The 57,671-nt window shown below is 36.4% G+C and carries 50 protein-coding genes, 2 tRNA genes, 2 rRNA genes and 2 pseudogenes (2 of these 56 cut by a window edge); 39 read left to right on the plus strand and 17 right to left on the minus strand.

The window, feature by feature from the left end; translation table 11 throughout:
* The 9 genes and pseudogenes from P3T75_RS02620 to P3T75_RS02660 all read left to right on the plus strand — a co-directional run.
* Positions 1–280: ribosomal RNA gene (locus tag P3T75_RS02620) — 23S ribosomal RNA — on the plus strand (it extends 2,633 nt beyond the left edge of the window).
* Between the two features lie 78 nt (positions 281–358).
* Positions 359–474, plus strand: a 5S ribosomal RNA gene (rrf, locus tag P3T75_RS02625).
* 6 nt (positions 475–480) lie between these two features.
* A tRNA-Asn gene (locus P3T75_RS02630) sits at positions 481–554 on the plus strand.
* 125 nt (positions 555–679) lie between these two features.
* A pseudogene (locus P3T75_RS02635) lies at positions 680–964 on the plus strand (hypothetical protein); the annotation flags it as partial.
* Positions 965–967: 3 nt separating this feature from the next.
* Positions 968–1,432: pseudogene (locus P3T75_RS02640) on the plus strand (DinB family protein); the annotation flags it as partial.
* 114 nt (positions 1,433–1,546) lie between these two features.
* Complete coding sequence (gene truA, locus P3T75_RS02645; protein ID WP_230709494.1) at positions 1,547–2,287, plus strand: tRNA pseudouridine(38-40) synthase TruA; 741 nt, start codon at positions 1,547–1,549, stop codon at positions 2,285–2,287.
* Positions 2,288–2,302: 15 nt separating this feature from the next.
* Positions 2,303–2,950, plus strand: a complete 648-nt coding sequence (locus P3T75_RS02650) for an HI_0552 family protein (protein WP_282462139.1) — start codon at positions 2,303–2,305, stop codon at positions 2,948–2,950.
* A 185-nt stretch (positions 2,951–3,135) separates the two neighbouring features.
* Positions 3,136–3,771 (plus strand): nitroreductase family protein, encoded by a 636-nt coding sequence (locus P3T75_RS02655; RefSeq protein WP_206904361.1) that lies wholly within the window; start codon positions 3,136–3,138, stop codon positions 3,769–3,771.
* A 251-nt stretch (positions 3,772–4,022) separates the two neighbouring features.
* Entirely contained in the window at positions 4,023–6,566 is a 2,544-nt protein-coding gene (locus P3T75_RS02660) for a sigma 54-interacting transcriptional regulator (protein ID WP_282462140.1), read from the plus strand.
* A gap of 92 nt (positions 6,567–6,658) precedes the next feature.
* Here the strand turns inward: P3T75_RS02660 and P3T75_RS02665 are convergent, their stop codons facing one another.
* The gene (locus P3T75_RS02665; protein ID WP_282462141.1) at positions 6,659–7,444 is read right to left on the minus strand and encodes a PHP domain-containing protein; all 786 of its coding nucleotides are present in this window, start codon (positions 7,442–7,444) and stop codon (positions 6,659–6,661) included.
* Positions 7,445–7,803: 359 nt separating this feature from the next.
* On the opposite strand from P3T75_RS02665, the gene P3T75_RS02670 reads away from it, so the two are divergent.
* The 10 genes from P3T75_RS02670 (at position 7,804) to P3T75_RS02715 (ending at position 17,495) form a co-directional block, all read left to right on the plus strand.
* Positions 7,804–8,217: a PTS sugar transporter subunit IIA gene (locus P3T75_RS02670; RefSeq protein ID WP_206904368.1), complete on the plus strand. Its 414-nt coding sequence runs from the start codon at positions 7,804–7,806 to the stop codon at positions 8,215–8,217.
* 30 nt (positions 8,218–8,247) lie between these two features.
* Entirely contained in the window at positions 8,248–8,727 is a 480-nt protein-coding gene (locus P3T75_RS02675) for a PTS sugar transporter subunit IIB (RefSeq protein ID WP_230709483.1), read from the plus strand.
* 36 nt (positions 8,728–8,763) lie between these two features.
* Positions 8,764–9,585, plus strand: a complete 822-nt coding sequence (locus P3T75_RS02680) for a PTS mannose/fructose/sorbose/N-acetylgalactosamine transporter subunit IIC (RefSeq protein WP_206904372.1) — start codon at positions 8,764–8,766, stop codon at positions 9,583–9,585.
* A 39-nt stretch (positions 9,586–9,624) separates the two neighbouring features.
* A complete protein-coding gene (locus P3T75_RS02685) occupies positions 9,625–10,452 on the plus strand; it encodes a PTS system mannose/fructose/sorbose family transporter subunit IID (RefSeq protein WP_206904373.1) in 828 nt (275 codons plus the stop codon).
* A 17-nt stretch (positions 10,453–10,469) separates the two neighbouring features.
* Positions 10,470–12,125 carry a glycoside hydrolase family 13 protein gene (locus P3T75_RS02690; protein WP_282462142.1) on the plus strand — a complete coding sequence of 552 codons (1,656 nt, stop codon included), beginning with the start codon at positions 10,470–10,472 and terminating at the stop codon, positions 12,123–12,125.
* Positions 12,126–12,451: 326 nt separating this feature from the next.
* Complete coding sequence (locus tag P3T75_RS02695) at positions 12,452–13,303, plus strand: helix-turn-helix domain-containing protein (RefSeq protein WP_206904376.1); 852 nt, start codon at positions 12,452–12,454, stop codon at positions 13,301–13,303.
* Between the two features lie 50 nt (positions 13,304–13,353).
* Positions 13,354–14,247: an FAD:protein FMN transferase gene (locus tag P3T75_RS02700; protein WP_303754756.1), complete on the plus strand. Its 894-nt coding sequence runs from the start codon at positions 13,354–13,356 to the stop codon at positions 14,245–14,247.
* Positions 14,248–14,263: 16 nt separating this feature from the next.
* Entirely contained in the window at positions 14,264–14,872 is a 609-nt protein-coding gene (locus P3T75_RS02705) for an NADPH-dependent FMN reductase (protein WP_206904378.1), read from the plus strand.
* A 50-nt stretch (positions 14,873–14,922) separates the two neighbouring features.
* Positions 14,923–16,182 carry an NAD(P)H-dependent oxidoreductase gene (locus P3T75_RS02710; RefSeq protein ID WP_282462143.1) on the plus strand — a complete coding sequence of 420 codons (1,260 nt, stop codon included), beginning with the start codon at positions 14,923–14,925 and terminating at the stop codon, positions 16,180–16,182.
* Positions 16,183–16,391: 209 nt separating this feature from the next.
* A complete protein-coding gene (locus P3T75_RS02715) occupies positions 16,392–17,495 on the plus strand; it encodes a ligand-gated ion channel (RefSeq protein ID WP_282462144.1) in 1,104 nt (367 codons plus the stop codon).
* Positions 17,496–17,635: 140 nt separating this feature from the next.
* On the opposite strand, the gene P3T75_RS02720 is transcribed toward P3T75_RS02715, so the two are convergent.
* Positions 17,636–17,947: a DUF2316 family protein gene (locus tag P3T75_RS02720; protein WP_282462145.1), complete on the minus strand. Its 312-nt coding sequence runs from the start codon at positions 17,945–17,947 to the stop codon at positions 17,636–17,638.
* Between the two features lie 163 nt (positions 17,948–18,110).
* On the opposite strand from P3T75_RS02720, the gene P3T75_RS02725 reads away from it, so the two are divergent.
* Entirely contained in the window at positions 18,111–18,542 is a 432-nt protein-coding gene (locus P3T75_RS02725) for a MarR family winged helix-turn-helix transcriptional regulator (protein ID WP_206904385.1), read from the plus strand.
* A 128-nt stretch (positions 18,543–18,670) separates the two neighbouring features.
* Here P3T75_RS02725 and P3T75_RS02730 read toward each other — a convergent pair whose 3' ends face one another.
* Both P3T75_RS02730 and P3T75_RS02735 read right to left on the minus strand, forming a co-directional pair.
* Positions 18,671–19,675, minus strand: a complete 1,005-nt coding sequence (locus tag P3T75_RS02730) for an ABC transporter ATP-binding protein (protein ID WP_282462146.1) — start codon at positions 19,673–19,675, stop codon at positions 18,671–18,673.
* A gap of 6 nt (positions 19,676–19,681) precedes the next feature.
* Positions 19,682–20,461 (minus strand): ABC transporter transmembrane domain-containing protein, encoded by a 780-nt coding sequence (locus P3T75_RS02735; RefSeq protein WP_282462147.1) that lies wholly within the window; start codon positions 20,459–20,461, stop codon positions 19,682–19,684.
* A gap of 136 nt (positions 20,462–20,597) precedes the next feature.
* On the opposite strand from P3T75_RS02735, the gene P3T75_RS02740 reads away from it, so the two are divergent.
* The 3 genes from P3T75_RS02740 to P3T75_RS02750 all read left to right on the plus strand — a co-directional run bounded on the left by P3T75_RS02740 (position 20,598) and on the right by P3T75_RS02750 (position 22,118).
* Positions 20,598–21,020 (plus strand): MarR family winged helix-turn-helix transcriptional regulator, encoded by a 423-nt coding sequence (locus P3T75_RS02740; RefSeq protein ID WP_282462148.1) that lies wholly within the window; start codon positions 20,598–20,600, stop codon positions 21,018–21,020.
* Positions 21,021–21,977: a TMEM175 family protein gene (locus tag P3T75_RS02745; protein WP_282462149.1), complete on the plus strand. Its 957-nt coding sequence runs from the start codon at positions 21,021–21,023 to the stop codon at positions 21,975–21,977.
* Between the two features lie 68 nt (positions 21,978–22,045).
* Positions 22,046–22,118, plus strand: a tRNA-Gln gene (locus tag P3T75_RS02750).
* A 90-nt stretch (positions 22,119–22,208) separates the two neighbouring features.
* Here P3T75_RS02750 and P3T75_RS02755 read toward each other — a convergent pair.
* On the minus strand, positions 22,209–23,744 hold the full coding sequence (locus P3T75_RS02755) for a helix-turn-helix domain-containing protein (protein WP_282462150.1): 1,536 nt from the start codon (positions 23,742–23,744) through the stop codon (positions 22,209–22,211).
* Between the two features lie 654 nt (positions 23,745–24,398).
* Here P3T75_RS02755 and P3T75_RS02760 point away from each other — a divergent pair.
* From P3T75_RS02760 to P3T75_RS02780, 5 genes are all read left to right on the plus strand, one after another.
* Positions 24,399–27,830: an MSCRAMM family protein gene (locus P3T75_RS02760; RefSeq protein WP_282462151.1), complete on the plus strand. Its 3,432-nt coding sequence runs from the start codon at positions 24,399–24,401 to the stop codon at positions 27,828–27,830.
* Between the two features lie 272 nt (positions 27,831–28,102).
* Positions 28,103–28,276, plus strand: a complete 174-nt coding sequence (locus P3T75_RS02765; RefSeq protein ID WP_206904404.1) for a hypothetical protein — start codon at positions 28,103–28,105, stop codon at positions 28,274–28,276.
* Between the two features lie 209 nt (positions 28,277–28,485).
* On the plus strand, positions 28,486–28,860 hold the full coding sequence (locus tag P3T75_RS02770; RefSeq protein ID WP_282462152.1) for a pyridoxamine 5'-phosphate oxidase family protein: 375 nt from the start codon (positions 28,486–28,488) through the stop codon (positions 28,858–28,860).
* Between the two features lie 308 nt (positions 28,861–29,168).
* Positions 29,169–30,017, plus strand: a complete 849-nt coding sequence (locus tag P3T75_RS02775) for a sulfite exporter TauE/SafE family protein (protein WP_282462153.1) — start codon at positions 29,169–29,171, stop codon at positions 30,015–30,017.
* Positions 30,014–30,391 carry a DUF1634 domain-containing protein gene (locus P3T75_RS02780; RefSeq protein ID WP_282462154.1) on the plus strand — a complete coding sequence of 126 codons (378 nt, stop codon included), beginning with the start codon at positions 30,014–30,016 and terminating at the stop codon, positions 30,389–30,391. Before P3T75_RS02775 ends, P3T75_RS02780 begins: the two co-directional genes overlap by 4 nt.
* Before the next feature lie 169 nt (positions 30,392–30,560).
* Here the strand turns inward: P3T75_RS02780 and P3T75_RS02785 are convergent, their stop codons facing one another.
* The 4 genes from P3T75_RS02785 to P3T75_RS02800 form a co-directional block, all read right to left on the minus strand.
* Positions 30,561–30,881 (minus strand): DMT family transporter, encoded by a 321-nt coding sequence (locus P3T75_RS02785; RefSeq protein WP_282462155.1) that lies wholly within the window; start codon positions 30,879–30,881, stop codon positions 30,561–30,563.
* A gap of 314 nt (positions 30,882–31,195) precedes the next feature.
* Positions 31,196–31,978, minus strand: coding sequence for a pyrroline-5-carboxylate reductase (gene proC, locus P3T75_RS02790; protein ID WP_282462156.1), 783 nt, complete (start codon positions 31,976–31,978; stop codon positions 31,196–31,198).
* Between the two features lie 31 nt (positions 31,979–32,009).
* Positions 32,010–32,768, minus strand: coding sequence for an ABC transporter permease (locus P3T75_RS02795; RefSeq protein WP_230709457.1), 759 nt, complete (start codon positions 32,766–32,768; stop codon positions 32,010–32,012).
* Positions 32,749–33,402 carry an ABC transporter ATP-binding protein gene (locus tag P3T75_RS02800; protein WP_206904432.1) on the minus strand — a complete coding sequence of 218 codons (654 nt, stop codon included), beginning with the start codon at positions 33,400–33,402 and terminating at the stop codon, positions 32,749–32,751. Before P3T75_RS02800 ends, P3T75_RS02795 begins: the two co-directional genes overlap by 20 nt.
* Positions 33,403–33,666: 264 nt before the next feature.
* Between P3T75_RS02800 and P3T75_RS02805 the strand changes: the two genes are divergently transcribed.
* Positions 33,667–34,461, plus strand: a complete 795-nt coding sequence (locus P3T75_RS02805) for an HAD family hydrolase (protein WP_282462157.1) — start codon at positions 33,667–33,669, stop codon at positions 34,459–34,461.
* A 250-nt stretch (positions 34,462–34,711) separates the two neighbouring features.
* Positions 34,712–34,891, plus strand: coding sequence for a hypothetical protein (locus P3T75_RS02810; RefSeq protein ID WP_206904449.1), 180 nt, complete (start codon positions 34,712–34,714; stop codon positions 34,889–34,891).
* A gap of 254 nt (positions 34,892–35,145) precedes the next feature.
* Here P3T75_RS02810 and P3T75_RS02815 read toward each other — a convergent pair whose 3' ends face one another.
* From P3T75_RS02815 to P3T75_RS02825, 3 genes are all read right to left on the minus strand, one after another.
* Complete coding sequence (locus tag P3T75_RS02815) at positions 35,146–35,805, minus strand: hypothetical protein (protein WP_206904451.1); 660 nt, start codon at positions 35,803–35,805, stop codon at positions 35,146–35,148.
* A 102-nt stretch (positions 35,806–35,907) separates the two neighbouring features.
* Positions 35,908–36,714 carry an alpha/beta hydrolase gene (locus P3T75_RS02820; RefSeq protein WP_282462158.1) on the minus strand — a complete coding sequence of 269 codons (807 nt, stop codon included), beginning with the start codon at positions 36,712–36,714 and terminating at the stop codon, positions 35,908–35,910.
* Positions 36,689–38,284 (minus strand): PucR family transcriptional regulator, encoded by a 1,596-nt coding sequence (locus tag P3T75_RS02825; protein WP_206904456.1) that lies wholly within the window; start codon positions 38,282–38,284, stop codon positions 36,689–36,691. Before P3T75_RS02825 ends, P3T75_RS02820 begins: the two co-directional genes overlap by 26 nt.
* A 210-nt stretch (positions 38,285–38,494) precedes the next feature.
* On the opposite strand from P3T75_RS02825, the gene fdrA reads away from it, so the two are divergent.
* From fdrA to P3T75_RS02850, 5 genes are all read left to right on the plus strand, one after another.
* The gene (gene fdrA, locus P3T75_RS02830) at positions 38,495–41,503 is read left to right on the plus strand and encodes a bifunctional FdrA/YlbE family protein (protein WP_282462159.1); all 3,009 of its coding nucleotides are present in this window, start codon (positions 38,495–38,497) and stop codon (positions 41,501–41,503) included.
* Positions 41,493–42,308, plus strand: a complete 816-nt coding sequence (locus P3T75_RS02835) for a DUF2877 domain-containing protein (RefSeq protein WP_282462160.1) — start codon at positions 41,493–41,495, stop codon at positions 42,306–42,308. The genes fdrA and P3T75_RS02835 overlap by 11 nt, the downstream gene beginning before the upstream one ends.
* A gap of 24 nt (positions 42,309–42,332) precedes the next feature.
* Entirely contained in the window at positions 42,333–43,571 is a 1,239-nt protein-coding gene (locus tag P3T75_RS02840; protein WP_282462161.1) for an MFS transporter, read from the plus strand.
* A 160-nt stretch (positions 43,572–43,731) separates the two neighbouring features.
* On the plus strand, positions 43,732–44,955 hold the full coding sequence (locus P3T75_RS02845; protein WP_282462162.1) for a dicarboxylate/amino acid:cation symporter: 1,224 nt from the start codon (positions 43,732–43,734) through the stop codon (positions 44,953–44,955).
* Between the two features lie 252 nt (positions 44,956–45,207).
* On the plus strand, positions 45,208–46,047 hold the full coding sequence (locus tag P3T75_RS02850) for a hypothetical protein (protein WP_282462163.1): 840 nt from the start codon (positions 45,208–45,210) through the stop codon (positions 46,045–46,047).
* 82 nt (positions 46,048–46,129) lie between these two features.
* Here the strand turns inward: P3T75_RS02850 and P3T75_RS02855 are convergent, their stop codons facing one another.
* Positions 46,130–46,462: a hypothetical protein gene (locus P3T75_RS02855; protein ID WP_230709444.1), complete on the minus strand. Its 333-nt coding sequence runs from the start codon at positions 46,460–46,462 to the stop codon at positions 46,130–46,132.
* Between the two features lie 163 nt (positions 46,463–46,625).
* Between P3T75_RS02855 and P3T75_RS02860 the strand changes: the two genes are divergently transcribed.
* Positions 46,626–48,026: a C69 family dipeptidase gene (locus tag P3T75_RS02860; RefSeq protein ID WP_230709442.1), complete on the plus strand. Its 1,401-nt coding sequence runs from the start codon at positions 46,626–46,628 to the stop codon at positions 48,024–48,026.
* 272 nt (positions 48,027–48,298) lie between these two features.
* On the opposite strand, the gene P3T75_RS02865 is transcribed toward P3T75_RS02860, so the two are convergent.
* The 4 genes from P3T75_RS02865 to P3T75_RS02880 all read right to left on the minus strand — a co-directional run bounded on the left by P3T75_RS02865 (position 48,299) and on the right by P3T75_RS02880 (position 52,888).
* Positions 48,299–48,658, minus strand: coding sequence for a YxeA family protein (locus P3T75_RS02865; RefSeq protein ID WP_206904478.1), 360 nt, complete (start codon positions 48,656–48,658; stop codon positions 48,299–48,301).
* Positions 48,659–49,204: 546 nt separating this feature from the next.
* Positions 49,205–50,077, minus strand: a complete 873-nt coding sequence (locus P3T75_RS02870) for a sugar ABC transporter permease (protein ID WP_230709440.1) — start codon at positions 50,075–50,077, stop codon at positions 49,205–49,207.
* 3 nt (positions 50,078–50,080) lie between these two features.
* Entirely contained in the window at positions 50,081–51,430 is a 1,350-nt protein-coding gene (locus tag P3T75_RS02875; protein ID WP_206904482.1) for a carbohydrate ABC transporter permease, read from the minus strand.
* 201 nt (positions 51,431–51,631) lie between these two features.
* Positions 51,632–52,888: an extracellular solute-binding protein gene (locus tag P3T75_RS02880; protein WP_282462164.1), complete on the minus strand. Its 1,257-nt coding sequence runs from the start codon at positions 52,886–52,888 to the stop codon at positions 51,632–51,634.
* Positions 52,889–53,256: 368 nt separating this feature from the next.
* On the opposite strand from P3T75_RS02880, the gene P3T75_RS02885 reads away from it, so the two are divergent.
* The 3 genes in view from P3T75_RS02885 to P3T75_RS02895 are tightly spaced (at most 14 nt apart) and all read left to right on the plus strand, a layout consistent with a single transcriptional unit that may run on beyond the window.
* A complete protein-coding gene (locus tag P3T75_RS02885; protein ID WP_282462165.1) occupies positions 53,257–55,014 on the plus strand; it encodes a glycoside hydrolase family 13 protein in 1,758 nt (585 codons plus the stop codon).
* A gap of 14 nt (positions 55,015–55,028) precedes the next feature.
* Positions 55,029–56,654, plus strand: a complete 1,626-nt coding sequence (locus P3T75_RS02890) for a glycoside hydrolase family 13 protein (RefSeq protein WP_282462166.1) — start codon at positions 55,029–55,031, stop codon at positions 56,652–56,654.
* A protein-coding gene (locus P3T75_RS02895; protein WP_282462167.1) for a glycoside hydrolase family 13 protein crosses the window boundary here: on the plus strand, positions 56,651–57,671 show its 5' portion. The gene runs 614 nt beyond the window's last position; only the first 1,021 of its 1,635 coding nucleotides appear in the window; the start codon lies at positions 56,651–56,653; its stop codon lies off the right edge, out of view. Before P3T75_RS02890 ends, P3T75_RS02895 begins: the two co-directional genes overlap by 4 nt.

Here is a 57,671-nt window from a genome sequence, read left to right on the forward strand (position 1 = left end):
GCGGGCGTTGGAAATTTGAGAGGAGCTGTCCTTAGTACGAGAGGACCGGGATGGACTTACCGCTGGTGTACCAGTTGTCTCGCCAGAGGCATCGCTGGGTAGCTATGTAGGGAAGGGATAAACGCTGAAAGCATCTAAGTGTGAAGCCCACCTCAAGATGAGATTTCCCATTTCTTAAAGAAAGTAAGATCCCTGAGAGAAGATCAGGTAGATAGGTCAGGAGTGGAAGTACAGTGATGTATGGAGCGGACTGATACTAATCGATCGAGGACTTAACCAAAGTAAAAGAAAACTCGGAAGAGTTTTGAAAAACTTCAAGATCCAGTTTTGAGTGAATGAAATTCACTTAATTAAATAGTGTGGTGGCGATAGCGAGAAGGATACACCTGTAACCATGCCGAACACAGAAGTTAAGCTTCTTAGCGCCGATTGTAGTGAAGGGTTTCCCTTTGTGAGAGTAGGACGTCGCCACGCGGTTATTCCGGCATAGCTCAGTTGGTAGTAGCGCATGACTGTTAATCATGATGTCGTAGGTTCGAGTCCTACTGCCGGAGTTTTTGAGACAGCGTAGTTGCTGTCTTTTTTTTATACATAGATTTAATACCCCTGTAATTTATAGGAAACGTGTTAGAATAAACAACATAGATAAATTAAAAATTTATAAACGGAGGGGAAAACTGTGCAAATTGCTGAATTATCCATTGAGACATTGTTAAGAGCAAAGGAACGGTTTGAAGATACATTAGAACAAATGAATGTAGCTGAGGCTAATAAAATGCCAGCGCCATTAATTAAATCTGTGACTTGGTTAACTTGGCATACTGCTCGAGAATTAGATTTTCAGATTTCGGATTTAAATAATTCACAAGCTTTATGGTTTAAAAAGGGTTTTGGCGAGCAGTTTAATCTTTCACTACCTGATGATACAGAGGATTGGCATCATACGCCGCAAGAAGCTGCAAAAAAGGAACGGTTTGAAGATACATTAGAACAAATGAATGTAGCTGAGGCTAATAAAATGCCAGCGCCATTAATTAAATCTGTGACTTGGTTAACTTGGCATACTGCTCGAGAATTAGATTTTCAGATTTCGGATTTAAATAATTCACAAGCTTTATGGTTTAAAAAGGGTTTTGGCGAGCAGTTTAATCTTTCACTACCTGATGATACAGAGGATTGGCATCATACGCCGCAAGAAGCTGCAAAAGTTGTTGTAAAGGATAAGGCGTTATTACTAAATTATCTTGCTGCAAGTGTTGATTTTACAGTCGCTTATTTACAATCAATTAATGAAGAAAGTCTGCAAGATATCGTAGATACAAATTGGAATCCGCCAGTAACCCGACAAGTTCGAATTGTCTCTGCAATAGATGATGCAATAATGCACTCTGGACAGGCAGTTTACACTAGAAGATTAGTGATTGGAAAATAAAAAAATTAGAAATTACAGGGAGAATTTTTTAGCCCTGTTTTTTCTTTGGTACGCTAATTTTTTCAATGGCTTATTTGGTAGAATAGACAACAAGTTAAAAAAGGAGTCATAAAAATGAAAAATATTAAATTGACGATTGAGTATGATGGAAGACGTTATCTGGGTTGGCAGCGGCTTGGGAGCTCGGATAAAACAATTCAAGGGAAAATCGAAAGTGTTTTGTTCCAAATGACTGGAGAAAAAATTGAAATTATTGGTTCTGGTCGAACAGATGCAGGGACACATGCCAGAGGGCAAGTAGCAAACTTTAAAACTGAATCTGAATTGTCACCACTTGAGATGCTTAATTTTTTGAACCGTTATTTACCTAACGATATTGTTATTAAAGATGTAGCGGAAATGAGTGAACGATTTCATGCTCGTTACAATGCCAGTGGTAAACAGTATAGTTACTATGTTTGGAACGATGTAATTCCGACGGCTTTTTACCGGCATCATAGTTTTTATGTACCCCAAGAGCTAAATTTAGAAAAAATGGAGAAAGCTGCTGAAAAGTTGCTCGGAACCCATGACTTTATTGGATTTTCTGCTTTAAAAAAGACAAAGAAATCGACGGTTCGCAAGATTGAAGAGATTCGAATTGAAAAAGATGGTGCCATGTTGCACTTTACATTTATAGGTAACGGTTTTTTGCATAAGATGATACGAATTTTAACGGGTACTTTGTTGGAAATTGGTATGGGTAAATTAGATATTAATATTATTGATGAGGTTTTGGCAAATAAAATTCGCCAAGATGCAGGAGAAACAGTTCCAGCCGCAGGGCTATTTTTAGATGAAGTTTTTTATGAATGATAAGAGGGATAAAAAATGCAATTAGATATTGCGGATTTTGAGGTTTTAGCTAGAGATAATTATACATTCAAACACTTAAAGATAACATATTCAGTTGCCGAGCTTGAAGAGATCAAGTACGAATATAAAAAACATTGGCAAAAATGGAAAGAACTGAATTTAACAGTTGCTACTAATTTGCCCAAAGACTTTAGTATTACAAAGCCCAAAATAGAAAGCTGGACCAATGGTTGGAATTTACGTAACCACTTTTGGTGTGCCTATCGTAGTGAATCACGTCAAAGAGAAAATGCCTGTCTAGCGGTACTATTAAATAAAAAGCAGTATCAGATTTATCTCATGTTTCAACATTACAAAAGTGCTGAACGGTCCGGAAGTGTTGCGGCCTATAACGATTTATTACAAGAAATTGCTATCTGGAGTCAAAAGATCGATATTACAGACTATTATATTTGGCCTCAAGTAGAACATGAACTAGATGATCATCTGGCTTTGAAAGATTACTTGGCTAGTGAAAAGTTACAAACAGAATTTCAAGCAAAGCTAGCAGGAAAAACTTTTCAAATCGGGAAACTTTTAATGAAAGCAAAATACCCTCAAATTGAAGATAAGACCGTAGCAACTTTAAAAGAATTAATGCCATTATATCAAGCATTAGGTTAATAAAAAACGAAAATACAGCAGGTGGCATTGGAAGATGCTGCCGCTTTTTTTATAAAAAAAATTTTGTCGTATAAAAGTAATGATTCATGTAAAGTGTAAGCTTTAATCTTGCCAAAAAAATTTGAATCAAGTATATTTTAGCAGTTAGTTTAGTACTTTAATTTTAAATAAAAGGAAGTAAGAAAATGACAGCATTCATAAATAATGACTTTCAGGATATTGTTTTAAACCGCAAATCGATTCGACGGTATGATGAAAATGTAAAAATTAGTCGAGAAGAAATGTTGACTATGTTAGATGAAGCAAATCGTGCACCTTCTTCAGTTAATTTGCAGCCTTGGCGCTACGTTGTTGTAGATACAAATGAAGGGAAAGAACAGCTACGCCCTTTTATTCGCTTTAATCAATTGCAAAATGATACTTCTGCTGCAATGATCTTAATTTTTGGTGACCGTAAAAATTATGAATACGGTAAAGAAATATATGGGGCAGCATTAAATGCGGGGCTGATGCCGCAAGAAGTTCATGATCGCCAATTAGCTACCATCATTCCTCATTATCAAAATCTATCTTTGAATGAAATGGATAATGTCATTTTGCGAGATGCTAGTCTTGCAGCAATGCAATTAATGCTAGTGGCGCGAGCCCATGGCTATGATACCAATGCAATTGGTGGTTTTGAAGCAGAAAACTTAGCGGAAACTTTTGATTTAGAAAAAGAGCGCTATTTACCAGTGTTAATTCTCTCTATTGGTAAAGCGGCAGAGTCAGGTTACCAGTCAGTTAGACTCTCTGCTGATAAATTGACAACTTTCAAATAAGCCACAAAATAAAAGACCTAAACCAAAAGTTTGTATTGTTTTTGGTTTAGGTCTTTTTTTCATAAGCAGATTTTTCTAGCTTAAAATGAAGCAGCTTAAATGAAATAACTGACAAAATTGCTTTATCTAAATGGTGCGGTAAAATAGCTTAGCTTGGCTTGGATTCGTTTACTTCCGTGGTATAATGATTTCAAAGTAAAACTTAAACAATTGGTTCTGTTTTTAATCAGATAAAAATAAGGGTGAAAAGAATGGCCACAAAAGCAAGATATGAAGTGCTTAATTCGATTAAGCACTTAGAAGATGATGGTAAAAAGGATCTGACAACGCAACAGATTGCCGATGAAAATGGGTTAACCAGAGGTGTAGTTAGCCATTATTTATCCCAACTGTTAAAAGAAGAATTGGTAGAAAAATTTGGGACAAAGCCGGTGTATTGGCGTCTTAAAAAAATTAAAGATCCATTTCGCGCATTTATTGGTGGCGAAGGTTCGTTAAAAAAAGTGATTGATGCCTGTAAAGCGGCTGTCAAATATCCACCAAATGGTTTTCCTTTGATTATAACCGGTGAATCTGGGGTTGGTAAAAGCTATTTAGCGCATTTGATTTATGAATATGCTAAGGCAAAAAGTGTAATTTCTTCTGAAGCGCAACTTATTTCTTTGAATTGTGCTGACTATGCCAATAATCCAGAATTACTTTCCTCAGTCTTGTTTGGTTTTAAAAAGGGCGCTTTTACCGGAGCGACAGAAGATACGGCAGGACTTGTGGCAGCAGCTGACGGAGGATTTTTGTTTTTAGATGAAATTCATCGCCTACCTAAAGAAAATCAAGAAAAATTATTTACTTTATTAGATAAAGGAACCTATAGTCCACTTGGTAGTAAAGAAGTACGACAAGTAAAGGTTCGTTTTCTTTTTGCAACGACAGAATCATTGGACGATATGTTACTGTTAACTTTTAGAAGACGAGTGCCAATGACCGTTACAATCCCCAATTTTATTGCAAGGCCCTCAGAAGAACGAATGGCATTAATCCAACATGCATTTATTACAGAAGCTAAAAAAATGAATAGAAAAATTAGCGTGAATAATAGTTTGATTATGGAATTACTAAAAACGCCTCAGGCTGGGAATTTGGGTTCGTTGAACAATCAAATCAAACTTCTTTGTGCCAAAGCCTATGCAAAACAAGCTGGGGATGACTTAATTATTGGAGAAAAAAAACCAGCGGTAACTTTTTTACCCACCGATAAAATCACCAATCAAAACAGCGTGGCAAAGGAAATTGTCACCACAATTTTGGCAGAATTATCCGAAAGCGAAAGTTTTCTTGATGGCCAATTTATTGTTGCAAAACATTTAAAAAAAGCACCAGGTGATAATGTTAGTTTACAAGTGACAAGCTATAGACAAGTGCTAAATGATACTTTAATCTCCTTATTATGGGAAAAATATGGAGTCAAAGAGCTGATACCCAAAGAGATTTTAAATTCTTGCGCTTTCTTTTTAGCTAATGTGCCACCGGTGCCACTTAGAGAGCAAAAAGCTTGGCTACAGAAGATAAAAGAACAATATCCGCGGGCTTTTTATTTATTTCAACAGCTATTTTCACCTTTAAAAAACAATGCAAGCAACGAGCAAATCGCACTTGTTAGTGGTATGGCGCTTTTTCTATTAGACTATGCTGCGATAGAAAAAATTGAAGAGGTTAAAACCTTGTGCATTTTAATCTCCCATGGAAAAAGTACAGCTTCAAGTATTCAAGGGGTGGTAAATGGCTTAGTGGGAAATTTTATTTTTGCAGCTTTTGATATGCCCTTAGATAGCAGTATGCCTGAAATTAGCCAGAAAGTGCAGCAGTATATTGCGAAGTTAAATCAAAGAAAATTACCAGTTATTTTGCTTTTTGATATGGGTTCTTTAAGTCAAATGTATAAACAAATTAAACAGTACTTGGATTCTGATTTATTAGTGATTAACAATTTATCAACACCCCTTGTTTTAGATGTAGCGCTACAAGTTCAACAACAAAAAAGTTTTAGAGAAATTGCTGAGCGGGCCAATACGTATCACGAAATGATTCATATTCAGTATTACGAAGGAATCTCTCAAAATAAAAATATCATCGTTTCGTGTATGTCAGGTGTCGGATTAAGTGAAGAAATTAAGCAGATCATGTTGGATCGTTTGCAAATGGAAAAAGAAATCATTACCATGGACTATCGAGATTTAAAAAATTCACTTGCTTCCCATGATATGGGGTATTTTGAAAAGACAGATTTTATTATCACCACCACAGATTTACCATATGATTATCAAATTCCAATTTTAAATATTTACGATATTATGGAGGCCAGTGGAACTAAACGCCTAAAAGAATTGTTATTAGCAACAGGTGAAAAGGAAAAAACAATTGCCAATTTAATTGAAGGGTTATTGGAGTTTTTCACTATTGAAGGAATTAGTAGTCGACTGCAATTTTTAAATCCGAAGGTTGTTTTAGGTGAAGTACAAGGCGTTGTAGCAAAGTATCAAGATTTCTTCACCATTGTCTTTGATGCAAAAGTGAAGTTGAATTTATATATGCACATTGCTTTAATGATTGAGCGGATGATGATTTCTTCACGGGAAGAGTCCGTCAGTGTCCAAACAGAAGAACAACTGGATAAAACCAAACAAGAGTTTTTCTCGATTTCAAAAAATATTTTCCATCCGCTGGAAATGAAGTACAATATTGTCATTGATGATTATGAGCTCTCCTTAATGTATGAACTATTAAAATATTATATCTAACTTGAAAAAACGTCTTAAATAAAGGGCTGCAAATTGCGTTTTGCAGGTTAATTTAAGACGTTTTTCGTGTAATTAAAGAAATTTTTGTTTAGTTAGCTTTCAGGAAGCGGCACCAATTTGATTTCCTTATTTTGAAATAGCGCAAGTTCAGTGACACCAAATTTTTTTAGCATTGCTCCCATTTGACTAAATTGGTTACGAAAATCTGACGCAATATGGGCATCAGAACCTAAAGTGAAAAGCTTACCACCTAGATTTTGATACAAGGGGACTGCATATTCATATAGTTGGGCATTTTGGTATTTGGCAAAACTTTTTGCGTTTAATTCTAAGCCCCAGTTTTTCGCGATTATATTTTTAAAGATTTGCGTTAATTGCTCTTCATACCGAGTTGCAAGTTCATGGGAAGTCACGTCTAAACGTCGTAAGCCGTATTCAAAGTGAGTTAGGATGTGACCAGCTTTAAAATCTTCGGTTACGCGTTCCATTTGCTGAAAGTATTCATCCATAATGGTGTATTTATCTTTGGTTAAAACAATATCGTCCATATAGTCGAATTGTCCGTTTTGATGGATACTTACCAATTGTAAATCATAGGGATAAGTAGTGAGGTAATCGTAAATTTTACTTTCTTGACCAGGAACCACACCAATTTCAATCCCTTTTAGAAAAGTTGTAGGCTGGTTTATAAATTTTTGCTGTTGCCTTAAAAGCTCTTCGTAATCTGGAATATCATCTTGAAATGCATGAGCTGGATTTTTTAAATCAAAATGATCGGTGGCCACAAAAGTTGCGGGCTGTTGAACAAGATAATTTTCAAACCGTTCTTCAGAATCAAAAGACAAAAAAGTATGAAGATGTTGATCGTAATAATTCATGGCAGGCCTCCTATTGGCTACTATATCCGCTTTTTTAATTAAGATAGCATAACTTTATTAAAAAAACGCCAAGTTAGTCGAAATTTTTAGTAAAAGGATTGCAGCAAGAAGTTTTGAAAGTAAAACGCTAAGTTACGTGGGAAACAGCGCTTAAAGCTGGGAATCAAAAAAGTCCTTTTATTTTAGTGTATGGGCCTGGTAAACATTGCTATAATTCATATTAATCAAAAAAGAAGTGCTTATTTTATTTTAAGCACTTCTTTTTTATGCCCAGTAAAAGCTTGATTTAAACCCTTTTTTTGAAGTTGGCACACAACTTGCTAGTAGTAAAGTGTCAAATGAAGAGAGGAGCAAAGTAAATGAAAAAAGTAGTAATTGCCACTCATGGCAATTTAGCCCAAGGAATTCAATCCACATTGGAATTATTTGTTGGTAAGAAACAAGATATTACCTATATTTCGGCTTATACACAAGGACAAGCGGATTTAGACACTCAGATTGATAATTTTTTTGCCCGTGTTACGCCAGCAGATGAAGTTATTGTTTTTACGGATATTTATGGAGGGAGCGTTAATCAAAAATTTGCAACTAAAACAACAGAAGAAAATATTTTTGTTGTTGCTGGTTTTAACGTGCCACTTTTATTAGAAGTAATTTTAGCAACAGAAGCGATTAGTGATGAATTTATTCAAGAAATGATTACCAAAGCACAAGCAGGGATGCAACAAGTCAAACTTGCCAAAAATACGACTGAAAATGATTTTTTTGCTTAAAAAGTGTTAAAGAAAAAGGAGAGAAATAAAATGATTAAAACTTTACGAGTAGACGAACGCTTAATCCACGGCCAAATTGCAATGGTATGGTCCCGTGAGTTAAATATTGATGGGATTGTCGTTGCCAATGATGAAACAGCTGGCAATGAAACACAGCAAATGGCTTTAAAAATGGCGGTACCAAGTGGGATCAAAGTAATTATAAAAACACTTCAAGGTGCAATTGATCTACTGCAAGATCCACGGGCAGAAAAAATGAAGTTGTTGGTTTTGGTTAAAACCGTTAATGACGCTGTTGTACTAGCAGATAAACTGCCTAATATCGCCTATGTGAATATCGGCAACGTCGGAAAAGCTGTAATCGGTGAGAAGAAGACTTTGACACAATTTGTCATGTTAACACCAGCAGAACTTACAAGCTTAGCTACTTTAGTTGAACTGTATCCAGAAACTGCACTACAAAATTTACCATCTGATAAAAAAGAGTTGGCCAAAGACTTTATCAAGTAATTGTTGAATCCACGTAAATAAAAGGAGCGAAAAATTATGTTATATGAAGCAATTGTAGTGGCATTAGTCGTCTTTTTAACAGTCGGCGGCCAGGAATTATTAGGTTTTACCATGTTGGGGCGTCCTATTGTCATTGGACCTTTAGTAGGGTTATTGCTTGGTGATATTCAAACAGGTTTATTGATCGGAGCCTCTTTAGAAACTATTTTTATGGGAGTCGTTAATATTGGGGGCGCAAGTTCAGCCGAACCTGGTCTTGCAACGGCTTTAGCTGCAGCATTTGCCATCAATTTGGGCGGTGGTGTGGAAGTTGCATTGCCAATCGCGATTCCATTAGGGATCATCGGATTACAAGTAAAGACGTTATTATATGTAGCAGTGGTAGGGCCTTTTGCTAGTCGCTTTGACAAAATGGCTGAAGAAGCTAATGAAAGAGGAATTATCCGCTTGCATTTTGGACTATGGGCATTGCAATGGGCAATCTATTCATTAATTCCATTTTTTGCCATCTTATTTGGCTCAAAAGCTACGCAAAATGTCTTGGAAATGATTCCGGATGTGATTATTAATGGTTTATCTGTCGCCGGTAATTTACTACCTGCAGTCGGAATGGCGATGTTAATGAAAATTTTATGGGACAATAATGTTTCCGCATTTTACTTCTTAGGCTTTTTGATTGTCGCATATTTCAAGATTCCATTGATTGCAGTAGCAGTTTTAGGGGTAATTATTGCCGTAACGATTGGACAACGGGATTTCCAATTGAAGAAAATGGAACAGCAAATCCAACAAAAACCTACGCTAGCAGCGACAAATGAAACAACAGAAGAGATTGAAAATGATGATTTCTTTAGTTAAGAAAGATTAGTTAATCGTAAAAAATGAGGAGGAAAAACGATGTCTCGATTTAATCAAAATGTTTCACCAGAAGAAAAGAAATTATTACGCCAAATGTACTGGCGCTCATTCACCTTGTATTCTGCTGTTACGCCAGCAAAACAAGGAGCTTCAGGCTTTGAATATGCGATGTTACCTTTTATCAATCGCTTTTATAAAAAACAAGAAGATAAAAAAGCTGCAATGGTACGTCAAATGTCTTATTTTAATACAAATGTGGCCATGGTACCTTTTATTATGGGGCTAAGTGCTTCAATGGAAAAAGAAAATAGTGAAAAGACAGACTTTAATCAAGATTCCATCAATGCGATTAAAACATCTTTAATGGGCCCATTAGCTGGTATTGGCGACTCGGTTTTCTGGGGCGTTTTGCGAGTAATTGCGGCAGGTGTTGCAGTCGGATTAGCGCAATCAGGTAATGTCTTGGCTCCGATTATCTTTTTACTTTTGTTTAATTTGCCCGTTCAACTTATTCGTTGGTATGGGGGGCAATTGGGTTACACACTAGGATCGGCTTACATTTCAGATTTATACGAAAATGGTCTGATTAATATTTTAACAAAAGCTGCAACTATTGTTGGATTAACAATGGTAGGTGCGATGACGAGCCAAATGGTAAAACTTGATTTGAAATGGAAAATGGTAATGGGTGGCAAAACGATTTTAAAATCCCAAGAAATGCTCGATCAAATTTTTATTGGTTTACTACCTTTAGCAGTTACCTTATTTTGTTTTTATCTATTAAAGAAGAAAAATGTTTCGATTAATGTTCTAATTTTTGGCATTATTATTGCAGCCATTGCTTTGTCATTACTTGGAATTGTATAAAAGAAAGGGGAAAGAGCATGCGTAGTGATTGGTGGAAAGAAGCCGTCATTTATCAAATTTATCCTAAAAGTTTTTACGACAGTAATGATGATGGCATTGGTGATTTAAAAGGAATCATCGAAAAATTACCCTATTTAGTCGATTTAGGTGTCGATGCCTTGTGGTTAAGTCCGGTGTATTTATCCCCGCAAATTGATAACGGCTACGATATTGCTGATTATCGAAAAATTGATCCGATTTTCGGAGACAATGAAGACTTGTATGCCTTAATTGCAGCAGCCCATGACAAAGGGCTAAAGATTATTATGGACTTTGTTGCCAATCATACCTCGGATCAACATTTATGGTTTCAAGAAAGTCGCAAGTCAAAAGACAATTTCTTTTCCGATTTTTATATCTGGCAAGATGCCAAGCCCGATGGTTCGCCCCCTAATAATTGGGGTTCAAGTTTTGGTGGCTCGGCATGGACTTTTGATGAGCGTAGAAAGCAGTATTATTTACATTATTATGCGAAAGAACAACCGGATTTAAATTGGGAAAATCCTTTTGTCAGAGAATACATCTACGATATGATGCGCTTTTGGAAAGCCAAAGGGGTAGATGGATGGCGGATGGATGTGATTACTTCCATTTCAAAAGATTGGCAGTTTCCCGATAACCCCCGGAGCAATACAACAGAAAATCAACAAAATGGTCCCCGCATGCACGAGTTTATTCATGAATTGAACCAAGCGGTCTTAGCACCTTTTGATATGATGAGTGTGGGCGAATCTCCAGCAGCTAAAGCACATGATGCCTACACATTAGTTGATCCTAAGCGAGAAGAATTGGATATGATTTTTACTTTTGAACATATGCATATCGATCGTAAAAAAGGAGATGTCAATGGTCGATGGGCTTTAAAAAGACGAGATTTAGTTGCATTGAAAGAAATTTTAAGCAACTGGCAGCATGAATTAAAAGACAAAGGGTGGAATGCGCTTTACTTTGAAAATCATGATCGCGCCAGAGTAATCTCACGTTGGGGTAATGATACAAATTACCGCTACGAATGTGCAACGGCCTTTGCGACAGTCTTACATGGCTTACAAGGGACACCTTTTATTTATCAAGGAGAAGAGATTGGCATGACGAATGCTGATTTTGAAATTACAGATTATGAAGATATTGAGCTATTAGGAAATTATGATTACTATGTAAAACAGCAGCAAACTATTTCCCATGAGGATTTCCTACAAGCAGCTCACAAAGTTAGTCGTGATAATGCACGAACACCAATGCAGTGGACAGCGGAAAAAAATGCTGGCTTTACTAAAGGTGTGCCTTGGTTTAAGTTGAATCCTGCTTATTCTAAAATCAATGTAGCCAATGATTTAAAAAGTGATCATTCTATCTATCGTTATTATCAAAAATTGATTGCATTGCGGCACAATGAAACGATTTTAAAAGAAGGAACCTACGAATTATTATTGCCAACAGATGAACAGATCTTTGCCTATTTGCGCAAAGATAACCAAAAACAATGGCGGATTGTGGCGAATTTAAGTGAAAATACAATCGAAAATCCATTTGCAGCCAGTGATCAAAAAGCACAAGTGATTCTTAGCAATCAAAAAAATCAGCTGGTTTCAGACTATTTACAGCCTTATGAAGCGTATATTGTTGAAGCTTAAATAAATAACTTCTCAAATTATGATGGATAAATTTCTTCCTTACTAACCGATTTTAGAAAGTAAGAAATTTTTCAGTCACTGTTTGAGAAGTTTTTTTGTCAGGAAAATGAAGTTAAAGACTACATTTTAATGTTTGTCGTAAAAAGGAATAGCTAGAAACATTGCATCTTTCAATAATGTATCTAATATGTAATATTTGTCAAAAAAATTATATAAAATATTATATATCGACTTTGACTTTACCAATATGGCGGCGTAGTATGCAGATGTAAAGCGGTATCATTAATAATGTGAAAATAAGCACAATTTAAAAAAGGAGGGAGTTAATGCAGATTGAAAAATTTATTGCGGCACGAAAAAAAGCTGGCTTCTCACAAATCGAATTGGCGCAAGGCATATGTACACAAGCAACTTTAAGTCGTTTTGAAAACAATGGCCAAGTGCCAAGTTTGAAAATTCTCATAAAGCTCTGTGAACGGCTAGACTTTCCAATTGGAGCGTTATTTCCCAAAATCGGTGTGAAACATACAACGCTTGTTGCCACCTTTGATGAAATCGAATTTTTATTGATTACAATGGAATATCAAAAGGCACAAAATTTGCTAGCCAATATTTTAACAAGTGAGCTGGATACTCCTGAGTTAAAGATGCGCTACCATTATTTGTCAGGTTTTCTTTTGTACTATCAAAAAGCAGCAGCCGTCGAGGTTTTATTTGCTTTTAATCAGTTGCTATTGGAAGAAGATACGCTCTATCAGCTATTGGCTTATACGGGCATGGGACTAGTTTACAGTGAGGCTGGTGAAAAAGTAAAAGGGGAAGTCTATTTTGATAAAGTGTTGCGTAAGATTTATGACTATCCAGTTAAATCCATAGAAGAAACCTGGCGCGTGTTGCATATTTTATACCAGTGTGGTGTTTTTTACAGTGAAATTGCAGAATATCAAGTTAGCAATACGTTATTGGAATATGCGCTTTCCATTTGTTCAGATAATCACGTCACCTTCTATTTGGCAAGAGTTGCTACACAGTTAGCCTGCAATGCCATGAAACTTAAAATGCCCCAAGGCGAGATTTTAGAACGGCTTGCAGACGCTAATGCGTATGCCAAAATTAATCGCAACGAAATTGCACAAAAAACGATTGCCCAGCTAACACAAGCAGTCAAAAAAAGTTAAGTTGGTCAAAAAATAAAGAGGTGAATACTTTGGCAACAAGACAGCTTTATATGATGGGTACAGTCATTGATCTTCTTGTTGATCACCAAGAAGCAGAAAAAATTTTGGATGAGTTGGAAAAACGATTAAAGCTTTATGAAAAGCGGTTTAGCGCCAATGATCCTACTTCTGAACTAATGGTCCTAAATCACAATGCCGGCATAAAAAAAGTTGTCCTTCAGCCAGAATTATATGAATTAATCAAGTTAGGAAAAGAAAATAGTCTTACAAGTGAGCAGCTAAATATTGCCATTGGCCCTTTAATTCAAACGTGGCGCATCGGTTTTAGTGATGCTAAAGTACCTTCAGATGAAGTGATTAAAGGTTTATTAGCTAAAACTAACCCCCACAATATTCAATTAGATGATCAAAATCAGACTGCTTTTTTAACAGAAAAAGGCATGCTGTTAGATTTAGGGGCATTAGCTAAAGGTTTTATTGCTGATTTATTGGTGGCATATTTAAAAGAAGAAAACGTCACAGGCGCATTAATTAATTTAGGTGGCAACGTGGTCGTTTTTGGCACAGCAAGACAACATGAAGATGGACTATGGCGCATTGGTGTGCAAGACCCTAGCAAAGATAGGAATCAAACGCGTCTGATTTTAAAGGTAACCAATCAATCCGTGGTTACTTCGGGAATTTATGAGCGTAGTCTAATCAAGGAAAATAAAAGATATCACCATATTATTGATCCAAAGACTGGCTATCCTGTCAAAACGGAGGTTCTTAGTTTAACCATTGTATCAAAAAAATCAGTAGACGGTGAGATTTGGACTACCCGCTTATTTGGGCTACCAACTGCTGAAATCATACGTACTTTAAACCGTACTTCAGGTATTGAAGGAATTATCATCACAACAGATGAGGTCATCTTATCTGATGGAATTAGAGATTTAATGTAGAGAAAGGATTTTTCAAATGTATAAATTTATCGGACTTGTGGGTACCAATTCCAAGGAATCAACAAATCGTGCATTGTTGGCCTACATGCAAAAAAAATTTGCGGCTGAAGCAGAAATTGAATTAGTAGAAATTAATAATCTTCCTCTTTTTAATAAACCGGCAGATAAAAAAATACCAGAAAGTGTGCAGGCTATTGCTGAAAAGATCAACAAAAGCGATGGCGTAATCATTAGCACACCTGAATATGATCATGCAGTGCCAGCAGCGTTAATGAATGCTTTAAGCTGGTTATCTTACGGTATTTATCCTTTTGTTGATAAGCCTGTTATGATTACGGGTGCTTCTTATGGGACGTTAGGTTCTTCTAGAGCGCAAGCCCATTTGCGTCAAATTTTGGATGCACCAGAATTAAAAGCACGAATTATGCCTAGTTCAGAATTTTTATTGAGCCATTCTTTAGCGGCTTTTGATGAAGCGGGCAATCTAAATGATGAAAAACAACAAGAAAAACTCGCAGGCCTATTTCAGGATTTCACTGTTTTTGTCACGATTACCAAACAATTGCAAAACAGTCACGCAGTAAATCAACAAGCAGCTGAAAATTTTTCTTGGGATAACATCTAAAGCAGGGTTATTTTAGTTTAACTATTTAAAAGCATAAAGGAGTCTTTGCTATGAAAATCGTCGGTATTGTCGGATCAAATGCAGATCTTTCTTATAACCGTCTTTTGTTAAAATTTATTGGTAAAAAATTTGGTCATTTATTTGACTTTGAGTTGTTGGAAATCACCGATGTTCCCTTATTTAATCAAAGCCAGGATGCAACAAATAGTCCAGCTATTCAAAAATTAAATCACAAAATTAAAATGGCAGATGGTGTAATTATCGCAACTCCAGAACACAACCACACTATTCCGGCTGCTTTAAAAAGTGTGCTTGAATGGTTATCTTTTAAAATTCATCCCCTTGAAAATAAACCGGTTATGATCGTGGGAGCTTCTTATTATGACCAAGGTTCTTCCCGGGCACAACTACATTTACGTCAAATATTAGATGCGCCTGGTGTCAATGCGATTGTTATGCCAGGAAATGAATTCTTATTGGGAAAAGTAAAAAATGCTTTTGATGAAAATGATAATTTGAAAGATCAAGGAACAATTGATTTTCTTGGGAGCACATTGGAAAAATTTCTTCAATTTGTCAATGTCACGGCTTTATTAAATCCTAAGCCCAAAGCAGAACCAGAAGATTTATATGCAACTGGTAAAATTGACACAACAATTGAAGGTGCCGATATGTGGGCAGATGACTGGTTGGAACAAGCGACAGCAATCGTTGAACCTGCAGTAGGTCGTGATTATGTTAAATTAGACCGGGGACTTTTAACCGTGGATCAATTGAATTATTTCTTAGATTCGATGCCGATGGAATTAACCTATGCCGATAGCAACAATCAATTTTTATATTATAACCAAAAAAAGCCCGCTAATGAGATGTTAGCGCCGCGCGTGCCAGGCCAAGTGGGAAATCCATTGGCAAAATGTCATCCAGAAAAAGCTTATCAGAATGTCGAATGGGTAATTCAACAATTGCGCTCAGGTGCCACCGATGTCGTTCGCGTACACGTTCCAAAACAAATGCCTGAAAAATATATTGTTCATAATTATCAAGCTATGCATGATAAACAAGGCAATTATATGGGAATTAATGAATATATTTTAGACTTTAAGCCAATTGTCGAATGGTACTTGCAACAAACGGGGCAAAAATTAGTTGGCGATGTCGACGGCGTAACTAGTGCTTCTAAAAAAAATGAAACACCTGCAGTTGACGGCGTCTCCAGTGCTTCTAAAAAAGACGCAGCGTCTGCAGTAAGTGCTGTAACACCAACACCTGCAGTTGATGGTATCTCTAGCGCTTCTAAAAAGGATTAGTAAAAACAAACGATACTAAAAAACACTAAAGACTAGATTCGCAATCTGATTTTTAGTGTTTTTTTTGTAGGTTAAAACAAATGATTTTTTTCAAGGTTATCATTATTACAGTAGTTTTTTTATATATTGTGATAAAATTAATTTATTGAAATGTTAGCGGTTAATTTTGGTTATGGTTATTGGCTTCAAAAGATATAAGGGGGGATTGAATGTTGAAAAAGTGGTTGACACATTATCGAAAATTTAATCAACAACAAAAGAAGTTATTATGGTTTTGGTTATTGGGGCTATCAATAGTTTTTATTGGCTATATTGGCTATACGACGTTTTATTTATATAGCGATAAACAGTCAGAAAACAAATACTGGAGCCAGTATTTACATGAAAAAGAACAATTAACAACATCGCAGCAAAAACAAGCAAAAGATGCGATTTCAGTCAGTACGGGTGTCTATGTTGAGAACATTAATGAAATTAGTATTCGTAACTCCAATTTCAATGTCACATTTCAAGTCTGGTTTAAATGGGATGATCACCATGATTTGAATATGTTGGAACATTACGAAATATATAATGGCCAAATTAAGTCACAAGAAATTTTAAAAGAAAGTCGCGTTGGAAAAACGAATTATCAATTGGCACGTGTAAATGCTGTCGTCACGAAAACTTTTTGGACGACGCGATTTCCCTTAGGCTCTTATCAAATTCGCTTTTATTTAGAACCTAAAAGTCCAATTGAAAATATCGTATTACAGGCGGATCGTAAAAATTCATCGATTAATGAGAATATTAATATTTCTGGGTTTTCGGTCAAACGTTTTGACACCAATCTTTTTGTGCAAGAGTATCAAAATAATAAAGCTGACCCAGAGGCAAATGGAAATTACACAGTCACTGAATTTTTAACGGCAATTGAATTAAACCGTGAAAATATTGGGTTATATATCAAATGTTTTATTGCTCTGGTGGGGACTTTAGGTTGGGTCTTAATTGTTTTATTCATTTGTACGTACCATAATGTAGATCCATTGGGGATGATTCCAAGTGCATTATTTGGTACTGTAAGTAATATTTTAGTTGGGGCAAACTTGGTTCCCGATGCACTACACACGGGCTTATTGGAGTTTGTTAATATTTTTGGCATCATTGTTATTTTGTTTTCATCCTTTGCTGTCATCACCATTAATCGACAGCGTTCTTACTATCACGATGATGATTTTGCTGCTTTTTTTGGCCGCCATATTTTTTGGATGGTCGCCATATTTACGGTGGCGGGAAATATCTTGTTACCAATGGCAGCTTATAATTTTTAAGCAAAAAATGTAAAAGTGCGCCAAAAACAGTGGATGTTTTTGGCGCACTTTTTAGGCGATAATGAAAGTATAGATTTTTCATAAGGAAAAACAGTGACCGATTGTTTTAGCTTTTTTTACAGAAAAATAGCGTTGCTAGATTAATAGTCGCCCCGACTAAGTTTCATTTTGTCTATTTTGCGACTATTTAAAAACCAGTACTGATGATAATCTCCAACAAGGGCGGTAAAGGGAACACCGACAATACCTTGTTGTGTTAATTTTTCTTCTAAATAAACTTTTAGAATCCAAGGATCTTCAAGTGCCGATTGCTCTAAGTGCAATATCCGTTCAATTTTTGCAGGAGAGACGTTAAAATCTTCAGCAATTAAGGTAGGACTTAAAGAAGCACGACACATATTTTCTTGTAGTTGTGCAATCGTATCAATTGTTTGTTGGGTAGTTAATGACATGCTATTCACTCCTTATGCAAATGGATCATTACAATTTTTTTAAATAAAAAGTTGTAATTACAACTTTTTACAACGGCTAATATACGTTTTCCTTCTATAGTTGTCAATGGAAAAGTTGTAAATTTAACTATTTTCCATTAGACTGACTGCAGGGAGTGATAATATGTTAAAATCAGATTCCATTTCAGAAAAAATCTATCAAATTAGCAACTTACAACAAAACTTTGTCGCACAGTCATTAAAATACCTTGAGCTTAATCCAATCCAAGCACGAAGTTTAAATTATATTGCGCAGCATCCCGGTACGATTCAAAAAAATTTGGCTGGATATTTGGAAAAACCCAATGCTACAGTAACGAATATTTTGAAAAGTTTAGAAAAAGCTGATTTTATCAAACGAAAAATTCCAGTTGAAAATGAACGCCAAAAGCAATTATTCTTAACTGCTGCTGGTGAAAGAGTAATTGGCGAAGTAGAGCAGATCTTTGCCCAGTTAAATGCTTTGGTAGAATTAGAATTGACAGCCAAAGAAATTGATTCACTAAATCAAGTGTTACCCAAAGTTGCGAGCGTATTCAGTAAGGAAAAATCTTAAGTTAGTAAATGTTAAATAAAAATAGAGCTATTTCCTTAGTTACGTTGGAAATAGCTCTATTTTTTGAACCACCAAAAAAGTAGGTCGCTTTAAAAGCTGTGCTACTGTTTTCTGTCTCGTTTATTGTTTTAAGCAGCCGCTTCAGTATTTTTAAATTGTGTTTGATAAAGCTTAGCATATAAGCCATTTTTTGACATAAGTTTATTGTGTTCACCTTGTTCAATGATTTGCCCATGTTCCATAACCGCAATCTGATCGGCATTAGCAATAGTGGAAAGACGGTGGGCAATCACAATACTTGTCCGATTTTGCATAAGGTTATCCATAGCTTTTTGTACATAATATTCAGAAATAGCATCTAAAGCAGAAGTTGCTTCGTCCAAAATTAAAATTTGAGGATTTTTTAGGATGATACGAGCAATCGCAATCCGTTGCTTTTCCCCACCAGAAAGCTTAATGCCGCGATTACCAACGACAGTATCATAACCATTTGGCAATGTCATAATGAAGTCGTGAATATAAGCCGCTTTAGTAGCCGCAATTACTTCTGCTTTACTTGCATTTTCATTGGCATAAAGTAAGTTATCGTAAATTGAGCCGTTAAAAAGAAAGGTCTCTTGACTGACTACACCGATATTTTGTCTTAGACTGGTGAAAGTTACGTCTTTAATATTTTGGTTATCAATGGTAACAGTCCCACTTGTCGGATCATAAAGACGTGTGAGCAGGTGAGTTAAAGTTGATTTTCCCGCACCAGAAGGACCAACTAAAGCTAAAGTTTCACCAGGAAGAATTTGTAAGTTAATATTGTTTAAAACTTCATTTTCTTCATAACGAAAATCGACAGCGGTAAATAATACTTCACCACGACTAATGGTCAGATCTTTTGCTTGCGGGGTATTTTGGATTGTTGGCGTAATGTCCATATACTCAAAAATTCGTTCAAATAAGGCAAAAGAACGCATTAAATCAACTTGGATATTGGAAAGCTGGGTAACCGGATTATAAAGTCTACCTAAAAGTGAAGCAAAGGTGATAATGCCGCCAATAGTTAATTGTCCTTTGGTCAGTAAAAAACCACCAACTAAATAAATCAACATCGGCCCAATCGCCATTAAGACAGACATCGCCATGCGAAACTAACGCCCAGCTAAAGATTCTCTAATTTGTAAAGCAGTAACTTCTTGGTTGATTTCATCAAAGGTACTAAAAGCTTCATCTTCCTTTGTAAAAAGCTTCATTAGCGTACTGCCACTAGTGCTTAAGGTTTCTTGGGTATGTTGATTTAGTTTGCTTAAGGCACTTTGACTAGCAGCAGCAATTTGCCATCTTCTTTTGCCGACTTTACGAGTTGGCAAGATGAATAATGGAACGGTGACAAGCGCAACAGCTGCTAAAATTGGATTCATAGAAAATAACGCAAAAAGAGTCGTTGCTAAAATGAAAATGCTGCTTAGTGCATTGATAAAAGTCGTTTGAAACACTTGTTGAATGCCGTCGACATCACTGGTTAGGCGTGTCAAGATTTCCCCTTCTTTTACCGTGGTAAAAAAACTTTGAGGTAAAAAGGAAAGGTGACGGTATAAATTGTTTTTCATCGTCAGCGTAATATTTTTGGCAATCCAAGTACTTAAATAACCTTGTGCAACTTGTAAAAGGTTCAATAAAATCGTAGCCGAAATTGAAAGGCCCACGAGAATGCCTAATTGCGGTAAATTGTGTTTTGGCAAAGCTATGTCGACTATTTTTTGTAATAAAAGTGATGGCACAAGTCCCAGCGTGGAAGTAGCAAAAATTAAAAGAATTACCAGGATAAGTTTTAAGGCATGTGGTTTGAAATAATTGAGGATTCGACGGATGAAACTAAGTGTCAATTCAGGTTTTTTTGTTTGGTCAAAGTCAAAGCGCATTCGAGCCATTAAATCCCCTCCGTTTATTAGTTAGGTACCTAATTATTATACTACCTTTTTTGAAATTTGTAAATAGATAGGCACCTAACTATTTGACGAAAGAAAAATCATTGCGTAAAATTAGAACAATAAAGGATGTGTTTTGATGAAAGAAGAAGTTTTATTTGAAGAATTTCAGCGTTTGAATCGTTTGATGCGACGACGCCTAAAACATAAAACAAAGAAAGAGGAATTTTCCTTTGGTCAGAACCGATTATTACGGATTTTGGCTAGACATGAGGGGTATTCACAAAAAGAATTAGCTGAAATGATGCATATCAGACCCGCGTCATTAAGTGAACTATTGAAAAAATTGAGCCAAAAAGGATATTTAATTAAAAAGCAAAATGAAACGGATCGCCGCATAACCAATTATTTTCTAACTGCAGAGGGTAAAAGCTACATTTCATCAATTCAAGATGAACAAAAGCATTTGGGACAAGATTTATTTGCGACGTTATCTAGTGTAGAAAAAGAGCAATTGCATCACATCTTAAATAAATTGACCACGCGCTTGGAGGCAGAATAAATGAGCAATCTAAAAGAACGGGTACTTGTTTTTAGCGATGCTATTATCGCAATTATTTTGACGATCATGGTGTTGGAAATTCCAATTAAGTATGCCAGTAGCGGTGATATTGTCTGGCAAACATTATTATCTGCTGTGGGCATTTATTTTATTAGTTTTTGTTTTGTAGCGAATTTATGGTTTCAAACGGCGTATGCTTTTAATCGAATTGAACAAGTTAAAAACAAGAGCTTGGTGGTTTATCTGCTCTTGCTATTTTTCTTGTCTTTGGTCCCAGCGGCGACGCGGATTTTAATTGAAGATACAACACAGCAGACAGTTTTGATTTACGGTATTCTAACTTTAATTGTGACAGTATTGATGCGCCGCTTGGTTACGGCTTTGACGAAGCAGTCAATAACGGAAATAAATTTACAAAAACGCCGCGTAGATGAATTAAATCGCCAAGATATGCTGAGTTTTATTGCCCGCATAATTATTTTAATAATTGGCTTATTTCAGGTCCATGTTGCCTTAGTTATCTATTTGGCATTGCCAATTTTAGCCTTTTTACAAAATATGATTGATCGCGAGGAAGATCGTTTTGTTGATACATTAGACCAAACAGAACAAGCTGATTATTTTGCTGATCGTAATCAAATTTGGGGCAGTTCAATGAAACGGTATTCGAAATTATTACGCGACTCTTTAAAAGATCCCAATGAAAAGGACAGTCAACAATGGGAAGATATTATGAAAGAGTGGCTGGGAAAAGTGGATCAAGAAATTGCGATGCGACAAAAAGCTATGAAAACCGCTTCTACTCATGAACAAGAACACTTGCAACAAGAGATTAATCGACTACAAATGCAAAAATCGCGACTGCAAGAGCGCGAAAATCACTTGGAACAACGCCCGTTCAACCGCAATCACCCGAAATTTCAGCCAAGTAGCAAAAAAACACTGTCTAAAAAATAGCGCATAAATGTAAGACAAAATAATTGAAAAGAAAAAAGTTTGGCGTTATCCTTTTTATGTTGCATAAATGGGATATAGCCAAACTGGTAAGGCACTTGACTCTGAATCAAGCAATTGCAGGTTCGAACCCTGCTATCCCAATAAAAAAGCTATAACAAATTGTTCAACGACTTATGAAAATACCGTTTATTTATGAAAAGTGCTGTGGCAACTAGTTGCTACAGCACTTTTTTATGTTAATGACAAACTAGATTGCTTCTTCAAGGTAGTAGGGGCAAAAGAAAAAGGATTTTGCGCTTTTTTTTGTAGCGCATCAAGCAGGTGTTGGAATAATTCTCCTTGATATGCGTGATGCTGTAAAGCTAAGGGATAAACCTCCTTATCAGCAGTAAAGTGATCTTTGGTCACCCCGATATAAAAATCATAGTTTGTATTTTCTTGATAGATTTCATAGCTGACAAATTTGATTTGATTAAGAAAATTTGTCAAACTGGTCATCATATAGTAATTCGGTAAAGGTTGAATACCGACAAAAAGCTCGATTTGATAGTGCTTTTTTTCCACGTAAGGGTAAACAGATTCTGCTAAAAAATAAGGTAAGTCTTTGACTTGCTGGGCTGACAGTAATGTTTTTTCTAAATAATATTCATACTCAAATAAAAAGAGCTGACAGAAGGTTACCAATTCTTGATAGTTGTCTTTTTGTGTGACTACAGTTGGTAACATAGTTTGTAAGCGGGTAGCCGCAAGCAATGCTGGTGATTCCAATAAATAAAAAATTAGAAAGATATTGCATTGTAAGACTGTTGCTTCACTTTTAGTCAAGGGTTGATAAAAATAGTCTTTTTGTAGTTTCACGATGAAATCTTGGCTGATAGTTGCCGTGGGAATTCCTCTTGCCAAAAAATCAGTAAATTGTTGGGTAACTTTTTTTATCCGCCAATCATTTTCAGATAAATAGTGGTTGGTGAATAGTTTGAAATATAATGAGCAGGCTGCATTTTCAATTTCTGCCGCATCACAGCTGAAATTGGCGAAATAATCCTCTAAAATCTTGGCTTTAGCTAAAAATAATGGTGGTGGACAGCTAGGTTTTGGTAGTGGGTGGTGATTTTTAAGGCGTAGGCGCGCGATTAATAAACAAGATAAGCCGACCCATTCATTTAATAAGGTAGCACCCTGATGTGCTAACTTATCCAATACACGTAATTCTTCTTCAAGGGAAATATCTGCTGCAAATAAGTCTGCACCAAAAGCGCCAACCCCCAATAGCTTGAAAAACACAGCCTGGACGTTTTCTTCATCGCTACTAGTAATGGTCATTTGGCCGGCGTTTAGCCAAACATCATATTTTTTTAAGTAAAGAGATAGTGGACGAATTCTCCTTAATAAAGTTGACTGACTAATAAAATGTTCTTGGCAAAATTGCGTCAAGGTTTTTTCAGGAGTTAGTAAGATGGTTTTTAAAATCTGATACCCCAACGACTTTTGAACTAAAAAGCGGAGATACGCCGTTTCTTTACTATTATCTTTTTTCCAAATGACAATCCCTTTTTCAGGAACAAGGGATCCCCAGCCTAAAGCAAGAAAATCTTCTTCCAGTTCTAAAACTAGTTGCGCTGCTTTTTTATAGTTCATATTTAATTCAATACTTAGTTGATTAATGGAAAAGTGAGGGCCCCGCTGATTATTTATATGGTGTAATAAATCTCTTTTTTCGCTACTAATTTTATCTAAAACTATTGAAAATAGTTCATTTATGACCATATTTTATTCTCCTTGTGGCAATGGATCTGCTAATTTTCTTTAGTTTAACAAATGTAAAGAGAAAAAATGTCTAATCTTTTTTACGGATGATTAAAAAATAACCAAAAATGAGTATATTTATCGTGAGATTGCCTTTGGCTGGAAAAGACGCACACTTTAGGATTTCAATCTTTTACTCAAGCTATTTTTTGTTAGCCAATTGGAATAGTTGCAAACAGGGTGGCTGTTCTTCTTAACAAAATAGAAAACGAATCACAAAAAAAGACATCTGGCTAATATGTCTTTTTTTTGATACAGTTCATTATTTTTCATAACAGAGCTAAAGAACTTATTTTAGCAAAAAGGGCGAAAAATTAAGGTTTGTCAATTTTGACAAAAAGTACAGAAAAAATTGATATTTTATTGCTATTTAAAATTGAGATAACATTTGCTTTTTAGTTTTTGTTGCTGCTATAGCTTTTTGCCTAAAATAAATAAAAAGTGCTGTAATTTTTAATTATAAAATTATAAAATGATTAATTTGACGTTAGAAATAGATTTGTTATGATGTGGACGTAGAGCGATAATTTTGTCTAGAAAAGCTTCAGCCTGTGGTTGGTTATCGATTGAAGCTTTATAAAAAATTATCCAAATTTTAGAAGGGATAGGTGTGAAATGAAGAAAAAAGGAATCGCGCTTGCAGTACTTCTAACAGTAATCGCCCCTTTTATTATCCAATTATGTACAGGATTTGCCCAAACTGCCGCTGCTATTACACTGCCGCTTGCAAATAAAGAATACCTCATTATGGAAAATGAGATAGTAAAAGTTCAGGCTAAAGCACAAAGCGAAGATCAGAGGATTATCTGGCAGATTCACTACGAAAAAACTACTGATGAAGTGACACCGTATAAATTAAAATTCAATTTTGTAAATGGAAAAGCTGCACCAGCTAGTAATTGGCAAAATGAGAGGCAGTGGCTTCAAGAAACCAGTTTTACAGCCAAAAATGAAGGAACTTTGTTTGTAACGACACCAAAAACACAAACACGATTAAGGCTTTATATCCAAGCAGATCGACAAGATTGTCTTGAAACAGCTACTTTACAGAATGCTTTAAAAAAAAATGCCCTCACAGTTGATACAGAAAAATACCCCACAGTAAGAATTGTTCCCGATGTTTTCACCGGCAAAGACGCTGAGGAAAAAATTTTGACAATGAGTCAAACACAAACAAATTCTCTTAATGAATCAGACTCAAATAAACAATCCGTAATAAACGATTCAAGAGAAGAGAATAAAATGAACTCAGTTAAAACCAATGAAATACGCCCAACAGATCAACTGGCAAAAAGAACTACGCGTGCTGCTGTAACGGCAAAAGACTTAATCATCTCTCCTGATGTGTTGGCAAATGTCACCGTAAAATCTGCGGCAAAAGAAAATGGGGATGGTATCTGGACAGCTGGGGTAAAAACAGTCTCTAAACCTAATAGTACCCAACAGACTGGTGAAAAAAATGATTACAGTTATTATCAAGATGCAATAAAAACGAATAATCGTTATGCACAATTTTCTAAAGGCTCAGGTTCTAGTGTAATTGCCTATCCAATTGAGGCCGTTAAAAAACAAATTAAAAAAAATGGCACAGGCAGTATTTTACAATATACCGACACCAAAAATAAAAAGGTCGATGAAGTTATTGAGCTAAATTTTAGTGAAGTTGGTTTTTATCTCGATAGTAACAGTGACTTAAAGCCAGTAGGAGCTAAAGTTACAATTTCCAATATTCAAATTGGGGCAGGGCCAGATTGGTTGAAATGGGATAATAACGATTCGCTCTATCCCTGGCTGGAGTTTTCTAACAATCTTTTTTCTGGTGTTTTATACAGTTTTGTCCAAGGCTTTGATATTGATTTTGAGTTCTTTGTAAAAGGCGATACTGCAAAACTTGTTAATTTTGAAAAAAATGATAATTCAGTCTTTACTTTTGCTTCTTTAAACGGCTACGGAAAAGGAAATCTCCACCCTTCAAAAGATGCGGAAAATATCGCAATACACGAGTTTGCCGGACTAAGGAATAAAGAAGAAGGGCAACTTGTGGCAGATTCATTATTAAGCCAAAATGAAGGCGGAAAATATTATGCTACTGCAGATACAGGTGGAAAGTTTGATGACCATTTAGGAGCGGCAAACTTTAATTTAGCTGCCGTTTCTTTTGCCTTAACTGGAACAAAGCAAAGCTTTACTATGGGCTCTACCCAAGGCCGGGCTTGGAATACTTTTGCAAGTAGTCAAGTAAAAAAAGTGCAACAAAAAGCACCCACCAAAACGGTTCAACCGATAAAGCAATATAAAAAAGGCGATGCTTGGAATGAACCAACTGGCGCAAGCTCAGGATTTGAGCAACGTTATTGGAATGACTTAGATAGTTACGATGTAAAAAATATATTACCGTGGGATTTACCTAAAAACTATCGTCAAATACAACACAATGCAGAAACTGGAGCATTAGCAGCTGGGGTACCGCCAAAAGCGGCACGTTTTGTGGAGCCAAATAGCGAACATTATTATTTCATTAATCAAGAAACAATTAATCTGTATACGGAGTCAATTTTGATGCCAGAAAGTTATGTTATTACAGATACCCTACCAATAGGGGTCACAATTAAAGGTGCACTACAAGATGTGCTGACACTTTATAATTTAGATGGGCAAATACTTGAACTATCTGAAGAGGAGATAGCATATAATGCCAAAAATAGAGAATTAACAGTAATTATCTCGAAAGAAAATACCATGAACATTCATAAAAAGGCAGCTGAAAATGCCTTTAAAGGTCGGGACTTCAGCTTACGGGTTAAAGCAAGTGTCGTTGACAAATCAGATGAAACAAGCAGTGCTGTGATGACCAATAGCGCAAAAGTAAAGTTTGTTTATGCGGCAGAAAGCGATATGGAAGAAAAGCTCACCAATAAAGTACAAACGCGCTTAAAAGAGGCCACAGTTAATGTAACGTTGACAAAAATAACCGAAGGAAATGTGGCACTTGATGGCGCGGAATTTGGCTTATTTACAGATAAGACAGTTAGCACTGCTAAATATATGACCAAAGCAACGGATAAAACTGGAAAATTACAGTTTGAAAACGTGATACCGGGTCAATATTGGCTAAAGGAAACCAAAACGCCCACCGGTTTTCAAACAATGGAACCGCGTCAAGTGACCATTACAACTACCGGGGAAATGATAGCAACAGGAATAAGCAATAATCAAATAACAAATAAGTTAAAACCAATTCAAATTTTCTTAGAAAAAATTGACAGCAACGCACAGGCACTTTCAGGTGCAGTATTTAAATTGGTAAATCAGGCTACAAAACAGGAGTACCCTTTTGTAGCCACAAAAGAAGCGGGTAAATATGTGTTAGAAAATTGTCCTACTGGAAGTTATAAACTAATTGAAGAACAAGCTCCAGCAGGCTACGAAAAAATTAGCGACGCGATTGGAACACTAAAAATTACTGACACCGGAGAAATTACCTACTCTTTAAAAGGGGCAACAGTTGATAAAACTAAGGATACAATCAAGGTGAATTTACCAAAAGTCCAAAATCATTTAAAAAAATTCGATTTAACCCTGGTAAAAAAAGATGCCGCTACGGAAAAAACGTTAACCGGCGTAGTCTTTACACTATTTGATGAAACAGGGACACAAGAAATTAGTACAAAGTCGACAGATGCGCATGGGAAGCTGACCTTTACCGGCTTATTAACAGCAGGGAAAACCTATCGCTTACGAGAAGTTGCCCCGTTAGCTGGTTATCTTCCTTTAAACTATGATTTTATAATCAAAGTGGCAAATAATGGTGAAATATCTGTTACTTATAACAATAAGGATTGGGACTACACCTCTGATAACAGCGCAACAGGGGATACAAATAATTTTATCGCGCTAATAATCAAAAACCAAGCCCGAGGGTCACTACCTAACACCGGAGGAAATGGGCATCACCCATTCCAGTTACTAGGACTAGGCGCTATTTTTGTTGCGGGCATTTTAGGTTGTTGTTACCAACTAAAAATAAGGCAAAAAGATGCATCTTAATGGAAAGACGATTATTTTTTTCTAGCAGCCCTTTTCCTTTCGTTTCTGGTAAAGTGCCCCAAGATCCTAAATGGCTTACCAGAAAAAAGAGCCGCAAATACAAAACTACCAAGAAACTGCTGAAATACTAGCAGCTCCCCATTCCATCGATAGGCCAGATTAAGTGTTAGAAACGCTGATTCCAACTGGATGAGTCTGAACATGTAAAATGCATTAACAAAAACAAACGAAGCCGATTTAATTCGTGACTGCAAAAATTAGGAGGAATAAAGATGAGAAAAAATTCAAAGATTTTATGTATTCTAACGATGTTTTTCGTGTTATTACCGTTATTTTGGATATTTGGTGAAAAAGATGCAGCAGCGGCCATTGAAACGCAAACAGTCAAGCTGCACAAAAGACAGTTTGAAAATTATCCCAATGAAAAAACGTCCAATTTAAAGTGAAGGTCAAAAAAAGTGGCCAAAGTTTTTAGTTATAAAAAATTGTTCCAAATCCTAACCAATTGCAAGTGCAGTTACCCTATGAAAATAAATCTTCAATAGGAAAATTTACAACGGAAATAAATGACGAAATAAAAGACGAATTATTTCGGTTTTTTCTTAATTGGTGTTAGATTTTAAAAGTAGTTTTTAGATGAAGGGAAGTCCTTAAAGTGTTAAATGAAAAATTACTTGAAGTTTTAAATCATGAAGGTGCCGTTACTATTATTACCTCCAGCCAACAAGCACCAGGCTTTCATGCAGTGAACACGTGGAATAGTTATATCCATGTAATTGATGATAGATTATATATTCCAGCCGCAGGTATGCATTCAACTGAAGCAGATGTAAAAAAGAATAATCAAGTGCTTGTCACACTAGGTAGTAAGGAAGTTGAAGGAACAGTTGGGGCTGGCGCGGGTTTTCATATTCTTGGTCGTGCAAGTTTTATTACAGAAGGTCCCATTTATGATCAAATGAAAGCCGACTTGCCATTTTTATCCCGAGTATTAGAAATTACAGTTGAAAAAGTCACGCAAAAAATTTAAAGATTTTAGCATTTCTATATCAATAGATAGCGCTTGTAGTACTAATGAATTCTATTAGCACTACAAGCGTTTTTTAGCAGTTACAAGTATATTTTTTTTACAAGGGAAAACGGTAATTTGACTGCTTTTGCGTTACCCGAACTTTTCAAACTCTCTGCTAAGAAATAAGCAAGCAGCTACGAAAATGAAAAGCCCTTTTAATAAATTTTGGTCTTATGTAGCAAGGTTGAAGGATTTTTTTATTGTAGCAGATTGTTTTGCGTCGCTTTTGCATTTTCTTTGGGCTACAATAAAATGGAGGTGAGACAATGATTTTACAAACAATTTTATTATTATTCGGCGGTGCATTAGGTGGTATTTTAGGTGCTGTCTTGGGCATTGGTGGGGGCATTATTTTGACGCCATTTTTGACGTTAGTCATTGGTCTGAATATCAAATATGCTATTGCAGCTAGCATTATTAGTGTGATTGCGACAAGTTCTGGGGCGACGATTGCCTATTTGAAAGACGATATGCTCAATTTGCGAATTGCAATGTTTTTGGAAATTGCAACAACGATTGGAGCGATTGTCGGGGCAATTTTAGCAAGTATAGTGGCACCCCAATTTCTTTTTGTTTTGTTTGGTGGTTTTTTATTATTTTCAGCAGTAAATATGATTCAAAAATTAGTAAATAAAAAGACAGAAAAGATTGCGGTAACTTCTGATCCATTGGCTGAAAAATTGAAACTCAATGGCTCTTACTTTGAAAAAACGACCCAGCAGAAAGTCGACTATCAAGTTGAAAAAGTACCAGCGGGGTTTGCCATGATGTTAGCAGCTGGTTTGGCTTCTGGTTTACTTGGTATTGGTAGTGGCGTTTTTAAAGTAACCGCGATGGATACGATTATGAAGATGCCTTTAAAACCCTCCAGTGCTACGAGTAATTTGATGATGGGAGTAACTGCGGCGGCATCGGCAATGGTCTATTTTTTCAACGGCACGATTATTCCAGAGGTTGCAGCACCACTTTCATTAGGGGTTCTAGCTGGAGCACTGCTAGGTTCTCGCATTATGCAGCACTTGCAACCAAAATGGATTCGTTTCATCTTTATTCCCGTCTTGGTTTTAATGGGACTACAAATGGTCTTACGCGGATTTGGGGTGAATATTGGATGAGGACAAGTAAAGAGCAAAAAGAAATTCAAGCAGTCGAGCTTGCAATTGGGAAAATTTTACGCATTGGGGTAATTGTTTCGGCTGCGATCATCTTTTTTGGTTTAGTTTTACTTTTAGCAAAAGGTGGGACTGGCTATAAATTAAACGAAACACCCAATACGTTGACCCTAATTTTGACTGGATTATGGGCCTTAAAACCCGGGGCCTATATTATGGCTGGAATTTTTTGTCTAACCTTAACACCAGTCCTCCGGGTAGTGGTTTCAATCTATGCTTTTTTGAAAGAAAAGGACTATTTATATGTCACCATTACCATAATAGTTTTAATTATCTTATTGATTGGTATTTTTACGGGCTTTGTCGAAAGAAAATAGTAAAAAATTTGGACCGCATAAATGACACAGTAAAATAGCATTGGCTACTAGGCTAGTGGTGTCAGTTTATGGGGTCCATTTTTATTTTCATAATAAAATTTATTTACTCCGTGTTTCAATTGAAATTTTGGTCTCGTAGTAGGTAACAACATGAGGATGCAAAGCTTTTTTAATGCCCACTAGTGACTTTGATCCCAATAATTCCCACCAGCAATAACGCTACGAATAACCAAGTTAAAGGTGCTAATTTATCATGGAAAAAAACCACACCGACGATGATAGAACCAACAGCGCCAATTCCTGTCCAAACTGGATAAGAAAGACTCATTGGCAACACTTTAATAGCTTTTGATAAAAATAAAAAACTGGCGATCATCCCTAAAACTGTATAAATCGAATAGTCCAGCTTGGCAAAACCTTCACTCGCTTTCATCATCGTTGACCAAAAGACTTCTAAAATACCTGCTAACCCTAAATAAATCCACGCCATTTTAATGCGCCTCCTAAATATTTTTAGCAAATGGTGTCCTACTTTTTGTAAAAGGATACCTTAAACTAGGGACAATGAATTTTTGAAAAATAGTGTCAGTTTCAAAAATGTTGCCTCAATATAAAGGTCCTCTGATAAGCAAGACAAAATAAAAAAAGAGGGCACCATTCCTACAAAGACCTAACGGAATGGTTTCCTCTTTAAGCTGCCCGGTAGCAGCGAATAATTGATTTGCTTGATTGAAATTTTAGCACAAGGGGGCAAAAAGTCAATTGGTGTCACTCAAATGAGCAAATTCTTACTGATTTCTGACACTATTCTGACATTGTTGCATCAATTGCGGCAATTAAAGCATGACGAAAGTTGTTTGCTTCTAAAGCAGCTACCCCGCGAATTGTGGAACCACCTGGTGACGTAACGCCATCTTTTAGTGCTGCAGGATGAATTTTACTTTCTATGGCTAACTTCGCTGTTCCTTGCAACATTTGTTCCACTAATTCATAAGCTAACTCGCGTTTTAAGCCATGAAGCACCCCAGCATCGCCTAAACTTTCAATGAACATCGCAACAAAAGCTGGCGTGCAGCCAGCAATAGAACCCACAATTTCTAAGTCAGTTTCTGGTACCTCATAGACAGAACCGAGTGGGGCTAAACTGTTTAGAATAAATTCCTTCGCTTCTTGTTTGATATTTTTTGTAAAACTTATTCCCAAAACACCTGCGCCAACTTGAACAGGAGTGTTCGGAATGCAGTGAGCAAAAGGATAATCTGTTCCAAGCACTGCTTTCATGTCACTTAAAGTTACGCCACCAGCTACGGAAACAATTGGAATATTCTTGGCTAATACAGTTTGGGGCAACGATTTTAAAATGGGTAGGACACTGCTATTATTGGTCGCAATGATCAGTAAATCCATGGCAGTTAAATCAGATAAATCAGTTAACAGCTTGAAACCCAATTCCTTTTGTAAATTTTCTGCGGTTTGGCTGTGACCTGCTTTAACGTAAATATCTAAAGCGGCTACCTTGTCATCATGAAGCATCCCTTTAATTAGCGCACTCCCAATTTGACCCGCACCAAAAAACGCAATTTTCATCTAAATTCCTCCTCATAATCAATTAAAAATTTTAGCGAAGTTGTAAATCATGGTTGAAATAATTTTTATACGCTTTGTAACCGGCGATAATTGCACCAAGGCTTGTAGTTGAAAGTAACATAAAAGTTACCATGATTTGATATTTGATCGCATGTACAGGATCAACGCCGGCAAAAATCAGACCCGACATCATGCCCGGCAAGCTTACTAACCCCACCGTTTTGGCAGAGTCAATAGTCGGCTGCATCGCTGTTTTAATACTTTCTTGCAAAATCGGTAAAGCGGCTAGTTTTACCGGAGCGCCAAGCGCAAGTTTTTCCAAAACCTGCTGTCTTTGGTCATGGAACTTAGCGTACAAATTGCGATAACATAAGCCAATCGCAATCATAGCGTTACTAGCTATCATACCGCTAATTGGAATAATTTGCGAAGGAATGAATTTGATTGCCCCTGTTGCAATTAAAACGCCCATAGTAAGATAAGTGCTAATAAAAATTGCCACAAGGGAATCAAGAAAATGTTTATGAATGCTGGGATTACGTTTATGGGCATTCCAAGCGGCATTTAAAACAATGAAAAAACTCATGCAGGTTGTTAACCAGAAATTATTGACTTGAAATAAATATTTTAAAAGATAACCGACAATAAATAATTGAATAACAGCCCGTAATATACTGTAAAAAATATCGCGACTTAAGCCCAATTGCTCCTTATAGCTAATGGCAACTGCAACTAAGACCAAAATAAAGGCTAAAACTAATGACTGATTATTAACGGCTAATTGATTCATTGGTGATTTTCCCCTTTTCTAACCACAATATTTTGCTGGCGCTGTGAATTTCTGCTGGATCGTGGGTCACTTGGATGATGGTGATGTTTTCTTTTTGAAGTGTTGCAATCAAATTGTGGACAATCCTTTTACTTTTTTCATCTAAGCCGACCGTTACCTCATCCAATAATAAAACTTTAGGTAAAAACATAATATTACGAATTAAGGCGACCCGTTGTTTTTCACCACCGGAAAGTTCAGTGATTTTTTTGGCGAGGTAGTTCTGAGGTAAGGCGACAAGCTGTAACAATTCTTCGGCTCGTTGATGATTGAAATCTTGATTACGAACAGTGGCAGGAAAAGATAAGTTATCGTAAACTGTTTTTCCAAAAAGACTTGGCTGTTGAAAACAGTAGGAAACTTGTTGTCGATAAGTAGCTATCTCATAATCAGACTGCTTGTTATCCTCAAAATAAATCGTGCCAGCAGTTGGTGTGAGTAACGTCGCGATTAATTTGAGCAGTGTGCTTTTACCACCACCGGAAGGCCCAGTTAAAGTTAAAAATTCTCCTTGTGATAAAGTGAAACTGATTTGATCGATAATCTTTTGATTTTCAACGGTGTATTCCACCTCAGATAGACGTAATAATGACATAAAATTCTCCTTAGTTTTAATCATTCAACTATTTATTTTAAATGAGTTAGTTGTTAAATTCTATTGACAGGACTTAAATGAAAAAGGCTATCAATCACGTAGAAGTGGGCAAAAAAAATACAATAAAAATGTTTTAAGCAGCCATGAATTCCTGCAAGCCCTCTTTTTAGGACAGATGCTTTACAAAGTGAAGTTGTCAGCAGACTTTTGGTGTAAGTTCGTTATAATAAAATTGGCAAGTTGTTTTAAAGGAGAGGGTAATCAATGGTAGCAATTAAAGTCGTAATGAGTGATGTAGATGGCACAATTTTGAATTTTCACCACCAAATTAGTAATAATTTAAAAAATGAGGTCAAGAAATTAACAGCCAAAGGCATTCCTTTTGTTTTAGCTTCAGCTCGTTCACCAGAAGGAATGAAACAAATTAGTCGTGAGTTAGCACTGGAAAATGTGCCACTTGTGGCTTTTAACGGAGCTTTGATTTTAAAAGAGGCTACGACTATTTTTACCAAGCCCCTTGAAAAATATGAGGTTATGCGGACCCTCACGTTATTAACGGCTCATTTTCCTAACATCGGAATTAATCTTTATAGTGAAAACAACTGGTACGTCAATAAAGTCGATGAGCACATCAAAGGTGAAAGCAAAATTACGCAATTAACACCAAAAGTTGCAGATTTAGCTTCTTTAGCGGCAACTGTGCCGGTCCATAAATTGCTTTTAATCGCAAGTGAAGCTGAGATTAGTGCAGCCTATGAATTTTTAACACCTCAAGTAACCACTAGTGCACTTTATTTATCAAAAGAAAATTATTTAGAAATAACGCATCGCGCGGTTTCAAAAGCTGAAGCACTACGAAAGATTGCAGCTTATTATCAAATAACTTGCAGAGAAATTATGGCCTTTGGAGACAATTACAATGATCTACCTATGCTAAAAGCAGCTGGTATTGGCATTGCGATGGCAAATGCGCCCCTTGCAGTAAAAAAAGCCGCAGACAAAGTAACCAAAACAAATGACGAAGATGGTGTGGCTTCTGTTTTAGCAAAACTACAATGACGATAACAAAAAAGAAAAGAGGGACTAATTTTTGTCCCTAAAAAATTGCGGGTTTTTTTATCGCCGATTAAAATTTTGAAAAATTGTCCTACATGCTTATTTTAATAGCTTGTTTTATTTAAAAATCGGGAAGTATTAAACTTGCGATTGTTACCGTAATGTAAAAATTATTTGAATAATCAGTGAATTTTATTTACAAGCGTTATTTTACATGGTATAACCTTCCAAAAGAGAGTTTGAGGTGGTTCCCATGAAAAAAGAAGAAGTGTGTATCAATGCGATTTATGAAGCAGATGTGATTGGTTATGAGGAACGAAAAACAGTCAAAGTTATTAGTATTTTAGAGCGAACTGTAACGGTCGAAGTTTTAGATTGCGGGCTGGTGGCCTTAGCAAAAATTGCCACGATGGAAGCTGCACTGACTGCTTAAGTAAAAGTTTTATTTAAAGAATAAGGTGAAATTTACTTGTTTTGATCTCTTTGGTTGTCTTAATTTTTACGTCATAAAGACAAAACTAGACTTTCAATTTTATAAACTTTCATCTGGAGTGTAGCGGAAAATAATTAAAAAAAGGCTCATGTAGTTGTAGTCCAGCAGAAATAAAAAAATACTCAAAAGTTTGATTTCTCAAGGTGATTAAGGTGAGATTCATTCTTTTGAGTATTTTTATTTACAGTAAAAAATTATTTTTTTCTTGGCAAGACGGTGATGCGGTAATTATCGAAGTAGCTCGCATCGCCCCTACATTGGGTAAAAGCAAAGATACCCATGATAAGCGCACCAATGGTATTGGTTAATAAATCGCCCATGGTATCCATTAAAGCCGCTCGGCCAACAAGATCAACACCACTAGCCCGGTAACGTTGTAAATTCATATCGCCAATGGTGTCACAAAGAAATTCCCAAAATTCCCAGAAAACACCGCAGACACCAGCAAAAGCAAAACCAAAAAGTAAAAACAACCAAGGGGAAACATCTTTACTTTGCGCCTTGTTTAGCGCAATAGCAGCAATGCCATAGCCAAGGGCAGTTAAAACCATCGGGCTGATACTGTGGAGTAATTTGTCCCACCAACTGATATAGGCAATTAAGTGTAGACAAGTTCCTAAAAATACTGAAATTAATAAAAAGAACCAGTAAAAGATAACGATCATGGCTGGAATTTCAATGCGGAGAAACTTACGGCATAATTGCGGTAAATAAATCAGAATAATACCGGCAAGACATTCTACAAAGACTACTGGGGAATCTGTTCGGGCTTTTGTCACCAGCTCAAAAAAGTTAAATGCTAAGACAAAAAGTCCAAAAGTCAGTAAACCCAGTTGGATTTTTTTAATATTCATAAACAGACCTCCAACAAAAGTGTCAACAGTAACTGTTGCAATAAGTGCTAAATTCAGTATACCAAAGATGCTGTGATTACTGAATTAAGAGCCATTTTAAAGCTAGTTGAGCCAAGCTGTTAACTGATGGAAAACGTCAGTGACAGCTTCATTTTCTTCTTTTAAAAAGTCGTGGGGCAGGTAATAAACAGGAACAAATTTACTGTCAGCGCTTTTTTTTGCGAGGGTCTTACTGTATCTAAAGGGCACCTCATTGTCGTTTGCACTAGCCGTGCTGAAAATCGGTGGCAGCTTGGTTAAATCAGCTTCCGTTAAGGTAAACAGTTTTTGATTTTCTTTTGTAATGCCATAGTACTGCGCTAACAAGTTGTGAGAAACACCATATAAATAAAGTAAAAAGCGTTTCATAAAAGGATCATCATAAACGGGTGTCGTTTGGTCAATATCTTCGATCATAGCTTCAGTAATGGTCTCACTACTTAGACTACGCGGTGTGTCAATAAAAGTTAAATCATAATAGCCATAAAAATTTATTAACTGCTGGGGCAAAGTGCGGTTTTCTTTTTGCAAAAAAGTTGTTAATAGCAGCATTAAATAGCTCCCCGCAGAACGGCCGCAAAAACTAAAAGGGGCCCCTTTAATAATTGTTGTTTCTAATTCTTGCCAAGTTTGTTTTAATTGGGCAAAGATTTCAGCTAGGCTACTATTTGGTGCTAGTAAATAGTCAAAGCTAATAATTGTATAACCCCGTTGCAAAAAGACTTGGGCCAAATTTTCGGTCAAGTCGGCTTTACTGCCAAAAATTAGACCACCGCCGTGAAAATAAAGGATATAGCGAGGGGCCATTTTGGTTAAGGGCATAAAAATCGTGGCTTTACTGCCGCTAGTTAAGGTAACTTGTTTTTTCAATTTTTTTTCTCCTTAATTTTAAGTGTAATAAGTAAGTGGCGATTTCAATATTCATCGTTTGCAAAGGATTGTTCAAGTCTAAAGCTAAAAGTTCTTGAATGCGATCGATACGGTAACGAATCGTTTTTGCATGTAAAAATAATACTTCTGAGGTTTGTTTGTAGTTGCGATTGGTTTTAAAAAAAGTAAACAGGGTATTGAATAATTCTGGTTGTCGCAGTTGTAAGTCAATGAGTTCAGGGGAAATTAAATCAGCGACTTCTGCGAGTTTTTCTTCTGAAATAAAATAGCGAAAAATTCCCAAATCTTGAATATCTACGACGTTTGCAATGAGATATTCTTGATTAAAACGCAGTATATCCAAGCAGTCAATTAGAATTTCTTTGATTGTTGCCACTGGTTTAATAGGACTTGTAGCAATTACCAAATGACAATTTTGACGTAAGGAATCAACTAGTTGTCGGCGAATTTCTTCTTTTGATAGACGGCGCTGTTCATCTTTTAAATTATATAAAACTAGCGAATAGTTGTGATGTTCAAAAAATAAAGTATGGGTACGTAAACTGCGTAATTTATTTCGTAGCATTCGTTTTTCTTCTGTTGGTAAATCTTTTGTGGCAAAGGCCACGCCTTGATAGTAAGGATAGTAGTCCATTTTAGCTTCTTTTAGCAGGCTTTTTACTTCATCTAAATTGTTAGGGGTATTTTGTAAAATGGCATCCGCTAAGTTATTTAAGCGGGTGTAACGGTCTTTTTTAATCAGAAAATCCATTTGCAGTTTTTCTTGAATAACATCAATTAAGTTTTCGATGATCATCAAATCGGTTTCCTTTAGACCAACTTCACCTTCGTGAACTAAAAGAGTACATTCGCTACTAAAATTGTTGGCGATATTGGTTTCAAGAGCAAAATATTCTTTACTCTCACTATGGGAAAATAAAGTTAACAATTCATAGTGGTTTTTACTAAATTCTCCAATTGGCATTTTGACGCGTTTGGTGACCACTAACTCGTGAGGAAGCGTCCCAAAGCGCAACGTCAATTTTTGTTCTGGCAAGAGTAAAAGACAATCTTTTTGAATCATATGATAAAACTCCGTCATGATTTGTTCATAAGAAGAAAAGTTCCGGGTCAATCGGTTAAAACGTTGTCGGACTTCATAATATGTTTTTAAAACATGCGATTGATGATTCAAAATGGGCTGATAAATTGCCAAAACAATTTGTTCATAGGTAACATCTTTTTTTACTTTAATTAAGGGGAGTTGATATTTTCCACAAAACGATAAAAGCCATTCCGGTACGCGGTTAATTAAGCGTTCGACTTTGACCACCATACCGCTGACGCCAATTCCCCGCATTTTTTGAAAAAAGTCTTCAATTTCAGCTAGTTCCATGTTTTCAAAGGCATAAAGGGAAGTTAAGATCAGCTGATTTTTTCGACTCCACTTCTCAATATCCAACGCTTCTAAAATCATCACCGATTCAATTTCATTTTCTAAACCGATTTCTCCGGTTAACAACTGACTGTTTTGAAATATTTCTAACCGCAATAATTCATATATTCTCATTTTATTCTCCTTTTTTACGCTTTTGGATAAAAAATATGTAAAATTTTTGGAATATTATCAAGTGTAAACGCAATCAATAAAAAATACAATAAGAGTGTAAAGAAAATCAGGAATAAATAAACATCAGTTTTGACGTCAGCTGATTTAAATTGACTGGTTTTAATAAGTGAAATTTCTCAGGAGATTTTTTTGAAAACAAGGAGGAATAGTATGTTACAAACGGTGATTTTGAAAAATAATTATCAAGACTCAATCAATCTCATGCTATTAACAAATAAAATTAATGATTTACCAAATGTCAGCATGAGCCAAATTATGATGGGGACAGATGCAAATAAAGATATTTTACAAAATACGAATCTGTTAACGTCACAAGCTCAAAGTGCTTCACCAAATGACTTAATGATAGTCGTCGATAGTGAAGACGGAGAAATTATGGCAGAAGTGCTGCCGGCTGTTCACGCTTTTTTAGATGACTTATCCACCAAAAGTGAAACGACTGAAAATAAAACGGCCACTTCTTGGGAAGAGGCATTAACACAATTGCCAGATGCTAATATGGCGTTGTTTAGTATTCCTGGTGAATATGGCGCGCCTGAGATGGAAAAAGCGTTAAAAGAAGGTCTGCATGTCTTTTCATTTACTGATAATGTTTCTTTGGAAGACGAGGTGCGTTTGAAAAATTTGGCCCACGAAAAAGGCTTACTTATGATGGGGCCAGATTGTGGTACAGGGATTATATCTAGTATCCCGATTGCATTTACGAATGTTGTTTCTCCGGGGAATATCGGTGTTGTGGGTGCTTCTGGTACGGGTATCCAAGAAGTGACAACTATTATTGATCGGCTAGGAAATGGCGTCGTTCACGCTATTGGAACGGGCGGTCGCGATTTAAGTGATAAGGTTGGTGCAACTACGGTAAAAGATGCCATTGTGGCTTTAGAAAATCACGAACCGACTGATGTGATTTGCGTAATCTCTAAGCCACCTGCAAAAGAAGTGCGCAATGAAGTGGTGCAATTGTTACAAAGTGTCTCAAAACCAGTTGTCGCGATTTTTCTAGGAGAAAAACCCACCGCTCATGAAGGGAAAGTTTATTTAGCACATACATTAGAAGAGACCGCAAAAATTGCGATTGATTTAGCTAATGAAAAACCAATCCAAAAAAATTATTTTGAAGCGATGGCAAAACCAGCTGTACCTGTCTTGTCTACTGATAAAGTGGTGAAAGGTTTATACTCTGGCGGGACATTGGCAGCAGAAGCGGGCATGATGATTTCAGAAGCATTAGGTTTGGAGGGGTTAATAAAGCAAGCAGGCTATATTTTAAAATCCAATGGTTATGATGTGATTGACTTAGGTGATGATATATATACCCAAGGAAAGCCACATCCGATGATTGATCCTGAAGTGCGAATTCAAAAAATCCATGAATATGGTGCGCAAAAAGAAACTGGCATTATTTTATTTGATGTTGTTTTGGGTTATGGTGCACACGAAGATATGGCGGGCGCGTTGTTGCCAGCGATAAAAGAAGAATTAGCAAAAGCGCAAAATGAAGGACGTACGCTTTATTTTGTTGCAACGGTTGTGGGTACGAGAAAAGATCCACAAAACTATGATGAAACAGTGAAACGCTTAGAAGAAGCGGGCATTTATGTCGCCGAAAGTAACGCGAAAGCTGTGCAATTGGCATTATTACTAAAGGGCATCACAATTTCTGAAGCAGATAAAGAAGTCGTAGCTTATTCAGGTGAAAAAGTTGCGATTCCCCAGGCAAGTCAAGCCGTCATGGAGTTATTAAGCACGAAGCCACGAATTATTAATGTGGGACTGCAAAGCTTCAACGATTCGATTACAGATTACGGGGGGAAATCGGTTCAATTTAATTGGCGTCCCCGTGCGAGTGGTAATAAAAAAATGATTAAAATTTTAAGTGCATTAGAAGACCATGCAGCAGAAATACAGGCTGAAAATGACAAAGTAATTGAAAAAATTAAGAATTCACAACCATTTTTAGTTGATGTACGACCAGCCAAAGAAGTTATTCAAGAATTAAATGAAGCACAAAAAACCTTGTTACATGCCGGTCCACCGATTACTTATGGGCAAATGACTGGACCGATGAAAGGATCATGCATTGGTGCGGCTTTATTTGAAGGCTGGGCCAAAGATGAAACACAGGCAAAACAAATGTTGGAAAATGGCGAAGTTCGTTTTATTCCATGCCATCATGTTCACGCAGTCGGGCCAATGGGGGGGATTACTTCTGGCAATATGCCGGTGGTTGTTATTGAAAATCGTTTAGATGGTACAAATGCATACTGTACGATGAATGAAGGTATCGGCAAAGTATTGCGGTTTGGTGCTTACTCACAAGAAGTGGTCGATCGCCTGCATTGGATGAAAGACATTTTGGGCCCAACAATTGCTAAAGCTTTAAAACAAACTCAAGAAGGCATTAATCTAAACGTTTTAATTGCACGTTCCATTACGATGGGAGATGAATTCCACCAACGAAATATTGCGGCTTCTGCTAATTTTCTAAAAGAGGTAGCGCCACTAATCGTTAAACTACAAATGGACGAAAAAGAAAAATACGACGTCATTAAATTCTTAGCTGATACGGATCAATTTTTCTTAAATATTATGATGGCGACAGGTAAAGCAATTGTAGATACTGCGCGTAAAGATACTAAAGGGACAATTGTCACGACCATGACACGTAATGGTGTTGATTTTGGTGTTCGCATTGCTCAAACCGGTGATGATTGGTACACAGCACCTGTTAATACACCAAAAGGATTATACTTCACCGGTTTTACAGAAGAAGATGGTAATCCCGATATCGGCGATAGTGCTATTACTGAAACGGTTGGGGTTGGAGCGATGGCAATGGTGGCCGCACCAGGAGTGACACGATTTGTTGGCGCTGGTGGTTTTCAAGATGCTTTGGATATTTCCAATGAAATGGAGCAAATTTGTCAAACGCATAATCCGACTTGGACAATTCCAACTTGGGATTTTAAAGGTACTTGTTTGGGAATTGATATTCGCAAAGTTGTTGAAACGGGAATTACACCAATTATTAATACCGGTATCGCGCATAAAAAAGCCGGTGTTGGACAAGTCGGTGCCGGTACAGTTAGAGCACCTTTAGGCTGTTTTGAAAAAGCATTAGAGGCTTATGCTAAAGTGTGGGATATTCATGTTGACTAAAATTGTTATTAGTGATTACCTCTTGCCTTTGGAAAAATTTGGCGTAATTGGATCGGTGCACAGCGTTTTTGAGCATTCTTTTAATCTCAAAGTTGGTGAAGCCTTAATTAATGTGGCCAATTATCATGAATATCTCTCTTGCTTTGGTTTGTTTGTTCCAACAGAAATGTTTGCAGCATTAAAACCTTATGTCAAACAAGGAGATCCCGTTAAAATAAAAAATGACCGCATTGTTTTTTATAATCAAATGCAAGTTAAAACCTTACCTCTCATAGATTACACAAGTGTTTCTTTAAAAGTGTCTGCTACACATCTGGAAAAAGAGCCGCTGCAATTTTTGCAGCAGCTCTTAGTAGCAGCCGATTTGGAAGAAAAAATTGGTATCCAAAAAGACGTAAATTTTATAGCTGTTAAAAATCAATTGTTGCAGCCAGAACAAGCAAATTGGGAGGCGGTAACTAAATTTCTAATTGGTCGTGGGCAAGGGTTAACCCCAAGTGGGGATGATATTTTAGTTGCTTATGCTTTTATTGCCCGTATTTTAGGAAAACCTTACGCCACAGATCTAGTAGCTAAATTGGCTAAACAAAAAGGACGCACGACAGATATTAGTTGGGCTTATATAAAAAGTTGTGAGACAGGTTACGTTAACTCGTTGATTTATCAATTGTATCAAGACTTAAAAAAACAGCGCAAAGAAAATTTAGCTCAAGATATTCAAAATATTATGGCAATTGGACACACATCGGGAAAAGATATGTGTTATGGCATTTATCTTGGGATAACTGCAGTTTTAAATACTTAAATTTTTGAAAAAAGGAGCAAGACTATGGAATCTTCCAAACAAGCAGTAAAAGTGAGCAATAATTATTGGATTAAAGTTGTCGCCTTGTTTTTTGTTGGCTGGATTTTAATGTATGCCACCCGAACGATTTTCAATCCAATTATGGGAATTATTGGTGAAAATTTTGGTTTAAGTAATACCCAATTAGGGTTAGCCAATTCTATTTTCTTTTTGACCTATGCAATTGCACAAGTACCATTTGGGGTTATTGGCGATAAAATTGGTCGTAAATTAGTGATTACGATTGGTTTTCTAATTATGGGTGTCATGACGTATTTTAGTGGGCTAGCAACAACCTTTGTCATGTTTTTAATTATTCGGGCAATGGCTGGTATTGGTCAAGGTGCGTATTATGGTCCACAATATGCTCTATCAACAGAATCTATTCCTAAAAGTAAACTAACATTAGGGACGGCTATTATTAACAGTGGGATGGCCTTTGGGACTTCAGGTGGCTACTTACTTTCCAGTAAATTGGTGTTGGAAAATGGGGAACATTGGAGTAAACCTTTCTTCATTATGGCGGTACCGACGATTATTGTTGCCATTTTATTTTACACATTATTAAAAGAAAAGGTTATTCGTCCAGAAGATGAAGCGAAAAAAGTGGCAGCAAATCCTACTGAAAATAAAGTTTCTTTTAAATCAATTATTTCCAACAAAAACTTACTGGCTGCATTCATTTTATGTTTCACAAGCATTTATGCCAATTTTGTTATTATTACCTGGTTGCCATCTTTTCTAATTGCTGAACGGGGTTTTGCTGGCACGAGCGTAGGTTTTATTTCTTCATTAGTACCGTGGGCGTCAATTCCTGGAGCGTTGATTTTTGCACGTATTGCCGATAAATCTGGCAGTACCAAAAAATTAGTGTATTTACTTGTGCCATTAGCCATTCTATCAGTCTTTTCAATTGCGTTTGTAACCAATCGTACACTATTAATTGCGGTGTTAATTTTATACGGGTTGACTGGGAAATTGGCTCTTGATCCAATCGTTGTAGCTTACGTGACAAAAAACGCACCAAAAGGTTCCTTGTCGACTACTTTAAGTGCGTATAACTTTATTGGAATGTCTGGATCCATTTTAGCACCTTATATTACCGGCTTTTTAGCAGACACCGTTGGTTCTATGAAAATCGGTTTTTATCTTGCTTGTGTTTTACAAGTGATTGGTTTACTCGTTTTTGCAGTTTTAGCAAAAGATACAAAGGAAGAAGCATAGTTTTTAATAGCTGTGGTCGGAGCTAAAATAAGACGATTTTGATTTATAAAAACAATTTCAACTACCACAGCTATTATTTTAATCGCAGCGCTATCGTCTTATGATTGCGGGGAAAAACTAAAGATGGCGGGCGATCATTACAGTTATAGAGGTGAGGAAAATGACAAAAAAATTCTCCATGATCACCCAAATATTGATTGCTGTCGTTTTAGGTTTGGCATTTGGTTTGTTTATACCAGAATGGGCCCACTACTTAAAAATTATTGGCGATATCTTCTTAAAGTTGATGCAGATGGCAATACCAGTTTTGGTTTTAGGTCAAATTATTCAAGCAGTTGGCAGCATTAAGCCAAAAGAGTTAACGAGTTTAGGTATTCGCACGGTTATAGATTTTGGTGTGTCATCACTATTGGCAGCTAGCTGGGGTATTTTCATTGCAGTTTTGTTTAACCCCGGCTATGGTGTGGATATGACCGCCTCTTTAGGTCAAGGAATTAAAGAGCAGGAAATTTCTTTAAGTCAAACAATCAGTGACTTTTTCTCGAAAAATATTTTTGCTTCTTTGGCAGAAGGTTCTATTATTCAAATTATCGTATTTGCTTTATTTTTTGGCTTAGCTCTCAGCAAATTTATGCAAAAAAAACCAACCTCATCCTTATTCCAGATTATTGTAGATTTTAATGAAGTCATTATTAACATTATTTATTATGTGATGATTTTTGCTCCAATCGGGATTTTTTCCCTAATTGCTTCTACTATTAGTGAGTTGGGGATTAAGATTATATTGCCGCTAATGAAGTATTTGTTAGTCTATGGTTTAAGTACATTCCTGTTTTTAGGTTTATGGATAATCGTAATCGCCCTTTATGGCAAGTTAAATCCATGGCGGCTGGTTTTGAATATGAAAAATATGTCGGTGATGGCGCTTGCGACGACGTCTTCAGCGATTACACTACCAATTGCGATGGAAGAATCCCGGCATAAATTAGGGTTAAGCAATCGTATTACCAATTTAGTTTTACCTTTGGGGATGTCATTAAACAGTAATGGTTCGGCTATGCACATGGCGATTACCGTTATGACAATTGCCCAAATGTATCAAATGGATTTTTCGATTGAGAAAATGTTTTATCTGGCGATAACAGCAACGTTTGTTTCCTTAGCAAATGCTGTGGTACCAGGAGCAGGCCTTGTTTCGCTGGCGATTATTGTACCTCAAATGGGTCTACCTATTGAAAGTATTGCAATATTTGCTGGGGTAGAATGGTTTGTGGGAATGCTTCGGACGATTTTAAATGTAAATTCAGATGTTTATTCAGCGATTGTAGTAGCAAAGTCTGTCAATGAAATTGACTATGACATTTTCAATCAAACAAAAAGTTAGTCTAGGAGGTGGGAGAAAATTTTTGTCCCACCTCTTTCTTTTGAATAAACGGCGTTTAAGATATAACATTGTTAGCAATAGTCGACTGAGGAGCTGGAATCATATCTACTTGATCTTGAAGCTGAACACTTCTATCAAGCTCTTTTTTATTATGAGGACAAATAGGCTGTATTTACCTTTTTACGCCACTGGTTTTTTAATGTTCTTGTGATACTATAGAAAAATATGTAAAGAAGCTTTTTTTACTATTTTTTGAAGGGAAGAAAAGAAATGTCTGTTTTCTTTTATACGGATCGTGGCAACAAACAAAATGAAGACTTTGTCTACGGCAATGATACATTTGGTTTTATTTTAGATGGTGCCAGTGGATTAGGAGATAATTATTTGGCGGGTATGAGTGATGCGCAGGTTTTTAGCCATTTTATCGGCGGTCAACTGATAACACTTTTGGCGAATGAAAAAATGGCAACAAGTCGTGCTTTGATGCAGGCTGTTACCAGCTTTGCACAAAATTACCGCAAAGAATTAGGGAAGCTAACCCCTGATTTGTGGCCGAGTGCCACATTTAGTTGTTATCGTAAAATTGGCACGGAAATGGAGTTTAGTTGGTTGGGAGATTCACCAATCACTGCATTTTTAAACCAACAAATGCGTACTTTCTATGATCGGACCGTTCCACAAAATGATCAACGAATTGTTTCAACTTTTCATCAACTATTAAAAAAAGGCGAAACAATTGAGGCTGCAAAAGCGGCAGTGACAAAAGATTTGGTAAAAAATCGGCAAACAAAAAATACACCAAACGGATATGCGATTTTAGACCCGTCCCCAATTGGCATTGCGCGCTTATCACAAAAAAGTGTACCAGCTGACCAATTGGAAAAAATAGTCATTACCAGTGATGGCTTTTATCGGTTAGTGGATACCTTTAATGAATGTACACCGCATCAGTTAGGTCACTTTCAAGATTATGGGACTTTGGTAGCCGCCTGTAATCACCTTCGTAAGTTAGAAGGTGAAGATGCAAAATTGCTAACCTATCCGCGTTTTAAACAAAGTGACGATGCCAGTGTTCTTGTTTGGCAAAAATAAAAAGATGGACCACATCTCAGCTTCATTGCTGTAAACGTGGTCTATCTTTTTATTTTCATGAGATTATTTGCTTGGATTTTCACTAGGCATTGTTGACAATCTTTTGAATTTGATCGTCTAAGCTGCGAATAACATGGGCAGCATTGTTTTTAAAGTCTTCACTAAAGCTGTTACCTGCTGGCGTGACAGTACCGACTTCTTTGTTCATAATATCGTAGATAACCAGACTTTCATCTTCTTTTTGCCAGTTCACTTTCCAATAAGGTCCTTCAAGTGCACCGTTTAAAATATCTTGTGCATTGTCTAAAACGGCTTGCAAAATAATTTTTTCTTCAGTCGTTGTGATACCTCGATTTTTGTCGTCGGCTAATTTTTCAGTTACTTCAATCATGTTAGTGGGAACAAGTAGTGACATGGTAATTCCTCCTTTTTTTCTATTATAACTTTTATTTGAAAATGGGGGTAAAGATTACCTTTTCATCATTTTCAAGGTTTTTGTTTCACAAAAATGAAGAGAAGGTCTACACTTTAATTAGTGAATAAGTAAAAGTCAATTAATTAGTGAAAGGATGAAAAAAATGAACAATCACAGTGCATGTACGACGATTTTGGTAGGAAAAAAGGCTTCAATTGATGGTTCTACTATGATTGCCCGCAACGAAGATGGAGAAGCGCCATTAAATCCTAAGAATTTTATTGTAGTAAAACCAGAAGAACAAGTGCAAAATTACAAAGCTGTTATTAGTGGTGTTGAAATAAAATTACCTGACAATCCCTTGCGTTATACTGCTACGCCGGATGTTTCACCTAAAATCGGTATTTGGGGAGAATCTGGTATTAATAGCGCGAATGTTGCCATGTCAGCAACTGAAACAATTACAAGCAACTCTCGGATTTTGGGAGTCGATCCTTATGTGACAGGCGGTATTGGGGAAGAAGATATGCTGACTATCGTCTTGCCATATATTAAAAGTGCCCAAGCAGGCGTTAAACGCTTAGGCGCATTGTTAGAAGAATTCGGCACGTATGAACCAAATGGTATTGCCTTTTCTGATCAGGATGAAATTTGGTGGTTTGAAACAATCGGTGGACATCACTGGGCTGCTGTTAAAATTCCAGATGATGCTTATGTGGTGGCACCTAATCGGATGAATATTACTGACTTTGATTTTGATTCACCCGATACATTGTGTTCGAAAGATTTAAAAGAATTGATTCACACCTATCATTTAAATCCTGATTATACTGGCTATAATTTACGGCACATCTTTGGTAGTGCAACGGTAAAAGATAACCAATACAACAATCCGCGGGCTTGGTATGTGCAACGCTTCTTCACGCCAGAGATAGAACAATCACCCTTTGATCAAAATCTGCCATTTATTTGTAAAGCCAATCGTTTAATAAGTGTGGAAGATATCAAATGGGCGTTAAGTTCTCATTATGAAGAAACAGTCTATGATTGTTATGGCGACGGTACGAAAGCACAAAAAAGCCAGTTGCGTCCCATCGGCATTAACCGCAATCAAGAAGTACACATTTTGCAATTGCGTAATGACGTACCAAAAGAAATTGCAGGTATTCATTGGTTGGCTTTTGGTCCGAATACCTTTAACACTGTTGTGCCATTTTATGCAAATGTAGAAGATACACCAGCTTTTTATAAAGAAGTAAAAGAAGATTTTAGTTTGGATAATATGTATTGGTTAAGTGGCGTGATCGCCGTTTTAGGGGATACAAATTATAATTTATATTCAGATGTACGGGATGATTATGTACAAGATAGTGTTGCCGCTTTTCGTCATATCCAACACAAGGCAGATCAAAATGCAGTCAACGAAGAAGATAGCTCAAATTATTTAGCTTCAGTGAATGAAGAGTATGCCAAAGTAGCCAAAGAGTTGACAACAAAACTGCTTGGACAAATGGTAATGCTTGGTGCACCACAAATGAAGTTGCGTTTTAACTTAGGGGATTAATGTGAATACGTTGTAAAAGCCAATTAAGCAAAAAGGAGCTGGGACTACTTATAGTCCCAGCTCTTTTTTGCAATAAAAATTAATCTCAAAGCAGCTTATCGCAAAAGAAGTTGCTTTGAGATTAATCACTTTGTTAAAGGCTATAAAATTTGAAAGTCATGTCACTATTTTATTTCCTTACGCAATTTGTGCAAGGGTGGTTCCTAAATTTTTTTATGAATAGAACTTGTGGCGTTATGCTAAATTTGGGAATCATAGGAGGTTATAGCGATTTAATTTAAATGCGTTAATGCTTTTTTGGGTACCGCTTTTTCAGCGACTTCTTCCCACTGAGTCACGCCTTCTTTTTTGGTATTGTACGTAACTTTTAAGTATGCATTTTTCCGCAAGGGGCGTTCTTTGTTGGCACGAAAGGTTAATTCTTTACTTTTGCCATTTTCATCGTAACCGGTTAATTGATATTCGTAGTCTAAATATTCTTGGCCGCTGTCATCTTTTAAGGTCACTTGTTTACCATCTGTTGTCACTTGAACATAATAGGTATCGCCACCCATCTCTGTTGTTTCAATAAATTTAAATAATCCAAAGGCCGCGACGATAACAACCACTAAGCCGATTAATAGTTTTTTCATGTATTCCACCATCCTGTTTACTTTATAACACTATCTTAAACGGATTTTAAAAAAGGTACCATAGCTTTTTATTGCGAAAGACTTACATTTTTGCAATAAGCCGATTTTCATAAGTAAAAAAAATAGCCTTCTAAAAGGCTAAGGTGATCTGTTACAAGAAAATGCGTCATGCCATTTTCTTATGTAATACGGCTAAAGGGGCTAAAAAAATAGCTTGGCGGAAACTATGGGGAATAGTTTTCCGCCTATTGGGAAATTAAGGTTATTGGGGAATATCCTTGTTTCTACTACTCATTTTAAACTGTTTTGACTAAATTGCATTATAATTATTCTAAATAGGAAAATCAAGAGGTTCTACAATGTTATTTTCTTCATTATAAAAGGCGACAATATCCTCTTTTTTAGGTAATTTTCGTTTTACTTCATTTTTTTTTGAATTAGAGAATTTTTTGATAAGAAAAAATTTGAAAAAATAGATAAAAACGCCTGCTGTACAATTGTTTTGAAAATAATTGTACAGCAGGCATTTTGCTTGGATTTTTTTGATTAACCTTTTACAGAACCAGAAGTAATCCCTTCTACATAATATTTTTGCATGAAGATAAATAAAATCGTAATTGGAATTGCAATCAGTACACAACCGGCTGTAAAAGACATAAATAAAGAGTTTGCAGTTGTTTTGTTCATCATTGAGAATAAGCCGATCGCAACGGTGTAGTTTTTAACATCGTCGCCCATGATGATCTTGGCAAAGATAAAGTCCATCCACGGAGCCATAAAGGCCATTAAAGCAGTGTAGACAATAATTGGCTTGGAAAGGGGAAGCGTAATTTTAGTAAAAATTTGCCATTTGTTGGCACCGTCAATCATGGCAGATTCATCTAAGGCCATTGGAATGGTATCAAAGAATCCCTTCGCAATATAAAAACCTAGGGCAGCGCCCGAAGAGTAGATCAAAATTAAAGCGACCAAACTTTGAGTTAAATCCATTGCTTTTAAAATATAGTAGACCGCAATCATACTCATAAAGCCAGGAAACATATTTAAAACTAAGGCCACTTTTAAAAATGGTTTCCGTAGTTTAAAACGCAATCGCGATAAGGCATAAGCCATGGCAATTGTAATGAAGGTTGAAAGCAGACAGCTAATAACTGCAACAAAAAGTGTGTTTAAAAACCAACGGACAAAAGGATAGTTGCCTGAAGCATCACTTAAAAGGGTAGCATAATTTCCCATTGTAAATTCTTTGGGGATGATATAAGGAACAAATGCGCCCCCTTCTGAACGAAAGCTCGTAAGAACAATCCAGAAAATAGGAAAGAGCCAAAAGACTGCCATAATCGTTAAAATGGCGTAGATTAACGTGCGGGTTGCTCTTTGTTTTTTATGATAACTTTTGCTTTTTGATTGTACCGCCATTTTTTACGCCTCCTTAAATGAATTTGTACGCGTGTAGGCCATTAAACTAAAGACTGCTGATAAGATGAAGATCAAAATACCGATAACAGAGGCTAAATTATAGTCCATCGTATTGACAGTCAAGTTATAAAGCCAAGTAACTAAAAGGTCAGTGGAACCAGCGCCGTAAAAGTCAGAGTTGGTTGGACCACCTTGCGTTAATAGATAGATAACGTTGAAGTTATTGATATTGCCGATAAATTGTTGGATTAAAGCTGGTGTCATGACAAATAGGATTTGTGGGAAAGTGATGTTACGGAAAATTTGGAATTTATTCGCCCCATCAATTTCAGCAGCTTCAATTTGATCAGTTGGCAAGTTTTGGATAATCCCAGTTGAAATTAACATCGTGACTGGAATCCCGATCCACATATTGACAACAATAACGGTAATTTTTGCTAAAATTGGATCTGTTAAAAAAGGAATCGAGCTAGAAATCCAACCTAAATTTTGTAAGATGGCATTAATTGGTCCCGCATCATTTAGTAAATTACGCATGACAAGTAAAGAGACAAATTGCGGCACAGCCATTGTAATAACAAAAAGTGTTCGCCACATTTTTTTGTATTTAATGCCTTTTGCGTTAATTAATAAGGCTAAGATAATACCAAAAAAGAAATTGGTTACAGTTGCAAAGATGGCCCAAATTAAGGTCCAGCCTAAGACGGGGAAGAAGGTTCCGGCCATATCACCGCTAATGACATTACCAAAATTTTGTAATCCAACCCAAGTAAATAAGCTTTTTGGTGGTAAGTGATTATGATCGTAGTTCGTAAAGGCGATGGAAATCATGTATAAAAGCGGTAAAACGGTAAAGAACAAGACACCGATTAATGGGACAGACATTAACGTAACATGGAAACGTTCGTTTAATAAGCTGCGTAAGTCTTGAGTAGTTGAAGGAATTTTATCGCCAGATAGTTTTAATTCAAAAAGGTGACGTGCACTTTTTAAGTTGATAACATATAAAATAATTAATAAAACACAGACTAAAATAGCCGCAATCCCAAATAGTAAAATCAACATGGAATTATCGCCTTTTTGTAAAAGTTCAATTCCTAAATCTTCGTTATAAACCAAACCTTGTTTTTTTGTGCCTAAGGTTTGAAGCATCGCTAAGGCGTGAGCACCATTGGTTACAAGCCAATAAATAAAGCCAATTTCACTGGCTAAAAACAAAAGACCTTTTGGAATTTGTTTGTTTGCCAGGTTAGCAGCACCCATAATGAAAAAAGATAATTTAGTGGGCAAATCACCTTTTTTAAAAAGCTCTCTAAAGGTGATGTGGGTTTCATAGTTTTTCTTTTTGAACATGTGGTCTTCACCTAACTTTCGTTTTTCCTGCTTGTATTTAAAAGAGGAATTTTGAATAAGGAGAATTGAACAAAACTCCCAGTTGTGTTTGAAAGCTAGCTGCATTGCCAAGCTTTCTTAACTAAAAAGGCCGAGCGAAAAAATCTGCAGGGATTTTTTGATCGGCCTTAAATTTTACACTTGCGTCAAACTAATAACGATTTATTCTGCTGACTTAGATGTATCAGCAACAAATTTATCCAATTTTGCTTGGTAGTCACTAGCGGCGATTTTGCCTTTGTAAGTGTCGTTAATCAAAGCGTCCATTGGTGGCCAGAATGAAACCATTTCTGGTAATTTGGGCATTACAACAGAATGTTCTGGGTCAGCCATTTCCATAACTGCTTTTGCGACAGCGTCTTCTTTAACTTTGCTATCTTCTTGTAATTCTTTGTTAACAGGAATTACGCCGTTTACTTCGAATTCTTTTTGTTGTGTTTCTTTACCACTTAGGTAGTTTGCTAATGCCATGGCTGCTAGTGGTGCTTTTGTTTGTTGGTTAACACCGTAAACTTTAACACCTAAAAAAGCTTTCATTTGTTTTGGACCATTGCCAAAATCAATGGTAGGGTAAGCTGCAACAGCCATGTTATCACCCAATGCTTTTTTCACATCATTTTTAGACCATGGACCAGAAAGGAAAGCATCTGTTTTACCAGATTGTAAGTTTGATAAGGCAGATGCGTTGGCTTGAACGACACCGGCATTATCTTTTTGTTTGGCGATCCAGTCAAGAACTTGTACACCTTGTTCATCATTGAAGTTTGTTCCTTTTAAGTCTTCACCATTTTCACCATATAAAACATTGCCGTTACTCATGAATAATGGACCAAAGATGTAGTTAGCACCTGCTTCAGCAAAGTTTGTCCCGATTTTACCTTTTTGGGTTAACGTTGCCCAAGTTTTTACATCATCTGCAGATAATTTTGCTTTGTTATAGTAAAGAACTTGTGATTCAACACCATAAGGGTAGCCGTAAATTTTATCTTTCCAAGTAACACCGTTAACAGCTGCTTCGGTATTATTTTCTTTAATTTCTTCTGCTTGTTTTTTACCAACGGGATACAAAAGACCAGCTTCTGCCATTTGACCAATTTGATCGTGGGGCATCATGAAAACATCAGCAGCTTTTTCTGGGTCTTTTGAAACATCTGCTTTAGCGTCAGCAGATTGACCGGCTTTAATGGTTACTTTTACATCGGGATATTCTTTTTGGAAATCAGCAACAGCTTCTTTAATAGCTGGAATATGTTCAGTATCAATCCATACTTTTAAATCACCTTTTACTTCTTCAGATTTTGCGGATGAGTTATCTGCGCTGTCATCTTTTGAATCACTTGAACCACAAGCTGCTAATGTCATAGCAGATAAACTTAAAACTACGCCACCCATCAATAACTTTTTCCAATTTGATTTCATTTCTTGTTCCTCCCAAAAATTATTTAAATGATTTCGCTTACAAAATGTATTATGCAACCGATTGCGGAAATAGTCAAGCAATTTATTTGAAATATTTTTTTCACTTTTTTAAAACACGTGATACAAATTGAAAGTTCCATAAAAGTTTTACGTATATAACGAAAACAATTAACGATATAGACTAATTTTGCGAACGAAAATAAGAATCGGTCATTTTAGTAACACTTGCAAAGAAGCAAAAAAATATAAATGCAATCGTTTGCGGTAATTTCATTGAAATTCAAATTTTAATATGTCATAATGAAGCCGAAATGAACTTTTTCTCATGAAAAATATCGTGAGTAATCAAAAAAGAAGGGTGCGATTTGATGAATACAGCAGCAATTAATCACCGTCCAGATAGCGAGTTTGCCTATTTATATCAAAAAGATCTCATGCACATTCGCTTAAAAACAGCCAAAAATGATGTGAAAAAAGTAGAACTTCTTCATGGGGATACCTATACTTTAGAAGCAGAAAAGTGGTATCAAAAACCATTAGTAATGGAAAAATATTTAACGACTGAATTGCATGATTATTGGGTGGTAGCAACGAGTGAACCATATAAGCGCATGGCTTATGGCTTTAAAGTTGTCGGTTTAGATGATAGTGAAATTTTTTATGGCGATCATGGCTGTTTTCCAGCTGAAAAAGAATACCTAAAGATGCCGAATAACTATTTTAGAATGCCGTATTTTCATGAAGTTGATCGCTTTAAAGCACCAGCGTGGGTAAAAAATACAGTATGGTATCAAATTTTTCCAGAGCGATTTGCCAACGGGGATAAAAGTAATGATCCCAAAGGGACGCTGCCGTGGGGCTCAAAAGATCCTGATCGTCAAGATTTCTTTGGTGGCGACTTACAAGGCGTTTTAGATCACTTAGACCATTTCACCGAACTTGGGATTAACGGTCTCTATTTTTGTCCGATTTTTAAAGCCCATTCCAATCACAAATACGATACGATCGATTACTTTGAAATTGATCCAGACTTTGGCGATAAAAAATTATTTAAAAAATTAGTAGCGGAATGTCATAAACGGGGCATCAAAATAATGTTAGATGCAGTCTTTAATCATATGGGGGATACTTCACCACAATGGCAAGATGTTTTGCAAAATGGTGCCGCTTCAAAATATGCTGATTGGTTTCACATTAATGAATTTCCAGCTAGCTATAAAGAAGGAAAAGATTTTGAAGATGCCTATGATATTACCTATGATGTTTTTGCTTTTACTCCTCATATGCCAAAATTAAATACAGCAAATCCAGAAGTAAAAAAATATCTTTTGGAGATTGCAGCGTATTGGATTAAAGAATTTGATATTGATGCTTGGCGTTTGGATGTCGCCAATGAAGTCGATCACACTTTTTGGCGGGAATTTCGGCAAGTGTGTGATGCAGCCAAAGATGATTTCTATATTTTAGGTGAAATTTGGCACTCTTCTCAAAGTTGGCTTAATGGTGATGAATTTACCGCTGTAATGAACTACGCATATACAGATGCTATTTCCAGTGCTTTTGTTAAAAAAGACATCACGTTAGAAAAAATGGTATCGGAAATTAATCGGCAATTAATGCTTTATCGCCAACAAACCAACCAAGTGCAATTTAATGTCTTAGATTCCCACGATACACCGCGAATTTTAACGGAGGCAAAAAACGATAAAGACTTAATGAAACAAGTAGAGGCTTTTACTTATTTACAACCCGGAGTACCGTGTATTTATTACGGCGATGAATTTGCCATGACAGGAGAAATGGATCCAGATTGTCGTAAATGTATGGTTTGGCAAGAAGAAGATCAGGACTTGGATATGTTTGCCTTTTTCAAAAAACTGGTCAAATTTCGCCGTGACTTTGCAAAAATACTATCAGAAGGTCAAATGATTTGGGAAAATGTTGATCTAGCTAAACAGCAAATTGTACTTCAACGCAAATTAGCTGATAAAAAAATTATCGGCTATTTCAATTTGGGTGAAAATGCGAACTCTCTAACTATTAAAGGGGAAATTATTTTGGCTAATGGCTTTACTGCCGATCTGAAATTAGCTCCTAAAGGTTTTGTCATTACAAAAGAGGATTAGAAAGAGTGAAAAAAATGGAAAAACACTGGTGGCAAGAAGTTGTTGTATACCAAATTTATCCCCGCAGTTTTAAAGACAGCAACGGTGATGGAATTGGCGATATTGGCGGTATTATTGAAAAATTAGATTATTTAAAAAAACTGGGAATTGGTGCGATTTGGTTATCCCCAGTCTATGCATCTCCTAATGATGATAATGGTTACGATATTTCAGATTATGAAGCGATTATGGCCGAATTTGGCACAATGGAGGATATGGAGCGGCTAATTACTGAAGCTAAAAAGCGTTCCATCAAAATTGTGATGGACTTAGTAGTCAATCATACTTCTGATGAGCATCAATGGTTTCTTGAAGCCAAAAAAGGCAAGGAAAATACCTACCGCGATTATTATATTTGGGCCGATCCTAAAGCAGATGGCAGCGCGCCCAATGAATTGGGATCGACATTTTCTGGCAGCGCTTGGGAATTTGATGAAGCAAGTGGGCAGTATTACTTGCATTTATTCTCCAAAAAACAACCTGATTTAAATTGGGCCAATGAAAAAGTGCGGCAGGCAGTTTATGATATGATGAATTTTTGGATTGAAAAAGGAATTGGCGGTTTTCGTATGGATGTTATTGATTTGATCGGCAAAGTGCCAGAAAAGATGATTACCGGCAATGGTGCCAAACTCCATGACTATTTACAAGAGATGAACAAAGCAACTTTTGGTAAACACGATTTGTTAACCGTCGGCGAAACATGGGGAGCAACACCTGAAATTGCCAAATTATACTCAAATCCTAAACGCCAAGAGTTAAGCATGGTCTTTCAATTTGAACATGTCGCATTAGATGAACAGCCCCAAAAAAGCAAATGGGATTTACGTCCCCTTGCAGTGGCACAATTGAAGGAAGTTTTTGCCAAATGGCAAACAGAACTAGGTGATGAAGGATGGAACTCACTATTTTGGAACAACCATGATTTACCCCGCATTATTTCCCGTTGGGGAGACGAAAAAAATTATCGTGTTAAAAGCGGTAAATTGTTAGCGATTTTATTACACTTACTAAAAGGGACGCCATATATTTATCAAGGAGAAGAAATTGGCATGACCAATCATTTGGTTAGTGCCATTGAAGAAGTTGACGATATTGAAAGTATTAACATGTATCATGAACGACTCGCTCAAGGATATAAACCAGCTGAAATTATAAATGCCATCAATGTTAAAGGAAGAGATAATGCCAGAACACCCATGCAATGGGACGATAGTCAACACGCTGGTTTTACGACCGGTACACCGTGGCTTACGGTAAATGAGAATTATCCTAAAATAAACGTCACCCAGGCATTAGCGGATAAAGATTCACTTTTTTATACGTATCAAAAATTGATTCAATTACGAAAAGACAACCCGTTAGTGGTATGGGGGGATTTTCACCTATTAAAAACAGCTCCTGAAGTTTTTGCCTATACACGAAGCTTCAAAGAAAAAACGTGGCTTGTTGTGACAAACTTTGCTAGTGAAGCAAATGAATTTCATTACGACGGTGCAATTAAGGAACTGATTTTATCCAACGGTCCTACGCCAAGTCAATTGGAAAAAGTTGTACTTATGCCTTGGGATGCTTTTGTCGTGGAAGTGGTGAAATCATGACCAATTGGTGGCAAAATGCAGTGGGGTATCAAATTTATCCCCGTAGTTTTTATGATAGTAATGGGGATGGCATTGGGGATATTAAAGGAATTATTGCCAAAATTCCCTATCTTAAGGAACTGGGAGTTGATTTTATTTGGTTAAATCCCATGTACAAATCTCCCAATGTAGATAATGGCTATGATATTTCTGATTATAAAGACATCGCAGCCGAATATGGTGATATGGCACAGTTTAAGGAACTTTTAGAGGCGTGCCACAAAGAAAATCTGAAAATTATTTTGGATTTAGTAGTCAACCACACCAGCGATCAGCACCCTTGGTTTGTGGAAGCAAGAAAAGGTAAAGAAAATCCGTACCGTAATTATTATCACTGGCAGAATGCTACGCCAGCTAACTTGCCGAATAATTGGCAGAGTTTTTTTGGCGGTTCAACTTGGACGGTCGATGAACCAAGTGGTCAGGCTTATTTTCACGTATTTGCGCCAGAACAACCGGATTTAAATTGGAAAAATGAAGCTGTGCGTACTGAAATTTACCAAATGATTCGCTGGTGGTTAGAACTGGGAATTGATGGATTTCGATTAGATGCCATCAGCCATATCCAAAAGGAACCTTGGAATTTTAAAATTAAAGATAATCCTTGGGCACCTTTCATGAATGTAGCTGGTATTGACAATTATATGAAGGATTTACAACAAATTTTTAATGAATACAATGTGATGACAGTAGGAGAAGCCAGTGGCGTTTCCAGTAAAAAAGCGGTTAATTGGACAGATTCAGAAGGTTATTTGGATATGATTTTTGAATTGGAACATAATGTTCGAAAAGGCGTTGCTGGAAGCGAACGGATTGATTTATTAGGCTTTAAAAAAGTTATCGCCCGTTGGCAAAAAGATTTAGGTAAAAAAGGTTGGAATGCCCTATATCTTGAAAATCATGATAATCCACGCTTTAACACAATTTTAGGCAACGAAACCAAGAAGTCAGCGAAAGCTTTAGCCATGATGTATTTAT

The organism is Enterococcus montenegrensis (assembly GCF_029983095.1).
Classification (GTDB): Bacteria; Bacillota; Bacilli; order Lactobacillales; family Enterococcaceae; genus Enterococcus_C; species Enterococcus_C montenegrensis.

Coding starts and splice junctions, on each gene's coding strand:
- P3T75_RS02765 (WP_206904404.1), top strand. CDS start 28,103: ATGAGAAAAAATTCAAAGATTTTATGTATTCTAACGATGTTTTTCGTG.
- P3T75_RS02710 (WP_282462143.1), top strand. CDS start 14,923: ATGAAAATCGTCGGTATTGTCGGATCAAATGCAGATCTTTCTTATAAC.
- P3T75_RS02875 (WP_206904482.1), bottom strand. CDS start 51,430: ATGTTCAAAAAGAAAAACTATGAAACCCACATCACCTTTAGAGAGCTT.
- P3T75_RS02855 (WP_230709444.1), bottom strand. CDS start 46,462: ATGTCACTACTTGTTCCCACTAACATGATTGAAGTAACTGAAAAATTA.
- P3T75_RS02740 (WP_282462148.1), top strand. CDS start 20,598: ATGAAAGAAGAAGTTTTATTTGAAGAATTTCAGCGTTTGAATCGTTTG.
- P3T75_RS02690 (WP_282462142.1), top strand. CDS start 10,470: ATGCGTAGTGATTGGTGGAAAGAAGCCGTCATTTATCAAATTTATCCT.
- P3T75_RS02780 (WP_282462154.1), top strand. CDS start 30,014: ATGAGGACAAGTAAAGAGCAAAAAGAAATTCAAGCAGTCGAGCTTGCA.
- P3T75_RS02785 (WP_282462155.1), bottom strand. CDS start 30,881: ATGGCGTGGATTTATTTAGGGTTAGCAGGTATTTTAGAAGTCTTTTGG.
- P3T75_RS02865 (WP_206904478.1), bottom strand. CDS start 48,658: ATGAAAAAACTATTAATCGGCTTAGTGGTTGTTATCGTCGCGGCCTTT.
- P3T75_RS02880 (WP_282462164.1), bottom strand. CDS start 52,888: ATGAAATCAAATTGGAAAAAGTTATTGATGGGTGGCGTAGTTTTAAGT.
- P3T75_RS02685 (WP_206904373.1), top strand. CDS start 9,625: ATGTCTCGATTTAATCAAAATGTTTCACCAGAAGAAAAGAAATTATTA.
- P3T75_RS02660 (WP_282462140.1), top strand. CDS start 4,023: ATGGCCACAAAAGCAAGATATGAAGTGCTTAATTCGATTAAGCACTTA.
- truA (WP_230709494.1), top strand. CDS start 1,547: ATGAAAAATATTAAATTGACGATTGAGTATGATGGAAGACGTTATCTG.
- P3T75_RS02715 (WP_282462144.1), top strand. CDS start 16,392: ATGTTGAAAAAGTGGTTGACACATTATCGAAAATTTAATCAACAACAA.
- P3T75_RS02860 (WP_230709442.1), top strand. CDS start 46,626: ATGAACAATCACAGTGCATGTACGACGATTTTGGTAGGAAAAAAGGCT.
- P3T75_RS02805 (WP_282462157.1), top strand. CDS start 33,667: ATGGTAGCAATTAAAGTCGTAATGAGTGATGTAGATGGCACAATTTTG.
- P3T75_RS02845 (WP_282462162.1), top strand. CDS start 43,732: ATGACAAAAAAATTCTCCATGATCACCCAAATATTGATTGCTGTCGTT.
- P3T75_RS02815 (WP_206904451.1), bottom strand. CDS start 35,805: ATGAATATTAAAAAAATCCAACTGGGTTTACTGACTTTTGGACTTTTT.
- P3T75_RS02890 (WP_282462166.1), top strand. CDS start 55,029: ATGGAAAAACACTGGTGGCAAGAAGTTGTTGTATACCAAATTTATCCC.
- P3T75_RS02720 (WP_282462145.1), bottom strand. CDS start 17,947: ATGTCATTAACTACCCAACAAACAATTGATACGATTGCACAACTACAA.
- P3T75_RS02705 (WP_206904378.1), top strand. CDS start 14,264: ATGTATAAATTTATCGGACTTGTGGGTACCAATTCCAAGGAATCAACA.
- P3T75_RS02810 (WP_206904449.1), top strand. CDS start 34,712: ATGAAAAAAGAAGAAGTGTGTATCAATGCGATTTATGAAGCAGATGTG.
- P3T75_RS02870 (WP_230709440.1), bottom strand. CDS start 50,077: ATGGCGGTACAATCAAAAAGCAAAAGTTATCATAAAAAACAAAGAGCA.
- P3T75_RS02835 (WP_282462160.1), top strand. CDS start 41,493: ATGTTGACTAAAATTGTTATTAGTGATTACCTCTTGCCTTTGGAAAAA.
- P3T75_RS02755 (WP_282462150.1), bottom strand. CDS start 23,744: ATGGTCATAAATGAACTATTTTCAATAGTTTTAGATAAAATTAGTAGC.
- P3T75_RS02730 (WP_282462146.1), bottom strand. CDS start 19,675: ATGGCGATGTCTGTCTTAATGGCGATTGGGCCGATGTTGATTTATTTA.
- P3T75_RS02655 (WP_206904361.1), top strand. CDS start 3,136: ATGACAGCATTCATAAATAATGACTTTCAGGATATTGTTTTAAACCGC.
- P3T75_RS02695 (WP_206904376.1), top strand. CDS start 12,452: ATGCAGATTGAAAAATTTATTGCGGCACGAAAAAAAGCTGGCTTCTCA.
- P3T75_RS02675 (WP_230709483.1), top strand. CDS start 8,248: ATGATTAAAACTTTACGAGTAGACGAACGCTTAATCCACGGCCAAATT.
- P3T75_RS02775 (WP_282462153.1), top strand. CDS start 29,169: ATGATTTTACAAACAATTTTATTATTATTCGGCGGTGCATTAGGTGGT.
- P3T75_RS02885 (WP_282462165.1), top strand. CDS start 53,257: ATGAATACAGCAGCAATTAATCACCGTCCAGATAGCGAGTTTGCCTAT.
- P3T75_RS02825 (WP_206904456.1), bottom strand. CDS start 38,284: ATGAGAATATATGAATTATTGCGGTTAGAAATATTTCAAAACAGTCAG.
- P3T75_RS02700 (WP_303754756.1), top strand. CDS start 13,354: ATGATGGGTACAGTCATTGATCTTCTTGTTGATCACCAAGAAGCAGAA.
- P3T75_RS02745 (WP_282462149.1), top strand. CDS start 21,021: ATGAGCAATCTAAAAGAACGGGTACTTGTTTTTAGCGATGCTATTATC.
- P3T75_RS02680 (WP_206904372.1), top strand. CDS start 8,764: ATGTTATATGAAGCAATTGTAGTGGCATTAGTCGTCTTTTTAACAGTC.
- P3T75_RS02670 (WP_206904368.1), top strand. CDS start 7,804: ATGAAAAAAGTAGTAATTGCCACTCATGGCAATTTAGCCCAAGGAATT.
- P3T75_RS02725 (WP_206904385.1), top strand. CDS start 18,111: ATGTTAAAATCAGATTCCATTTCAGAAAAAATCTATCAAATTAGCAAC.
- P3T75_RS02735 (WP_282462147.1), bottom strand. CDS start 20,461: ATGGCTCGAATGCGCTTTGACTTTGACCAAACAAAAAAACCTGAATTG.
- proC (WP_282462156.1), bottom strand. CDS start 31,978: ATGAAAATTGCGTTTTTTGGTGCGGGTCAAATTGGGAGTGCGCTAATT.
- P3T75_RS02840 (WP_282462161.1), top strand. CDS start 42,333: ATGGAATCTTCCAAACAAGCAGTAAAAGTGAGCAATAATTATTGGATT.
- P3T75_RS02650 (WP_282462139.1), top strand. CDS start 2,303: ATGCAATTAGATATTGCGGATTTTGAGGTTTTAGCTAGAGATAATTAT.
- P3T75_RS02760 (WP_282462151.1), top strand. CDS start 24,399: ATGAAGAAAAAAGGAATCGCGCTTGCAGTACTTCTAACAGTAATCGCC.
- fdrA (WP_282462159.1), top strand. CDS start 38,495: ATGTTACAAACGGTGATTTTGAAAAATAATTATCAAGACTCAATCAAT.
- P3T75_RS02665 (WP_282462141.1), bottom strand. CDS start 7,444: ATGAATTATTACGATCAACATCTTCATACTTTTTTGTCTTTTGATTCT.
- P3T75_RS02795 (WP_230709457.1), bottom strand. CDS start 32,768: ATGAATCAATTAGCCGTTAATAATCAGTCATTAGTTTTAGCCTTTATT.
- P3T75_RS02800 (WP_206904432.1), bottom strand. CDS start 33,402: ATGTCATTATTACGTCTATCTGAGGTGGAATACACCGTTGAAAATCAA.